Annotated in this window: 31 protein-coding genes and 3 tRNA genes (1 of these 34 running past the window's edge); 15 read left to right on the forward strand and 19 right to left on the reverse strand. The window is 51.1% G+C overall.

Features of this window, described 5'->3' with window-relative positions:
• Window positions 1-284 precede the first annotated feature (284 nt).
• The 6 genes from purH (at window position 285) to rodA (ending at window position 7695) form a co-directional block, all read left to right on the forward strand.
• Entirely contained in the window at window positions 285-1808 is a 1524-nt protein-coding gene (purH, locus tag HQ41_RS03290) for a bifunctional phosphoribosylaminoimidazolecarboxamide formyltransferase/IMP cyclohydrolase (RefSeq protein WP_044187900.1), read from the forward strand.
• A gap of 48 nt (window positions 1809-1856) precedes the next feature.
• Window positions 1857-2876 carry a rod shape-determining protein gene (locus tag HQ41_RS03295; RefSeq protein WP_044187902.1) on the forward strand — a complete coding sequence of 340 codons (1020 nt, stop codon included), beginning with the start codon at window positions 1857-1859 and terminating at the stop codon, window positions 2874-2876.
• Window positions 2877-3006: 130 nt separating this feature from the next.
• Window positions 3007-3870, forward strand: a complete 864-nt coding sequence (gene mreC, locus HQ41_RS03300; RefSeq protein ID WP_044187904.1) for a rod shape-determining protein MreC — start codon at window positions 3007-3009, stop codon at window positions 3868-3870.
• Window positions 3863-4390 (forward strand): hypothetical protein, encoded by a 528-nt coding sequence (locus tag HQ41_RS03305; RefSeq protein WP_044187907.1) that lies wholly within the window; start codon window positions 3863-3865, stop codon window positions 4388-4390. Before mreC ends, HQ41_RS03305 begins: the two co-directional genes overlap by 8 nt.
• Window positions 4380-6239: a penicillin-binding protein 2 gene (gene mrdA / locus HQ41_RS03310; protein ID WP_044187910.1), complete on the forward strand. Its 1860-nt coding sequence runs from the start codon at window positions 4380-4382 to the stop codon at window positions 6237-6239. The genes HQ41_RS03305 and mrdA overlap by 11 nt, the downstream gene beginning before the upstream one ends.
• Window positions 6229-7695, forward strand: coding sequence for a rod shape-determining protein RodA (gene rodA, locus HQ41_RS03315; RefSeq protein WP_044187912.1), 1467 nt, complete (start codon window positions 6229-6231; stop codon window positions 7693-7695). Before mrdA ends, rodA begins: the two co-directional genes overlap by 11 nt.
• Before the next feature lie 77 nt (window positions 7696-7772).
• On the opposite strand, the gene HQ41_RS03320 is transcribed toward rodA, so the two are convergent.
• From HQ41_RS03320 to HQ41_RS03360, 9 genes are all read right to left on the reverse strand, one after another.
• Window positions 7773-7846 (reverse strand) — tRNA-Thr (locus HQ41_RS03320).
• 223 nt (window positions 7847-8069) lie between these two features.
• A complete protein-coding gene (locus HQ41_RS03325; protein ID WP_044187914.1) occupies window positions 8070-8579 on the reverse strand; it encodes an isoprenylcysteine carboxyl methyltransferase family protein in 510 nt (169 codons plus the stop codon).
• A gap of 787 nt (window positions 8580-9366) precedes the next feature.
• Window positions 9367-11634, reverse strand: a complete 2268-nt coding sequence (locus HQ41_RS03330) for a suppressor of fused domain protein (RefSeq protein ID WP_081964740.1) — start codon at window positions 11632-11634, stop codon at window positions 9367-9369.
• A gap of 18 nt (window positions 11635-11652) precedes the next feature.
• Complete coding sequence (locus tag HQ41_RS03335) at window positions 11653-12417, reverse strand: exodeoxyribonuclease III (RefSeq protein ID WP_044187918.1); 765 nt, start codon at window positions 12415-12417, stop codon at window positions 11653-11655.
• 162 nt (window positions 12418-12579) lie between these two features.
• Entirely contained in the window at window positions 12580-15240 is a 2661-nt protein-coding gene (gene mutS, locus HQ41_RS03340) for a DNA mismatch repair protein MutS (RefSeq protein WP_044187920.1), read from the reverse strand.
• Between the two features lie 27 nt (window positions 15241-15267).
• Window positions 15268-15681, reverse strand: coding sequence for a thioesterase family protein (locus HQ41_RS03345; protein WP_044187953.1), 414 nt, complete (start codon window positions 15679-15681; stop codon window positions 15268-15270).
• A gap of 112 nt (window positions 15682-15793) precedes the next feature.
• Window positions 15794-16744, reverse strand: coding sequence for a tRNA epoxyqueuosine(34) reductase QueG (gene queG / locus HQ41_RS03350; RefSeq protein WP_235316897.1), 951 nt, complete (start codon window positions 16742-16744; stop codon window positions 15794-15796).
• A 12-nt stretch (window positions 16745-16756) separates the two neighbouring features.
• Window positions 16757-17692, reverse strand: coding sequence for an SPOR domain-containing protein (locus HQ41_RS03355; protein WP_044187922.1), 936 nt, complete (start codon window positions 17690-17692; stop codon window positions 16757-16759).
• 62 nt (window positions 17693-17754) lie between these two features.
• Window positions 17755-18906 carry an iron-containing alcohol dehydrogenase gene (locus HQ41_RS03360; RefSeq protein ID WP_044187924.1) on the reverse strand — a complete coding sequence of 384 codons (1152 nt, stop codon included), beginning with the start codon at window positions 18904-18906 and terminating at the stop codon, window positions 17755-17757.
• 1207 nt (window positions 18907-20113) lie between these two features.
• Between HQ41_RS03360 and HQ41_RS03365 the strand changes: the two genes are divergently transcribed.
• Window positions 20114-21313 carry a hypothetical protein gene (locus HQ41_RS03365; RefSeq protein WP_044187957.1) on the forward strand — a complete coding sequence of 400 codons (1200 nt, stop codon included), beginning with the start codon at window positions 20114-20116 and terminating at the stop codon, window positions 21311-21313.
• Between the two features lie 121 nt (window positions 21314-21434).
• A tRNA-Arg gene (locus HQ41_RS03370) sits at window positions 21435-21508 on the forward strand.
• 151 nt (window positions 21509-21659) lie between these two features.
• Here HQ41_RS03370 and HQ41_RS03375 read toward each other — a convergent pair.
• Window positions 21660-21733: transfer RNA gene (locus HQ41_RS03375), tRNA-Ile, on the reverse strand.
• A gap of 581 nt (window positions 21734-22314) precedes the next feature.
• On the opposite strand from HQ41_RS03375, the gene metG reads away from it, so the two are divergent.
• Genes metG through HQ41_RS03390 form a run of 3 tightly spaced genes read left to right on the forward strand, consistent with a single transcriptional unit; the run spans window position 22315 to window position 26564 of the window.
• Window positions 22315-24354 (forward strand): methionine--tRNA ligase, encoded by a 2040-nt coding sequence (gene metG / locus HQ41_RS03380; protein WP_044187926.1) that lies wholly within the window; start codon window positions 22315-22317, stop codon window positions 24352-24354.
• A gap of 25 nt (window positions 24355-24379) precedes the next feature.
• Window positions 24380-25522 carry a DegT/DnrJ/EryC1/StrS aminotransferase family protein gene (locus tag HQ41_RS03385; protein WP_044187927.1) on the forward strand — a complete coding sequence of 381 codons (1143 nt, stop codon included), beginning with the start codon at window positions 24380-24382 and terminating at the stop codon, window positions 25520-25522.
• A gap of 16 nt (window positions 25523-25538) precedes the next feature.
• Window positions 25539-26564 (forward strand): Gfo/Idh/MocA family protein, encoded by a 1026-nt coding sequence (locus HQ41_RS03390; RefSeq protein ID WP_044187930.1) that lies wholly within the window; start codon window positions 25539-25541, stop codon window positions 26562-26564.
• Between the two features lie 63 nt (window positions 26565-26627).
• On the opposite strand, the gene proS is transcribed toward HQ41_RS03390, so the two are convergent.
• From proS to HQ41_RS03410, 4 genes are all read right to left on the reverse strand, one after another.
• A complete protein-coding gene (proS, locus tag HQ41_RS03395) occupies window positions 26628-28106 on the reverse strand; it encodes a proline--tRNA ligase (RefSeq protein WP_044187932.1) in 1479 nt (492 codons plus the stop codon).
• Between the two features lie 203 nt (window positions 28107-28309).
• Window positions 28310-29731 carry an aspartate ammonia-lyase gene (locus tag HQ41_RS03400; RefSeq protein ID WP_044187935.1) on the reverse strand — a complete coding sequence of 474 codons (1422 nt, stop codon included), beginning with the start codon at window positions 29729-29731 and terminating at the stop codon, window positions 28310-28312.
• Window positions 29732-29933: 202 nt separating this feature from the next.
• Window positions 29934-30806, reverse strand: coding sequence for a carbon-nitrogen hydrolase (locus HQ41_RS03405; protein ID WP_044187937.1), 873 nt, complete (start codon window positions 30804-30806; stop codon window positions 29934-29936).
• Window positions 30803-31867 carry an agmatine deiminase family protein gene (locus HQ41_RS03410; protein ID WP_044187939.1) on the reverse strand — a complete coding sequence of 355 codons (1065 nt, stop codon included), beginning with the start codon at window positions 31865-31867 and terminating at the stop codon, window positions 30803-30805. Before HQ41_RS03410 ends, HQ41_RS03405 begins: the two co-directional genes overlap by 4 nt.
• 927 nt (window positions 31868-32794) lie before the next feature.
• Between HQ41_RS03410 and HQ41_RS03415 the strand changes: the two genes are divergently transcribed.
• Window positions 32795-35920 (forward strand): hypothetical protein, encoded by a 3126-nt coding sequence (locus tag HQ41_RS03415; RefSeq protein ID WP_081964741.1) that lies wholly within the window; start codon window positions 32795-32797, stop codon window positions 35918-35920.
• A 5-nt stretch (window positions 35921-35925) separates the two neighbouring features.
• Window positions 35926-38952: a hypothetical protein gene (locus tag HQ41_RS03420; RefSeq protein ID WP_044187941.1), complete on the forward strand. Its 3027-nt coding sequence runs from the start codon at window positions 35926-35928 to the stop codon at window positions 38950-38952.
• Window positions 38953-39208: 256 nt separating this feature from the next.
• Here HQ41_RS03420 and HQ41_RS03425 read toward each other — a convergent pair whose 3' ends face one another.
• Window positions 39209-41419: a TonB-dependent siderophore receptor gene (locus HQ41_RS03425; protein WP_081964742.1), complete on the reverse strand. Its 2211-nt coding sequence runs from the start codon at window positions 41417-41419 to the stop codon at window positions 39209-39211.
• Window positions 41420-42275: 856 nt separating this feature from the next.
• On the opposite strand from HQ41_RS03425, the gene ppc reads away from it, so the two are divergent.
• Window positions 42276-44924 (forward strand): phosphoenolpyruvate carboxylase, encoded by a 2649-nt coding sequence (ppc, locus tag HQ41_RS03430; RefSeq protein WP_081964743.1) that lies wholly within the window; start codon window positions 42276-42278, stop codon window positions 44922-44924.
• A 135-nt stretch (window positions 44925-45059) separates the two neighbouring features.
• On the opposite strand, the gene HQ41_RS03435 is transcribed toward ppc, so the two are convergent.
• Complete coding sequence (locus HQ41_RS03435; RefSeq protein ID WP_044187945.1) at window positions 45060-48098, reverse strand: PD-(D/E)XK nuclease family protein; 3039 nt, start codon at window positions 48096-48098, stop codon at window positions 45060-45062.
• Between the two features lie 759 nt (window positions 48099-48857).
• Here HQ41_RS03435 and HQ41_RS03440 point away from each other — a divergent pair.
• Window positions 48858-49649, forward strand: coding sequence for a DUF3575 domain-containing protein (locus tag HQ41_RS03440; RefSeq protein ID WP_052405262.1), 792 nt, complete (start codon window positions 48858-48860; stop codon window positions 49647-49649).
• Window positions 49650-49740: 91 nt separating this feature from the next.
• On the opposite strand, the gene HQ41_RS03445 is transcribed toward HQ41_RS03440, so the two are convergent.
• The 3 genes in view from HQ41_RS03445 to HQ41_RS03455 are tightly spaced (at most 39 nt apart) and all read right to left on the reverse strand, a layout consistent with a single transcriptional unit that may run on beyond the window.
• On the reverse strand, window positions 49741-53709 hold the full coding sequence (locus HQ41_RS03445; RefSeq protein ID WP_081964744.1) for a discoidin domain-containing protein: 3969 nt from the start codon (window positions 53707-53709) through the stop codon (window positions 49741-49743).
• A gap of 39 nt (window positions 53710-53748) precedes the next feature.
• Window positions 53749-55497, reverse strand: a complete 1749-nt coding sequence (locus HQ41_RS03450; protein WP_044187947.1) for a SusD/RagB family nutrient-binding outer membrane lipoprotein — start codon at window positions 55495-55497, stop codon at window positions 53749-53751.
• Between the two features lie 17 nt (window positions 55498-55514).
• A protein-coding gene (locus HQ41_RS03455; protein ID WP_052405264.1) for a SusC/RagA family TonB-linked outer membrane protein crosses the window boundary here: on the reverse strand, window positions 55515-57671 show its 3' portion. It continues 960 nt past the right edge of the window; 2157 of the gene's 3117 nt are visible here — the last part of the coding sequence; its start codon lies off the right edge, out of view; it ends in the stop codon at window positions 55515-55517.

The raw sequence follows: 57671 nt of genomic DNA on the forward strand, positions 1-57671 counted from the left end.
GGGGGATAGTATTCAAGGCTCCCAAAGCCGCTCAAACACTCAAAAAACATCGAGAAAGATACAAGAAACTTTGAGCGGCGCATTGCGCAATAGTCTCATAATGTGTCGACATGCCTGATAAACACCAAGAACTGATTTTCAAGTATTTTACAATAATCTCATGCACCACTGCTCTAGAAACCTTGAAATATGGTGAGCTTGCTGTGCAATTTGTAGTGCGAACGAATAGATAAAAACTATTACCTTTGTGTGTCAATATATTAACTTAGGTAAAGGAGCTATTCATCACAATGGAGAAGATCATTCGCAAGGCATTGGTATCTGTCTATCACAAAGAGGGTTTAGCAGAGATCCTAGCCGAACTTAATCAAGCAGGTGTTGGGTTTATATCCACAGGAGGCACGCGTGCCTTCATTGAGTCTTTGGGGTACCCTTGTGAGGCTGTTGAGGATTTGACCCAATATCCCTCTATGCTTGGTGGACGTGTCAAGACGCTACACCCCGCCATTCTTGGTGGTATCCTAGCACGTCGTGACCACAAGACCGACCAAGAGGAGGTAGCTAAGTACCAAATCCCGCTGATTGATCTGATCATCGTAGACCTCTACCCCTTCGAAGCTACGGTGGCCTCTGGTGCAAGCCCCGAGGAGATCATCGAGAAGATTGACGTGGGAGGCATATCGCTCATTCGTGGAGCTGCCAAAAACTTCGCCGATGTCGTGATCGTTGCCTCTCAAGCTCAGTACGCACCTCTATACAAGATCCTCAAGGCTCAGGGAGCTAAGACCACACTAGAGCAGCGTCGAACCTTCGCTCGCGATGCCTTCGCCGTAAGCTCAGGTTACGATGCCGCAATCTTCCGCTACTTCGACGCCGATATACAGACCGCTTTCCGCCCCTCTGCCGACCACCCACAGCCTCTGCGCTACGGAGAGAATCCTCATCAGCGAGGTTTCTTCTTTGGTGATCTCGGCCGCTACCTTGAGCAGCTACACGGCAAGGAACTATCCTACAACAACCTGCAGGATATTGATGCCGCTATCCAACTCATTCAAGACTTCGAGGAGCCAAGCTTCGCCATTCTCAAGCACAACAATGCTTGCGGTTTTGCCTCTCGCTCCACAATCCTAGAGGCTTGGGAGGCTGCATTGGCCTGCGACCCAGTTTCTGCTTTCGGTGGAGTACTGGTGGCCAATCGTCCGATTGACCAAGCTACAGCCGAGTCGATCAATCAGCTATTCCTCGAGGTGCTCATCGCTCCAGAGTTTAGCCCAGAGGCGCTTGAGGTGCTCAAGAGCAAGAAAAATCGTATTCTGCTCGTGCAGAAGGCACGTATTGAGAGCCAGTGGACCTACCGCTCTATGCTCGGCGGAGTGCTCCAGCAGGAGTGCGACACGGCTATAGAAGTAGCGAAGGATCTGCGCCCCGTAACGCAAAAGACAGCGACCGAGCGTGAGGTTGAGGATATGATACTCGCCAATAAACTCGTTAAACATAGTAAGAGCAACGCCATCGTACTAGCCAAGGACGGTCAGCTCCTAGCCTCTGGCATCGGGCAGACCTCCAGAGTAGATGCCCTACGCCATGCCATTGACAAGGCTCGAGGCTTCGGTTTCTCGCTCGAGGGCGCAGTGCTCGCCAGCGATGCTTTCTTCCCCTTCGACGACTGCGTTACCCTAGCTGCTGAGGCAGGTATTACCGCCATTGTGCAGCCCGGTGGATCTGTTCGTGACGAGGATAGCATCAAGAAGGCCGATGAGCTCGGTGTAGCTATGGTGTTCACCGGGGTCAGACACTTCAAGCACTAATCAGGCATTCATACAGGCCTAACAAGAAGACTAAAACAAACAGACAGAATGGGACTATTCACCTTCAGACAAGAGTTGGCCATGGACCTAGGGACGGCCAATACTATCATAATCAAAGACGGCAAGATCGTTCTAGACGAACCCTCGGTGGTTGCCTTCGACGTTCGTACGGGCGAGATGATTGCCGTGGGGACTAAGGCACGTGAGATGTACGAAAAGGGTAATGCCAATATCCGTACGATTCGCCCGCTCCGTGACGGCGTAATTGCCGACTTCAACGCTGCGGAGAAAATGATACGAGGTATGATCCGCATGATCAGCCGTCGCCGTAGCTGGTTTACGCCATCGTATCGTATGGTTGTATGCATTCCCTCTGGCAGTACAGAAGTGGAGATCCGTGCCGTACGTGACTCAAGCGAACATGCAGACGGACGTGATATATATATGATCTACGAACCTATGGCTGCAGCCGTGGGCGTCGGGATTGATGTGCTAGCCCCAGAGGGACACATGATTGTGGACATAGGTGGCGGTACGACGGAGATTGCCGTTATCTCGCTCGGTGGTATCGTCAAAGATGAGTCGATCCGTACGGCTGGCGATGAGTTCACTCGTGACATCATGGATCACATGCGCGACGTGCATAAGGTCAAGATCGGGGAGCGCACAGCCGAGCAGATTAAGATCAACGTTGGTGCGGTCTACATGGATCTAGACAATCCTCCTTCGGATTATCTAGTGCGTGGTGCCGATATGATGAATACGAAACCTCGGGAGATCATGGTCAATTATCGTGAGATCTGCGAGTGTCTGGAGAAGTCTATCCTCAAAATCGAGAACGCAATCCTCAAAACGCTCGACGAAACCCCTCCCGAGCTATACTCCGACATCTGCATCAATGGCGTTGTACTGGCAGGTGGCGGCGCACTGCTTAGAGGTCTGGACAAACGTCTGACCAATCGCTTCGGCATTGAGTTCAAGATCGCAGAAGATCCACTACACGCCGTAGCTATCGGTACGGGTGTTGCGCTCAAGAATATTGACACATTCAACTTCCTCATTCGATAGACCTTAGAAGCTCGCCCCTCTTGTAGGCTGGTTGTGCGTTTTCTGTCTATCAAGTTACCCTAGAGTCTGTGCCGTAAATCTCCTCTGTTGGATTTATGACGCAGGCTCGCCCTATTAAATTCGTCCGCTAGTGAATAAGCTCATCGACTTCATCATTGCGCACAAACATTGGTTCCTGTGGCTCGTGCTTCAGGCCATCGCTTTGTTGCTGCTGATGAATGATGGGCTGTATCGTCGCAGTGTATCGATCTACGCGACCAATATGGCTGTTGGACACCTCAATGAGTGGATGACCGAGGGGCGGAGCTACCTAGACCTTAGACGCAAGAACGAACTGATCCTGCAGGAGAAGGCTCGTCTAGAGCATGACTATATTGCCCTCAAACGTGCCGTCAGCGACGCCCAAGCAGAGGGCAATCTCCCCGACAGCCTGCTCTACAACCTACAGGGCATGACCCGTCGAGAGGTCGTGACGGCTCGTATCGTTAATCTGGTCAATAGGACAGGCGATCTCTACTACATCATCAACCGAGGAGAGCAAGACGGCATACGTGCCGACATGGCTGTGATGAGCGAACACGGCGTCATGGGTACTGTCATGCAGGCTTCGAAGCACTATGCAGTCGTAATCCCAGTGATTAACTCCAAGCTCAAGCTCAGCTGCTCGCTCAAAGGCAAAGAATATCGGGGGACGCTCAGTGCTCAGGGGCTCAATGCCCCCGTGATCCTAGGCGGATTACCCCTACATGCCGAGGTCGAGGCTGGCGATACGGTACAGACGAGTGGCTACTCCTATGTCTATCCCGAGGGACTTATGGTCGGCATCGTAGAGCAGAGTGATACCGAGGGCGTAGAGGGAGCAGAAACAGCTTTCGGCACTTACCGCATCCGTCTAGCGACCGACTTTGAGCGTTTGAGCTATGTTTATGTACTGCTAGCTCCACCAATGAGCGAGGCTCAGGAACTAGAGAAAACTGCTTTACCAGATGAATAGTACTTGGCTTCGCTTCATCTTGATGAGCTTGCTGATCATTGCTCTACAGGTGTGGGTGCTCAGTCCCATAGCGCTCTACCGTGTAGCTACACCATACGTCTACCCTGTCCTGCTGCTACTTTTACCTATTCGTCTGAAGCCTACGGCACTCACGCTGATTGGCTTCGCTCTAGGCTCTATGATCGACATCCTCGGTATAACACCCGGGTTGCATGCCTCGGCTCTGACCTTCGTTGGCTTCCTGCGCTACTATCTAGTCAAGCCAATGCTAGACAAGAATATGCCCGACTATCTACTCCCTCTGTACGATACCCTCAAAGGCGGATCTATTCTTTTGCTCGTCGAGCTGATGACCCTACACCACGTGGTGCTGTATCTGCTAGATGCAGGTCAGTACTTCGACCTGCCTTTCCTGCTCATTCGCTTGGGAGCTGGCTGGCTATACTCCATGATTCTGGCGCTCATCGTCCTCTTCTTCTTCTCTATTCGTCTCCAACCACGTCCGGGTCATGGTCAATGATAAGTTTTATAGTCGGCGGATTCTTTTCATCGCCATTACTATAGCGATTATCCTGATCTATATAGCCCGCCTCTTCTATCTGCAAATCCTAAGCGATGGTTACAAGGAGCGTGCAGAAAACAATGCCTATTACATCAAATCCATTCACCCCTCCCGTGGCGTCATCTACGATCGTCGTGGCAAGCTCCTCGTTGCCAATCGTCCTGCTTACGACCTGATGGTGACGATGAATGAGGCACGCCATAAGCTTGATACGACCAAGTTGGCAGAGGTAATCGGTATGCCCCGTGAGGATCTAGCCGCCAAACTGGAGCAAGTCAAGGATCGTCGACGAAACCGAGGCTACTCGCCCTATACGGCTCAGCTACTCATCTCGCAGCTTGAGCCCGAGGAGGTCGGGCGTTTCCAAGAGCAACTCTACAAATTCCCCGGATTTCATATTCAGAGCCGTACAGTACGCCAGTACGACTATCACCATGCTGCACACATTCTAGGCTATCTTGGAGAGGCAAGCCCCTACGACCTAGAGCGAGATAGTGCACTTGTCGCTGGCGACTATGTGGGCAAGAGTGGCATTGAGCGCTTCTACGACAAAGCTCTCAGAGGTATCAAGGGGCGAGAAATCCTACTTAGGGACTCTCGTGGCCGCATCAAAGGCCGGCATAATGCTGGCCAAGATGATACTCAGCCCGTCAATGGGCAAGACCTCTACCTCTCGATCGACAGCGATCTGCAGGCTCTAGGCGAAGAGCTCATGCAGGGTAAACGTGGTGCCATAGTAGCAATCGAACCCAAAACTGGCGAGGTACTAGCACTGGTGACCTCACCCACTTTCGACCCAGCCCTACTGGCTGGCAAAGACAAGGGCGAGCAGCATCGACTGCTTGAGGAAGTGCCGGGGAAGCCTCTATTCAACCGTGCTATTATGGGGACCTATCCTCCGGGCTCGACCTTCAAGCCCGCCCAAGCAGGCATATTTCTCGCCGAGAGAGTACTGATGCCTCAGACACCACTTAGCTGTGTTGGTGGCTATCCTCGCCTCAGAGGTCGTCCACGATGTCACCCACATGCCCCATCACCTGCGCTAATCTACTCATTGGCCACCTCTTGCAATAGCTACTACTGCTGGGGTATGCACTTCTTGCTAGACAATAGAGATCGCTACCCCAATATACAGGAAGCCTTCGAGGCATGGAAGCATCATATCGTATCGCTTGGCTTCGGCTACCCAACGGGTATAGACCTCAGCGGAGAGAAGCGTGGCTATATCCCCAACCACAAGGTCTACGACAAGGCTTATCCCAACGGCTGGAACTCTAGTACTATCATCTCAATCTCTATCGGGCAGGGTGAGATCCTCTCCACACCTCTACAGATGGCCAACTTGGCGGCAATCATCGCAGGGCGTGGGTCGTGGCGTAGGCCCCATGTGGTACAGCGTCTATCCGGGTCGCCTCTAGACACCGTTTATACTGCTCTTAGGCACTCGTCTGTCACTGCTGAGCAGTGGGAGTATGTGGTGCAGGGTATGGCTATGGCTGTAACTTCTGGTACTTGTCGAGCAGCGAACTTCGCCCCCGGAGAGATTGAGGTTTGTGGCAAGACCGGTACCGCAGAGAATCCGCATGGTAAGGACCACTCCGCTTTCATTGGCTTCGCACCACGCCAAAATCCACGCATCGCCATCGGGGTTTATGTGGAGAATGGAGGCTTTGGAGCCCGATTTGGCGTACCTATCGGCCGTGTGATGATGGAGCACTACCTACGAGAGGGCAAACTCTCCGAAACGGCCTTAGCCATAGCAGGCGAAATGAAACGGACATCAATCTCGTACTACAATGGGCTCTAAGCGCAACGAATCTCTCTGGAAGTCGATTGACTGGTTTACTATCGGCCTCTACTTGATCCTAATCATAGCGGGGTGGTTTGCAATCTGTGGTGCAACCTATAGCTTCGATGCAACCGAATTGGTCGCTGCTGGTAGCCGCCCGATGATGCAGCTTATATGGATGGGGCTGGGTTTGGTGATTGCTTTCGCCGTACTCATGGTCAATCCTAGGATCTTTGAGGAGGGAGCTCCCATATTCTACCTCCTAATGCTAGGGCTTCTGCTGGTGACGATCTTTGTCGCTCCCGACATCAAAGGCTCGCACTCGTGGTTAGTCATAGGCCCTCTGCGTCTACAGCCAGCAGAGTTCGCCAAGGTTGCCACTGCACTTGTCCTCGCTTGGCAATGCAATAAGTATGGTTTCGAGATCAATTCTTTCCGTAGCTACGCCACGCTGATAGGGATTATTTTTATCCCTATCCTAATGATCCTTGCCCAGAGCGAAACGGGCTCGGCCTTGGTTTTCTTCGCTCTCTTTTTAGCTCTCTATCGAGAGGGTTTCTCGGGGCTGTTTATGGGTCTAGGCTTCTCTGCTGTAGTCTACTTTGTCGGGGCTCTAGTACTTGATGGTGTCCTTTGGCTTGGCGATACCACTCGAGCCGATGTGCTCGTCGTGGGTAATGCTGTGCAGCTCTTTACCCTCGGCATGCTTGCTATCTATGGCAAACGTATGCTCCCGCTCGTACTGAAGATTGGCGCTGCTGGAGCCCTACTGCAGCTTGTTGGCCTCCTAGTAAATCTCTATCTCTACCCCTTCGATCTCTCTTGGCTTACTCTAGGGCTCTTGGCTACGCTTATCGGCTATCTGCTCTATCTATCACTCAGCCAATACCTCTCTCGTTATTTACTGATAGCAGGCTTCGCCCTAGGCTCTCTCGGCTTCTTCTACTCGACGAGTTATGTCTTCGATGAGATCCTTGAGCCACACCAGCAGGTGCGCATCAAGGTTGCCCTCGGGATAGAGAACGACCTACGAGGCAAAGGCTACAACGTAGATCAGTCTAAGATCGCCATCGGCTCGGGCGGACTATGGGGCAAAGGCTTCCTAGAGGGGACACAAACTAAGCTCAACTATGTACCCGAGCAGGATACGGACTTCATACTCTGCACCGTGGGCGAGGAGAAAGGCTTCGTCGGGACAACACTCCTGCTTCTGCTTTACGGCACACTCATTCTACGTCTAGCGGCACTTGCCGAGCGTCAGACCTCTACTTTTGGGCGTGTATATGGCTATTCGGTAGCCTCTATTCTGCTCTTTCACCTCTTCATCAACGTGGGTATGGTTATTGGCCTAATTCCAGTGATCGGCATTCCGCTACCATTCTTTAGCTATGGAGGCTCTTCTCTGTGGGGCTTCAGCTTTTTGCTTTTCATTTTCCTTGGTATAGATGCTCGGCGACATAATAAGCACTTGTAGTAGTGCTTGCTGAAGCCCTCAGGGATATACAAAAAAAGAAGACCGTCTACTGAAGTAGTAAACGGTCTTTTCTTTTGAGCCTCTTGTCGGATTCGAACCAACGACCCCGAGATTACAAATCACGTGCTCTGGCCAACTGAGCTAAAGAGGCAGGAGGGTAAGCGATCCATATCGCACCGCTACGACCTAATACCCTTGCTGCGATCAAACCCTGGGGGAGTCAAAGGGAGCTGGTCGTATGGGACTTACCCGATGCAAAAGTACTACTTTTCTGCGAATTTGCAATACCCGTCTAGACAAAAATGGCGAACTCCTTATGAGTTCGCCATTTAATCTTCTAGTATCTAGAGCTTTTTGGTCTAGATGTTTTTTGCTTACCAGAGGGCTTTCATAGCTTCCGACTCGATGCAAATACGCTTAGCCAAGATGATACAGTAGATAGGTAAACCAATGGCAAGTGTGTACCATGAGTGGCAAAGTAGAGCAACCCCAATGAGCTCGGGGATGATGTTGAGGAAGTAGTTGGGGTGGCGTACCACACGGAAGAGCAGGCTACGCTCGATGCGATGATTAGGAGCGATATAGACCTTAACCGTCCAGATATCTCTAAGGCAGTAGATCACATAGAAGAGCATCACATAGGCAAAGAGCATCACGCCAATGCCTGCATACGAAGTCCCATCTAGCGCAGTACCTCTGAGATAAGCCTCTACTAGGGCTGCGATGTAGTAGGCCGTGTGGGCGAGTGTTAGTAGAAGCGAATTTTTGGCTCCATACTGTTTGGCTCCTAGTGAGATGAGACGCTTTTCGTTGCGTATAGAAATCGCAAGCGTCATCAGTCTAACGGCGAAGAAAGCGCCGAAAACAACAAAAATGGAAAACATAAATGTATAATAATAGATAGTTACTATGCTTGTAACGGGTAGATTGGGTGGAGATTATATAGCCACTAGCCCTCTACGATATTGGGGGACAAAGGTAAAAAAGTCGTGTGGGCTAGACAAACCCTAGCCGAATACTCGAGCCACATCTATCAAAATCGGAGCGATAGGCTAGTGGGATCAATTCCAACTAACCACGGCGACACAGCACGCAGCGTCGCTACAAGCTAAAAAGGTTTAGGGGTGCTATTACTTCTTTTATGTTAAGAACCGTAAACAAATTGGGTCTAAATCGGGACGGACGGCAGAGAGGTTTTGGGCGATTGAGGCCACTGTTGAGCAAATTAATGGGAAGACTTTTTCGGATTGGTGGGCTAATCCTCGGCGATGTGTCCACTAATCCGAGAAGATTGATGGGAAGAAATCTCCAAAAAGGCGCCACGAAAGCATAAAATTAGCCAGATGTATGTTTTATACATCTGGCTATTAGTTGCTTACAATACCCTTGTTTGGGGCGGTTATTTTCACTTGGCTGGAGGTGGATCCCCAAGCGAGATCAGACGCCATCTAGAGCCCGCTAGAGGCCAAATACGAGGTTTGTGCTTTTTCGCCTGCTCGCTCTAGTGGTTTCCCAACAACATTCTGAAAAATGAACGAAAATCTAAATTTTGCCCGCCAAGACCTATCCCCTCTACAAGAGGTAGAGCTATACACCTATTCCCTAAAACGAAAGGCTGCGCCAAAGGTGAATTTGCCACAAACCCTACCTATTGATTTATGACAAATTTCCCTAGCTCGGGAGGATTTCATCTTGAGAGAACAGGCTGCTCCAATCGTAGACATCGCCATCTGTAGACTGCCTATTGGGCTGACAGAGATTCTCTCGCTCAGGATCGTAAATAGGCGACAGAGCCATAATACCAGCCTCCTTGATCGACTTTTTGGTTCCTGTGACGATCAAATCTAACTCCTCCGCATAGATTGGGGTAACAGACATAAAAAAGATCTGCTCGCCCGTAGACAGAGTTAGCGGGCTAAGCTGCTTATGCCTACGTGTGATGCCTTTGAGCCCTCTGAAATATACGCCCGTAAATAGCCCAACTTCGTCCACCGAATCTGGTGCGAAATCAATACAATCACTCTCCTCGATAGAGCAGTCTTGGTTGTTGATGATGTACGTATTGAGCTTGAGCAATGCTTGTACGTACCACGGCGTGTTTCTGATTAGCTCAGGGGTAACGACCGTATCGGCTGGTAGTGCGATGCAAAACTCTATACGCCCTCCCAGAGGCGAGAGAGTATCTGAGTTGCTCAGCAGCATGGTCGATGTACCGAGGCTCATGATAAGGTGGCAGGGCAGTGTAGGCGAGGGCGCAAACCAAAGGATCTGATAGTACTGGCCGCCCTGCTGGGAGATGCGCATCTTAAACTTCACCTCACCCAAGATTGGGGTTAGCTTACTCTCTATCTCCTCGTACTGGTCTATAGAGAGTGGCTCGGGTGTATCTAGAAACCAATCGGCATAGCGCTCGTAGATCTCTGGCGCTTCCTTGGCCTGAGCGAGGTATTCCTGCCCAATGAAGTAGCTCTGCTCTCCCTTAGGTGCGTAGCGGAAGTGTAGTTGAGCAAGGTAAGCAGCAGCCTCACTGGGGCGATAGCCTAGGCGATACATACGCTCAAAGAGCTCTATGGCTCGGTTTCTATACTGCATCAGCTCGCTCAAAACAGGTTCCTTTGGCTCAATGTAGGTATAGGTATAGCCTAATCGGTAGACGGCCAAGCCTGAGTATGGCTGCTCCTCAACGCAGCGTTCGAGCACCGTGCGAGCCGTATCGAAGTCCTGAGCATTGTTGAGTGCACGACCATAGATCATACGCATCTGCCAGTCCTCCTGCTCACTCTTGGGCAGGCTCTTGTAGCGACTGATGATGATCGAGGGAGGGGCATTGAGCTCATTGAGCTGCTCCATGGTAAACCGATCGGTGCTATAGAGGCGACGTAGCTGATTGGTCTTCTTGGTATGGTCAATCAAATCAATATCTATGGGGATCTGTGGGGCTACCTCGGCGAGAGCCTCCATGAATTTAACCTCATCTGCGACCAATAGATCCAAATGATAGATATCCCCATGCTCTCCGCCCACACATTTACCCACGGGTAAGAGCGACTCTAATATATGTGCTCGCAAAGAGTAGAATAGACGAGAGGAGAGGCGCTCGCCCTCCTCTGGGTCGAGGGGGTAGCTTAGACGTAGACTGACAAACTTGATCCCTGCACGCATCAGCTCATTGGTATCGTGCTTGGGGGACTGACCTAGAGCCTCGTCAATCAGGGCTGGATAGGGAGTTGTACCATCACGTCGCTCAAGGGCTAGATCATCGCCAAACGAGTAGTGGCAGAGATTGTGGTAGGGATCGAAAGGGACACGTAGTTTCTCTTCGCTGTCGAAGTGATACTTGGAGAACAAAGAAAAGATCGAGTCCATCTCTACTTCAGGAAATTCGCCTACCTGTACATCGCTCAAATAGAGCACACGCAGCGTTTCGCCGAAGAAATAGTCGATAGTCGCCCTAATGGCAGCCTTACCCTGCAAGGTATTGGCCTCAAACCCTTCGTTTGGTCGAATCAACAGCACCGTAGGATCGTCTGGACTGAAGGCAGCCTTCAGCCCCGATGGTTCCCAAACATCTAGAGATGGTAGCTCCACGTGTGCGAGCATACCCTCGGTTAACATCAGCCACTTCTCGAGCTTAGAGGCAGGAAAGCTGAGAAACATCAGCACCCCAATGTAGTAGGGATACCTATGCTCTCCAAGCTCGAGGGATAGCAGATATGCTCCACTGGGGTATTCATTTTGGATTAGTAGCAAATCCGAGGGGATACGCACGTAGGCCCTTAGATCCGAATGGATTTTGGATAGCTCCCGATTGATTTTTTGCTCGGCTGTCGGGCCTCGCTTGGGAGGTTTCTTGACGTTGCGCCTAAGGGTAGCTTCGTTGGCGACGAACCACTCCCAAAAGACTTGGGTGCGCTCGTACATAGATGATTGATGTTCCATATCGTATTGTTGTTCTTGTCATTGTTTTAGCAAAACCTCCAGCGGGCAGTGGTCGCTATAGGCAACCTCCGAGAGCAGTCGAGCAGAGCACAGACGAGGCAATAGGCTCGCCGATAGTAGGCAGTAGTCGATGCGCCAACCTTTGTTGCTAGCCTTGGCATTGGCTCTGTAGCTCCACCACGAGTAGGCTTGTAGGTCTGGGTTGAGGTATCGCCACGCATCCGTATAGCCCTCGGAGAGGAACTCCGTCAGCCAAGCTCTCTCCTCGGGGAGGAAGCCACTGACCTTGGCATTGCGTACAGGGTCGTGAATGTCGATAGGCTGATGAGCGATATTGAAGTCCCCACAGATCAGTAGCTGTACTCGCTCTAGAGCCAGCTGCTGTATGTAGCGTTGCCAAACCTTGTGGAAGCGCATCTTATAGGCGATACGCTCTGCGCCACTCGAGCCTGAAGGGTGATAGACACAGATGACGGTAAGGTCGCCAAAGTCAGCCCTGATTACTCGCCCTTCGCAGTCGAACTCCTGCTCCCCTATCCCACAAACGACATAGTCGGGTTTGCGCTTGCTCAGTAGTGCCACCCCGCTGTAACCTTTGCGCTCCGCCGAATGCAAGATCACATGGTAGCCTAGGCGAGCGAATTGCTCGGTGTCGAGCTGATCAGGCTGTAGCTTGATCTCTTGCAGACAGACCACATCGGGCGATGTTTGCTCAAACCAATTGAGCAAGCCTTTGGCGATGGCTGCACGCAGGCCATTGACGTTGTAGGTGATAATGTTCATTATTCTGAATATCTCTCTGCAGGAACTGGGCACGGAGGCTTCAAGTACTGGCTTTCCAATTGGCACAAAGTTATCCAAAAGATTGCGCTTCTGAACAAAAAAGCAGGTATGCGCCAATCAAATTGACGACATACCTGCTCGGATATTGCCTCCCTGCGAGTACTATTTCATCTTGATCAAGCCCTGTATCTCGCTGAGTTTATTCAGAGCCTCTAGCGGTGTCAGGTGATTGATGTCCACCTTGAGCAGAGCCTCTCGGATCTGCGATAGCACTGGATCGTCTAGTTGAAAGAAACTCATCTGTACGCCCGTCAAATTCGTTGGCTCTGCATCAGCCTTTTTCTTACGCTTGGCACCAACATTCTTGGCCAACTGCTCCGTGTCTGTCTGCCCCACTCCCTGATGCTCCCTCTCTAGCTGCGTTAGGATATCGGATGCACGCTCTACGATAGAGAGTGGCATACCGCCGAGCTTGGCCACCTGTATCCCGAAGCTGTGCTCACTGCCTCCGGGGACGAGCTTACGCAAGAAGAGCATCTTACCGTCTATTTCACGTGCCGAAACGTTGAAGTTTTTTACTCTGAGCAGACGGCTCTCCAGATCATTCAACTCATGGTAATGAGTGGCAAAGAGAGTTTTGGCCTTGCCTGCGGCATTCTCGTGCAGATACTCGATAATGCTCCATGCGATCGAGATACCGTCGTACGTACTCGTCCCACGTCCTAGCTCATCGAATAGGACAAGGCTTCGAGGAGTGAGGTTATTCAAAATGCTCGATGCCTCCTGCATCTCCACCATGAAGGTCGATTCGCCTCGGGAAATGTTGTCCGACGCACCTACACGAGTGAAGATTGCGTCCACAATACCTATGCGTGCCGAGTCGGCTGGTACGAAAGCTCCCACTTGGGCCAAGAGCGTAATTAAGGCCGTCTGACGCAGTAGAGCACTCTTACCACTCATATTCGGCCCCGTGATGACGATGATCTGCGTTTCTTCGTCGTCGAGATAAACATCATTGGGAATGTAGCTCTGCCCTAGAGGTAGCTGACGCTCGATGACGGGGTGGCGACCATTTTTGATGTCAATGACTGTACTATCGTCCAGCACTGGGCGCACATATCCATAGCGACGAGCGGCCTCGGCAAACGAAGCCAAGCAGTCTAGGCGTGCAGCAATCTGACTATTGAGCTGGATTGTCTGCACATGGCGAGAGAGCTCTTGGACAAGTTCGCCGAAGATTCGGCTCTCAATGATGGCGATGCGTCCCTCAGCTCCAAGTATCTTCTCCTCATACTCCTTGAGCTCGGGCATGATGTATCGCTCGGCATTGACCAATGTTTGCTTGCGTATCCAGTCTTCGGGCACGCAATCCTTGTGCGTATTGCGCACCTCAAGGAAGTAACCGAAGACATTGTTGAATGAGATCTTGAGATTTGGAATCCCGGTGCGCTCACTCTCCCGTTGCTGGATCTGGACCAAGTAGTCCTTACCACCAGAGGAGAGGCTACGCAGCTCATCTAGCTCGGCATCTACGCCATCGGCAATGACGGCTCCACGGCCTAGAGCAATAGGCGCATCTGGCATCAGAGTTTGGTCAATCATCGCACAGACTCCAGTACATGGGTCTATCCGCTCGGCCAATTTGCGCAGATGCTCGTATGGGCTAGACATACAGAGCTCACGCACCTGAGCAAGCGAAGTGAGCGAAGCCTGCATCTGATTGACTTCTCTCGGACCAATACGGCCTACAGCGGCTTTAGAAACAAGGCGTTCGAGGTCACCGATCGAGCTCAAAAGCCCTATAACCTGCTCACGAAGCTCGGCAGACTCTAGCAGATCGGCTACGATGAGCTGACGCATCTCGATGCTCTGCCTATCAATAAGCGGGAAAGCCAACCAACGACGCAGCAGGCGTCCTCCCATGGGCGTCCGAGTAAAATCTATGATGTCGAGCAAGCTCTTACCCTCGCTCTGATTCATCGGCTGAATGATCTCTAGACTTCTAAGTGTAAAGGAGTCTAGACGCATGAAGCCCGAGCGATCGATACAGCGGAGCGTGGTGATATGACCGGTCTTGAGATGGCTAGTAAGCTCTAGATAACTTAGAATAGCCCCTGCCGAGGCAATCGCCAAGGTCAGATGCTCAGCTCCGAAGCCTTTGAGGCTCTGTACGCCAAAGTGCGTGAGCAGACGAGTACGATTATTCTCAATGGAGAAAGACCAGTCGTCTAGCTCGAAGATCAGATGGCCGAAGTTGAGGCACTGATTGACTTGCCTGCGCTGTTTGCGCTCGACGAGTAGCTCTTTCGGTTGATAGCTCTCGATAAGCTTGTCGATATGGTCTATCGTCCCCTCCGAACAGAGGAACTCGCCCGTAGAGATGTCTAGCAGCGCCAGACCTGCTTGGCCATCGCTCGAGAGATAGACTGCTGCCAGATAATTATTTTCCTTGTGCTTGAGTACATTGTCCCCCATAACTAGGCCGGGCGTGACGAGCTCTGTGATGCCTCGCTTGACGAGCTTTTTCGTCTGCTTGGGATCCTCTAGCTGATCGCATATAGCCACTCGCCTACCCGAGCGCACGAGTTTGGGCAGATAGTTGTCTAGCGCATGATGTGGGAAGCCCGCAAGCTCGACGAACTGAGCCGCACCATTGGCACGACGTGTGAGCGTGATGCCCAGTATTTCAGAGGCATCGACCGCATCCTCTGCGAATGTTTCGTAGAAGTCGCCCACCCTAAAGAGCAGAATCGCATCAGGATGTTGGTACTTGATGCGATAATACTGCTGCATCAATGGCGTCTCAACGTGCTTCTTGGCCATAAGCTATAGGAGAAAGTAAGGGAGTGATTAGTCTTTTTTGAGTATATCCTTGAGCAGGTTGTCGAAGTATTCGCCACGAGTGATGACACCGTCCTGCACAGCTACAACCTCTACCTCGCCATGTGCCGCCACAGTGCCGTCTTCGAATAGAATGTCTTGATCAAAGATGAGCTTAGGCGACTTCATACGACAGCTCAGAGCCGAGCGAAAGCGATCGCCACTGCGCAGAGATTTACGGTAGGTGATGGTTACCTTATAGACGAAAGCATCTAGCCCAGCATCGTGCATATCGCCAAAGTTTGCCCCTAGACTCTCCCAAAACTCGTGGCGTGTGTGCTCCATATACCTTTGGTAGTTGGCATTATTAACGACACCTTGCAGATCACATTCATAGTCCCTCACCTTCATATCCAGCGAGAATACATAGTCTTTAGCCTTCATTTCTATATCTTGATTTATAAAAGTATATGCCCACAAAGGTACGAACATACAGATAGACTGCGAAATCGGCACTATGCCTACTATAAAGGGCGAGGCGCAGTACTTACTAATACTACTGAGGCAGGTTGAGACGAATAGCCCTAAGGCTACGCTTGAGCCCAGAGAGCCCTGCACGGCGAATGGCTTGGCCTGCAAACTGAATGTCGAACTCCTCTTGTTCCATTAGCTCGAGCCTTTCGACATCGAGCGACAAGAGGTGCGGACGAATACGGAAGTCCTCAACCTCCGAGGGCCGTGCGAAGCGATTCCACGGACAGCAAGTTTGGCACGCATCACACCCGTAGATCCTCGCCCCCATAAGTTCGGACAGCTCCTGCGGAATCTCACCATGCTGCTCAATGGTTAGATAACTGATACAACGACGGGCATCCATCACCCCCGGGGCAAGTAGAGCCTTAGTAGGGCAGCTATCGAGGCAACGTGTACAAGCTCCACAGCGGCTAGACATTGGTTCATCGGGAAGTAAATCTATATCAACCAGAAGCTCTCCGAGGAAAAAGAAGCTCCCTGCTTTGGGAATGATCAGAAGACCATTCTTGCCAATCCACCCTAGGCCTGCCTGATGTGCCCAGTAGCGCTCTAGTATGGGTGCCGAATCTGAGAAAGCCCGACCCGAAACCTCTGGGGCAATCTCTCGTTTGATAAAAGCAAGTAGCTGATCGAGCCGCTTCTTGACCACCTTGTGATAGTCACGGCCATAGGCATAGTAGGCAAACTGTGGTAGGTGTGCAGGCTGAAAGGTGTGGGGGTAATAGTTCATCGCCACAACAATCAGCGAGCGAGTACCCGGCACCAACACTCTAGGATCTTGCCTTGGGTCGGCATTACGCTCTAGATAGCTCATCTCGCCATTGAAGCCTTGGGCTAGCCAAGCCTCATAGCCCTCGTAGAGAGCCTTGGGTGCCGCCTCAGCACGTGCTATGCCACAAGCAGAGAAGCCGAGGCGAATGGCCTCGGCTTTGATTCGTTGTGTAGCTTCCTCTATATGGGTTATCTGCGGCACCCAGCTAGTTCTTTATCGTCGCAGTGTGTAGACCCAAGCCTCAGGATGCAGATGGCTGATTTGCTTGAGATAGGTATAGGCCTCGGTATTGGAAGTAAAATCTCCTGCCGAAACACGGTGCATCTTACTCCCACGCAGTATCTTCAGATGCGACAAATCCTGCTCGCTCGCTCGCTCGTAGTGTGCTAGGGCCAGCTCCTCGCTGTGTTCCGAGGCTATGATCACATAGTAGCGACCAGCCTCCGCCTCAATCCACGCAGATGTGTCCTCTACCACCTGTTCACTCTCCCGATCTATCACGGGCTGTAGAGCATCATCGCCCCAAACCTGACGGACGCTCAGTTCACTTGGCACGAAGCTAGCAGTAAATATCTCCCTAGACTCGGTAAGCTCACCCCATGGAGCAAATGCCAATAGGATAGCAGCTGCAGAGGCAGCCCAACCCAACGCACGTTTGGGTAGGCGTATCTGTAGATAATCGCCAGCACGAGAGGGCGCAGCAAGCCTCCGCTCCCTCATATCCTGAGCAATCTCTGGCATCGGGATAGGCATCAGCCCATAGGAAGCAGGGCAAAGTGATGCCGCAGAGTCTGGGACGAAGGATAGACACCCCTCTTCACTTAGGCTAAGCACGCCGAGAGAAGGGAGATGATACTCACGCTTACGCACAAGTTCGCTACGCAGACTACGTGCGTCCTCCTCTAGCATGATGCGTGCGCGACGCATCGAGATCCCATAGATCGACGCATATCGTCCCTCTAGCAGCCCATCGTGATGTCTGAGCGCTTCGTTGAAGCGTAGCTCAGCCCGAGGCGGATAAGCCAAATGTGCTGCTTGGTCGAGCCGAGCAGGCATGGCTTCGAGGACGAATCCCCCAATCTCTGGCACGACGACACAAGTATGCTGGACCAGCAGAGCCTCAATATGTTTGGCAAGTCTTGTACTCATTGGGCAAATGATTGATATATGCCTCAAAGATAGCGCATTTTTGCTAAACGATGCGTGTCCATCTAGCGAGCTACCTGCAAGATACGAGCCACGACAGCAGAGTCGATATCCTGATTCTCGCCTAGAAGTGTACCTCGCTCGGCAAATCGACGCACGATCTCGGCCTCTACCTCTGGGCCAATACCACGCTCTCCTAGACGAGTTTCTAGGCCAAGGCTACGGAAAAATGCCTCCGTCCGATCTATTGCTTGGTCGATACACTCATCTTCGCTCCCCGAAGTAATCCCCCATACACGCTGAGCATAGTGTAGTAGCTTAGCTCGCTTGCTACCATGTCCCAAAACACGTAGTAGGGCTGGCAGGACAATGACAAGTGTGTGCCCATGAGTTAGCCCCGTAAGTGCTGTCAGTTCGTGCCCGATGCGGTGCGTTGCCCAATCCTCGGTGATGCCCATAGCGATGAAGCCATTGAGTGCCATCGTCGCCGAGAGCATGAAGTTCGCTCGGGCATCATAGTCCGCTGGCTCGCGCTGTATGGCCTCACGTTGCTCAATGAGTGTGAGCATAATGCCCTCTGCCCAACGGTCCATCAGCGGGCTCTCGCCTGCACGGCAGATGTACTGCTCCATGACGTGAACAAAGCTATCTGCAATGCCGCAGGCTACCTGATAGGCAGGCAGAGAGAAGGTGTATCGTGGTTCGAGGATAGAGAACAATGGATACTCGCCCCAAAAACCGAATTTCTCTTGCGTTTTGATACTAGAGATCACCGCCCCCCGATTCATTTCGCTACCCGTAGCAGGTATGGTCAGCACGGTACCTAGAGGTAAGGTCACGACGCTACGATCTGCCCCCTTGAGCACCAGATCCCAAGCATCTCTCTCGGAGGGAATAGCATTAGCAATGAGCTTGCTGGCATCGAGCACAGAGCCTCCGCCTACGGCTAGGACGAAATTAATGCCCTCACGCTTACCTAGCTCGATGGCTTTACGCAGGGTTTCTACCTTGGGATTGGGCTCTATACCCCAGAACTCCACACAGTCGAATTCCTTGAGCTGACGACAAACATCGTCATAGACTCCGTTGCTCTTGACACTACCGCCACCGAAGGTCAGCAGAATTTTGCTCCCCTGAGGAATGCGCTTAGGGAGCATCTCGATCATTCCCTCGCCGAAGAGCAACTCGGTTGGGTTACGAAATTTGAATGGATTCATATCTATTCTAGCCTAGTTTGATACATCATAGTTTGGTTCTCTCAAAGGTAGTATAAAATGTCAAAGCCAAATACCTTACCTCTACAAACAATCCCATAAAACCTCCCATAAATTAAAAGGTAATATCCGTCGAGGTTCGTGCTATATAAAGATTTAATCCCCATGTCTTAGGCTACATGATTCCCTTCCTCCTGAATACCTATAAAGAAGAGTCGCCACAATTGCTCCAACATATTCAGTTTGAACGCAGCGTACTGTGCAGAAAAACAACCATTACTCTGCCTTGAAACACTCAGGCATACACACTCGCTCCACTCGAGGGCGGTGATATAACTCCCCACGTAGTTACAAACTCGAAAAGATTTAGGAGGCGACTTTGCCTCTTTTGTGTTAAGAACCGTAAACAAATTGAGCCTAAATCGGGGCGGACGGCGGAGAGGTTTTGGGCGATCGAAGGCGACTATTGAGCAAATTAATGGGAAGACCCTTTCGGATTGGTGGGCTAATCCTCGGCGATATGTCCACTAATCCGAGTAGATTGATGGGAAGAAATTCCCAAAAAGGCGATACGAAAGCATAAAATTAGCTAGATGTTTATTTTATATATTTGGTTATTAGTTATTTACAAAACGCTTGTTTTAGGCGGTTATTTTACACGGCTGGAGGTGGAGTGCCCAAACGAGGTCAGACGCCGTCTAGAGCCCGCTAAAGGCTAAATACGTGGTCTAATGTTTTTATCCTCCCCTATTCTATGCCATTACCCTAGACATGAATAGAGTGATCAAACCTAACAATTTATCGTAAAGAAACAATTATACCCGTTTTTGCGATTAGACAATCCTTGATAACTACGGATAAAACCTTCAATCATCTCGCTATCAAAAAAGAATACGACTTCATAGCCTATCAGAGGATAGATACTTAGCCGTTTAATGATACTACAATTTTAAGATAGAGGAAATTACTAACCCAAACATGTTACGACAGGCGAAAGTATCGGATCTTGAATGGCTACCTAATCATGGGCATTATCATCAGCAATCCACGCTAGAGTAAGACATCAACTATTTGGAGAACCAAAACAGAGGAGAGAGGCGGGAGCTTTCTCTTTCTTTTTGTTATCAACAAACTACTAACTCCCAAACCTAAACTCTAGACAGTTTACGTAATTTTGCGCTCTAGAATATATCAGCTCAACAGCATCGCTATGTCCACCAAAAGCCTCATACTACTGCTGGTACTCCTATTAGGGGTAAGTAAGCTATCGAGCCAAGAGTATTACAGAGCACATGAGCCTGCTCTTAGCTCAGGTATTAGCCGAGAGGATCTCCTTGCCCTAAAGCTATCGGCAGAGGGATTCTTCCGCAACAATGAGTATGCCTCCGACTTGGTCGCAGACTATACCCTACCCGGCTATCGCCTGCAAGCTGATCTTAGCTATACGCCCAAGACCCAAATCCCCATCAGCCTGCGCCTAGGGGCAACCAACATCTACTATTGGGGTAGCTCACTCTATCCTGCAGCCATAGCCTACAGCGACCTACCCTATTGGTCTGGCGAAGGAGGTCGCTACACGAGGTTTCGCCTCAAACCATTCTTCCAAGCGGCTATCACTCCTGCCGAGGGCTTGGCCGTTATTCTAGGTAATCTAGAAGGCGGTGCCAAGCACGAGCTAATCGAGCCGCTCTACAACCCCGAGCTCAACCTCACGGCTGATAGAGAGGCGGGGCTACAAATCAAGTATATCAACCCAAGAAGCAAGTTCGATATTTGGGTGGACTGGCGTAGCTTCATCTATAAGCACGATACCCACCCTGAGGCTTTCGTGTTTGGGCTTCACGCACAGCATCGCTTCGCCCCCCTAGACAAACCCTCCCTAGAGTTTAGACTGCAGGCTCTAGCACACCACAGAGGTGGTGTACTCAACCAACGACCAGATACAGTACACTCGTGGAGCAATGCTACCCTAGGGCTTGTCTATATGCACCCACTCAAGCTAGGTAGACATACAGCCCACTGGTATGCCTCTCTATATGCGCTCGGATATGCCCAAAGAGGCGGCCACTACCCCGTAGACAAGGGGTGGGGTGGATATATAGAGGCTGGGCTTAGGTGGCATCGCTGGCACACACGTCTAGCACTATGGCAGGGTTATAACTTCATCAGTGTGCTGGGGACTCCCTTCGTCCAGTCTATCGGCAGAGCAGGGAGAGAGAAGATTCATAGCCATACTACTCGCTACCTACAGCTGCTAGGTAGCTACAGTATCCTAGAGCGCAAGCAATACAGCCTAGGCGCCTCGGCAGCTCTATGGTATCACACACATTCGGCTCACCCGATCAGCTCACACATCGAGGTGTACCTCAATATATCCCCCTACTTCGGGCTACTCAAATGGAAACCTTAATCTATCTCTAGGGAAAACGGAGAAGGGTATTTCGCCTCCAGCAGGCAAAAAAAATCCACTACCCTATTGCTCATGTAAAAATTATCCTTACCTTTGCAATCGAATTCGGGAACGAAATCACGGCTCCGTAGCTCAACTGAATAGAGCATCTGACTACGGATCAGAAGGTTACAGGTTTGAATCCTGTCGGGGTCACGATAAGGCTTGAGAGTTTTGAACTCTTGAGCCTTTTTCTTTGTACAATCCATTTGCTCAATTTCACTAGCCTTAGAGCTAAAAAAGAGAACCTCATCGGCTCTAAATATGGCCAATGAGGTTCTTTATTAAAACAATAAATTATGACTAGTGGTCCCACTTGGGCTTGAACCAAGGACTCCCTGATTATGAGTCAGGTGCTCTAACCGACTGAGCTATAGGACCGAAAGTGGATTAACCCGATAGGTATCGCCCAAATTCAAGGGACAAAGTTAAGCAATTCTTCGTAAAAATCAATCTAGAACACAGCACCACAGCAGGATTCACTTCGTTCATCCACCCACATCACCTATATCTATTCTAGATTTAATTAAGATTTATATAAAAAGAAAGTATAGTAATAGTGTCTGTTGATGATGTGGGTAAACCAAGTGCATCAGAATAGCCAACAGAAGATCATCGTTTTATCCGCAGAATTATCGCCAATCTACCCACAGCAGTAAGTAATAGTATAATAATTGGATAGATGATTTTTAGTCTAAGCTATACACCAAAAGAGACTGAAAAGCTCTGCACATATTCGACAACGTGTAGAATTGGTTTACGGATTTGATCGCTATGCACAGGGATAGGCTAGGGGAGTGATTATGACTATCTTTCTTGTGTAAGATTGTGTATAGCGGTGTATATATTCTGAGATTTATACACGCCAAATCCACCTATACATTGTTGCAAAGCATTCATTGCCTAAGGAGAGGTCGCTTTTTAGTACCTTTGCGAGCAAAAGAATAAAACTTCAATAAGATATGAGTAAGACATTCAAGCGAACACTAATTACAACCGCTTTGCCCTACGCTAACGGACCCGTCCATATTGGGCATCTGGCTGGTGTGTATATTCCTGCCGATATCTATGCCCGCTACCTACGCCTCAAGGGCGAGGAGGTGCTGATGATTGGGGGTAGCGACGAGCATGGTGTACCCATTGCCATCAAGGCGCAGAAAGAGGGTGTAACGCCACAGGACGTCGTAGATCGCTACCACAACATTATTAAGAAGTCGTTTGAGGATCTCGGTATTACCTTCGATATATATAGCCGTACGACGAGCCAGACGCATCGAGAGCTGGCTTCGGATTTCTTCCGCAAGCTCTACGACAAGGGAGAGTTCATTGAGCAGACCTCAATGCAATACTACGATGAGGAGGCTAAGCAGTTCCTCGCCGACCGCTACATCACGGGGACTTGTCCACATTGCTCTAGTGAGGGAGCATACGGCGACCAGTGTGAGGCTTGCGGTACTTCGCTTTCGGCTACAGATCTCAAGAATCCGAAGAGTGCTATTAGCGGCTCGGCTCCTGTACTCAAAGAAACGAAGCACTGGTATCTGCCACTCGACAAGCACGAGGCGGCTCTGCGTGAGTGGATTCTAGAGGGGCATAAAGAGTGGAAGAGCAATGTCTATGGTCAGTGCAAGAGTTGGCTTGATATGGGATTGCAGCCTCGTGCTGTGAGCCGTGACCTCGACTGGGGTATTCCTGTACCCGTAGAGGGTGCAGAGGGCAAAGTGCTCTATGTATGGTTCGATGCACCGATCGGCTATATCTCCAATACCAAGGAGCTACTCCCCGACACGTGGGAAACGTGGTGGAAGGACGACTCAACTAAGCTCGTACACTTCATAGGTAAGGACAATATCGTCTTCCACTGCATTGTCTTTCCTGCTATGCTACGTGCTGAGGGTTCGTATATCCTGCCCGAGAATGTACCTGCCAATGAGTTTCTTAACCTTGAGGGGGATAAGATCTCCACAAGCCGCAACTGGGCTGTTTGGTTGCACGAGTACTTAGAGGAGTTCCCCGGCAAGCAAGATGTGCTTCGCTATGTCCTTACGGCTAATGCTCCAGAAACTAAGGACAATGACTTTACTTGGAAGGATTTCCAAGCCCGTAACAATAATGAGCTTGTGGCCGTGTATGGCAACTTCGTCAATCGTGCCCTCGTGCTTACGCATAAGTATTTCGACGGCCGGGTGCCAGCTCGTGGCGAACTGATAGACTATGACCATGCGACTATCGCAGAGTTTGTAGACATCAAGACATGCGTAGAGCGAGAGTTGGAGCATTATCACTTCCGCGAGGCACTCAAGGAGGCCATGAACCTTGCGCGTATTGGTAATAAGTACCTAGCCGATACAGAGCCTTGGAAGCTGGCCAAGACGGATATGGACCGTGTGGCTACAATACTTAATTTATCCTTGCAGATCACGGCCAATTTGGCGATTGTCTTCGAGCCATTCTTGCCCATGAGTTCGGCTAAGCTACTTGGTATGCTCCAGAGTGAGGCCTTCGGTTGGGAGCAGATCGGCTCAATTGATCTACTACCCGTCGGGCATCAGCTCGCTCAGCCCGAGCTCCTCTTCGACAAGATCGAGGACGAAGCCATCGAGTATCAAATCAAGAAGCTACAAGACAGCAAGGCTGCCAATGAAGCGGCTAATCGTAAGGCTGCGCCTGTGGCAGAGGATATTGCTTTCGAGGATTTCCTCAAGCTGGATATTCGTGTAGGAACGGTACTAGAGTGCACCAAGGTACCTAAGGCTGATAAGCTCCTGCAGTTCCGCATTGACGATGGTTTGGGCGGACGAACGATTGTTTCGGGCATTGCACAGCACTATGCACCAGAGGAGCTAGTAGGTAAGCAGGTTTGTTTCATTGCCAACTTACCTCCTCGTAAGCTCAAGGGCATCGAGAGCCAAGGTATGATCCTCTCGGCAGAAGATGCCGATGGTCGTCTGCGTGTAATCCAACCAGCCGAGGCCGTTGCCCCCGGTAGCCAAGTCAAGTAATCATCTCTCCATTAGCCAAAGTGTGATGAAGATCCCAATGGCAGACCCTGTACGGCAGTATCAGTTCCTTCGAGAGGAGCTAGATGCTGCCGTGCAGCACGTATTAGGCTCGGGGCAATATATTGGTGGAGCATCTGTATCGGCTTTCGAGAGGGAGCTAGCCGAGTATCTTGGCCTCTCGGCCGAATCGGTAATCTCCTGTGCCAATGGAACGGATGCTCTGGAGCTAGCCTACGAGGCGATTGGGCTCGAGGCTAGCGATGAGGTCATCATCCCTGCGCACAACTATGTAGCAGCGGCCGAGGCCGCTGTACGCCTTGGGCTAATCCCCGTATGGGCGGATGCTACTGGAGAAGGTGGAGGGCAGTGCTACAATATCGACCCTAACGTACTAGAGGGCTTAATTAGTCCAAAGACTAAAGCACTTGTGGCTGTCAATCTCTACGGCCTGCCGATTGATGCCGTGCGACTTAGAGCATTCTGCCACGAGCATCATCTCGTTCTGATCGAGGATAATGCCCAAGGACTCGGTGGTTTTGCCGATGTTTCTGGGCAATCTGTGCCTATGGGACTACTAAGCGACATCAGCACCACGAGCTTCTTCCCCACTAAGCCTCTAGGCTGTGCTGGCGATGGTGGTGCGATCGTAACGAACAATCTGCTCTGGGCAGAGCGAGCACGTTGCCTTGCTCGGCACGGACAAGCCGAGAAGTACGACTATCGCATGGTTGGGAGGAATAGCCGTCTAGATGCCATTCAAGCCGAGATTTTGAGGATTAAGCTCAAGCATCTGCCTGAGTTTATGCAGATGCAGCAGCAGACCGCTAAGATTTACACAGAAGCTCTTCGGGGTGATGCACGCCTAGCTCTGTCGATGTGCGAAGCAGGAGCCAGCCCCACCTATCATCAATATACGCTATTGCTGGATGAGAGTTTAGACCGAGAGCGCATTCGCCTTGGTCTGATTGAGCGAGGTGTCGCTAGTGGACTCTATTATCCCAAGCCCTTGCACTGGTATGAGGTCTATAGCAAGCGAAGCCTCGTGCGCAGTTCGCTCTCTCGAAGCGAAGACATTAGCCGTCGTATGCTCTCGCTTCCGATTTTCCCTCTGATGACGGACGAAGAAATAAACTACATCATTGACAACCTCAAAGACCTGCTACGATGATACAGGTCGGATAGATATGAAAGAATTGACCAGCCCTATCCGCTTTGCCGTCATTGGCTGTGGGCACATCGGGCGTAGACATAGTGAGAAGATTACAGCTGACTCTAGAGCCGAGCTGGTGGCGCAGTGCGACGTTAAGGCTAGGGGAGAGGTTCTGGCCGAAGATACCTATGCTTCCGTGCCTTATTTCCGTTCGGTTGACGAACTGATTACTTCGGGGATTGAGTTTGATATTGCCTGCATCTGTGTGCCCAATGGGCTACACGCCGAGATTGCCGAGGCGGTACTCCGCTCGAGGCATCACGTCTTGATCGAGAAGCCTATCGTGCTAAATCTAGAAGATGGCGAGCGTCTTAGACTGCTCGCCAAGCAGAATGACTGTCGCATCTATGGTGTGCTACAGAATAGATATACGCCCGTCTCTCGTTGGCTCAAGGAGACTGTGACCTCAGGCGTACTCGGGCAGATCTACAATATACAGATGCAGTGCCTGTGGAATAGAGATGAGCGCTACTATACGCCTGATAGCTGGCATGGAGATGCCGAGCTTGATGGTGGTACGCTCTATACCCAGTATTCGCATTTCTTGGATCTGCTGACGTGGACGATGGGGCGAATCGAAGTAGAGTCGGCACACTTCGCCAATCACAGCCACGAAGGGCTAATAGCTTTTGAAGATACGGGTACCGTACTCTTCCGCACAGAGGGAGGAGCTCGGGGAACGCTCTTCTATTCGACTGCCGTTTATGACCGCAATCTGGAGGTGTCGATGACCATTCTTGCCGAGCATGGTACGATCAAGATCTCGGGGCCTTACCTCAATCGCTTGGAGCATTGTGCTATTCGTGGTATGGAAACGCCGCAACTTGAGAAGAGCGCGGCGGGCAATCAGTACGGAGGGTATAGCGGTTCGGCGCAGAATCACCACCACGTCATCGCCAACGTAGTGGCTGATTTGCTCGGTGAGCCAGCAGAGATTACCACTCTAGACGATGGACTTGCTGTGGTACACTTGATCCAAAATATCTACGAGCACAAGTAAAAAGTTATCCCCTAGATCCTACAAGTAGAGAGATCTAGGGGATAACTTTTATTTTTTGTTGGACTAGTAGGCTCTAGCGAAAAGAACTCTCTGTGCGCTAGGCTTGCCCGTTACCATGCATACCCCCGAAGTCTTGTCACCCTCTAGAGGAATACAGCGGATTGTAGCCTTAGTTTCGGCCTTGATACGCTCTTCTGTTTCGGGTGTTCCGTCCCAATGTGCCAAGATAAAGCCACCGAGCTCAATTTTCTCCTTAAACTCTTCGTAGCTATCTACCGTGATCGTATGTGTCGTGCGGTAGTCGAGTGCCTTCTGATAGATATTGGACTGAATTTTATCCAGCAGATCCGCCACGTGATCTACTACGCCATCTAGAGCGATTGTTTCTTTGGTAAGTGTATCACGTCTGGCAACCTCAATAGTGCCTTGCTCTAGATCTCTAGCACCGAGGGTTAGACGAACGGGCACTCCTTTGAGTTCATATTCGGCAAACTTCCAACCGGGTTTCTTATTGTCACTATCGTCGTACTTGACGCTGATGCCACGAGCCTTGAGCCCTGCGACAATCTCCTCTACACGTGCCGAAACTGCCGCAAGCTGCTCCTCACCCTTGTAGATAGGTACGATGACGACTTGATATGGAGCGAGCTTAGGAGGTAGCACAAGGCCGTTGTCGTCTGAGTGTGACATGATGAGTGCTCCCATAAGACGAGTAGATACGCCCCACGAAGTCGCCCACACATACTCCTGATTACCTTCTTTGCTTGCGAATGTTACATCGAATGCCTTGGCGAAGTTTTGCCCAAGGAAGTGCGAGGTACCGCTTTGTAGTGCCTTGCCGTCCTGCATCAATGCCTCGATGGTGTAGGTATCTACCGCACCAGCGAAGCGTTCGTTAGCGCTCTTAACCCCAGTAACTACGGGCATAGCCATATAGTCACGAGCAAATCTCTCGTAGACGTGTAGCATACGCACAGCCTCTTCTTCGGCTTCTTCTCTAGTGGCGTGAGCGGTGTGCCCCTCCTGCCAGAGGAACTCGGCCGTACGCAAGAATAGGCGTGTACGCATCTCCCAGCGTACGACGTTGGCCCACTGGTTGCAGAGAATGGGTAGATCTCGGTAGCTCTGGATCCAGTTCTTATAGGTATTCCAGATAATCGTTTCGCTCGTAGGGCGAACGATTAGCTCCTCCTCTAGGCGAGCCTCTGGGTCTACGACTACGCCGCCCTCTGGGTTAGTCTTGAGGCGGTAGTGCGTTACGACAGCACATTCTTTGGCAAAGCCCTCTACGTGGTCGGCCTCACGGCTCAGGAAGCTCTTAGGAATGAAGAGCGGGAAGTAGGCATTGACGTGACCAGTTTCCTTAAACATATCGTCCAGAACACGTTGCATCTTCTCCCAAATCGCATAGCCATAGGGCTTGATAACCATACAGCCACGCACAGCTGAGCTCTCGGCTAGGTCTGCCTTGAGCACAAGATCCTGATACCACTGCGAGTAGTCTACACTGCGAGGGGTTAATTCTTTGAGTTCTTTTGCCATTGCAATATATTATGATTGTTATTTACTCTTAATTAAAACCTTGCAAAGGTAATAAGAAACCAAGTGAATAGCACCACTTGCTCCGATGATAATGGCTGTAACAGACGAAGAAAGCCCCTCGTATCACTACGAAGGGCTCACACATAACACAATGATATGAAAAAAAACTTAAGAGGCCTCCCACAGGCACGGGGAGGTTGTCGCTAGCCCTTGGGCTGAATGTCTAGACGTACGGGGCGGATCATATTCTCTGGCGAGAGGATTGTATCCAGCTCCTCCTTGGTCAAGATGCCATGTTCGAGCACAAGGTCATAGACTCCTCGACCTGTTTCCATTGCTTCTTTGGCAATCTTAGTAGAGTGCTTGTACCCGATGATTGGGTTGAGTGCAGTGACGATGCCCACACTATTCTTGATGTAGTTTGTGCAAATCTCTTCATTGGGCTCTATGCCGTCGATACAATGGATGCGTAGTGTGTCGAAGCCGTTCATCAGTAGCTCGGCCGATTCGAAGCAACACTGTGCCATCACCGGCTCCATAGCATTGAGCTCCATTTGGGCGGCATCACCAGCCATGGTTACACATAGGTCGTTGCCCATTACCTTGTAGCACACTTGGCTCATCACTTCGGGGATTACGGGATTGACCTTACCCGGCATAATAGATGACCCCGGTTGCTTGGCGGGGATACTTATTTCTCCCAGACCACAGCGAGGGCCGCTCGAGATTAGACGTATATCGTTACAGATTTTATTCACCTTAACGGCTAGGCGTTTCATTGCAGAGCTGTATCCAATCATTTCGCTGGTGTCGCTCGTTGCGCCTACTAGGTCATCGGCTAGCTTAATGTCCCAACCAGTTATTGAGCGCATCGCCTCGATGCAGTAGCCCGCATATTCTGGCTCGGCACAGATACCTGTACCGATAGCTGTAGCACCCATATTAACGGTTAGGAACTGCTCGGCTGCATAGTCTAGATGATGTAACTCGTGCTCTAGGATAGAGGCGAAGCCGCCGAAGGTCTGCCCTAGCGTCATGGGCACTGCGTCTTGGAGCTGTGTGCGTCCCATCTTGAGGACGTGCTTCATCTGCTCGCTCTTGGCTCTGAGGGAGTCGATGAGCTGCTGCAGGTGTTTCTTGAGGAGCTGATGTGTGGCGTAGAGCCCTAGGTGTATGGCTGTTGGGTAGGCGTCGTTGGTAGACTGAGAACCATTGACGTGGTCGTTGGGCGAGAGGTACTGAAACTCCCCTGCCTTGTGTCCCATGATCTGCAATGCTCTGTTGCAGATCACCTCGTTGGCGTTCATATTAGTTGTCGTACCAGCCCCCCCTTGTATCATATCTACTGGGAAGTCGCTATGCCACTGACCGTCTAGGATCTCACGGCAAGCCTGCACAATGCCTTGGTACTGTGCATCGGTCAGACGGCCTAGACGATGGTTCGCCTCTGCTGCTGCTGCCTTAGTCTGCGCTAAGCCTTGAATAAAAAGTGGGTAGTCGGATAAAAGAAACTTACTGATCTGGAAGTTTTCGATGCCTCTAAGGGTTTGCACTCCATAGAGATGTGCGTTAGATATTTGGCGTTCGCCGAGCAAATCGCTCTCGATACGGAAAGTTTGTTCCATGTTGATAATCGAATAATACTAGCTATTACAACTATTTTACGATTGATTGCACAGCAAAGGTAGCACTTAAATCGGAATATCCTAATTAACTACCTTGTTTTTTGCGTGATATAATAAAACCCGAATTTTTTGTCGGGTTTTATTATAAATAGAAAAGCGTAAATAGTTTTGATTTGAATTTAGAAAAGCTACAATTTGACACTTAAACCAAGAAGCGCTTGGTCAATCCGTCAAATTCATCAATTCTACGATCTCTAAAGAACGGCCACCATCTTCTTACTCGCTCGCATCGCTCTAGGTCAATGTCCACCACACGAACTTCCTCTTCGCGCCCCAATTCGGCCATCAATTCGCCTTGAGGCCCAGCGACGAAGCTACGCCCCCAGAATCGAATACCATTGGTCTGCCCAGAGGGGTCTTCCTCCACCCCGACACGATTGACCGTTACGACTGGTAAGCCATTAGCCACAGCGTGTCCACGCTGTACGAGCTGCCATGCATCGCTCTGTCGGCTTTGCTCCTCGGGTACATCGCTACTCTCCCAGCCGATAGCGGTAGGGTAGATGAGTAGCTCTGCCCCACGCATAGCCATCAGGCGTGCTGCCTCGGGGTACCACTGATCCCAGCAGACCAAAACGCCTAGACGCCCCACAGAGGTTTGGATAGGCTCGAAGCCTAAGTCCCCCGGTGTGAAGTAGAACTTCTCGTAGTATGCAGGGTCATCGGGGATATGCATCTTGCGGTATTTGCCTGCGATAGATCCGTCCCGCTCGAGCACCACCGCTGTATTGTGGTACAGCCCTGCGGCTCTGCGCTCAAAGAGCGACAGCACGATGACTACGCCTAGCTCACGGGCTAGCTGACCGAATTCCTCCGTGCTAGGTCCGGGGATTGGCTCCGCTTGATCGAAGATCTGTACATCTTCCGTTTGGCAGAAGTATAGACCGTTGTGTAGTTCTTGTAGGACGATGAGCTCTGCCCCTTGGGCGGCAACCTCTCGGATTCGTTCGCCGAGTCTCTTCTTATTGTGTACGTGGTCGGCCGTATTGGCCTGTTGAATTAGTCCGACTTTCATAGTTCCCATTTATTTTGATTGATGAAACCCTCTGGTATCTGCATCGTAGCGCAGTGCAGGCTACCGTGCTGGCGAATAAGCGCTTGGCAGTCTACCCCGACGATTTGGCGATCTGGTAGCGCCTCGCCTAGAGCTTTGAGTACTTCGTTATCGTAGTCTTGGCCGTAGGTAGGCACAAGCAATCCGCCATTGACGAATAGGAAGTTGGCATACGTTGCGGGCAGGCGATGTCCGTCTTCGTCGTAGATTGCTTTAGGTAAGGGTAGGGGAATGAGTTTGTATGGCTCTCCCGATGTCGTGCGTAGAGCCAGTAGCTCCTGCTCCATACGCTCGAGTGCATGATAGTGGCCGTCCCGAGGGTCGAGGCACTTGACGTAGGCAATCGTATCTGGGGTAACGAAGCGTGCCAGTGTGTCAATATGTCCGTCGGTGTCGTCGCCCTCTAGCTCGCCGTTGCGCAGCATGATGAGTCGCTCGGCTCCCAGCACCTCGGCTAGCAAGCCAGAGAGCTCCTCCTCGTCGAAGCCTGCATTGCGGTTAGGCTCGTAGATACAGCCATAGGTAGAGAGGATTGTCCCCTGCCCATCGCTCTCTACACCGCCTCCCTCTAATACGCACATCAGACGATTCATCATCGAGACGTCGTCGGCGAAGACACGAGAGAGGTACAAGCAGCGGCTGATCAAGTTGTCCTTGTTGGCGGCAAACTTCATACCCCAGCCGTTGAAAGTAAAGTCTGCAATGGCTTTGAATGTTCCTTCGTCCGAGCTGACCCTAAAGGCCAGTGGTGCATAGTCGCGGCACCAAGTATCGTTGCTTGGCATCTCTAGGATACGCAGGCGATGCTCGAAGTGCTCGCCCTCGAATATCTGCTTGACGTAGTTTTCGTCATGAGCAAGGATCAGCAAATCCTCGAAGCGCAGGATAGCACGTGCCATCTCTCTATAGCACGCCTCTACCTCGTCGAGCATATCTGCCCAATCGCTCTCGGCGTGTGGCCAAGTGATCAGAACCAAATCCTGTGGTTCCCATTCGGGAATCAAGGTTAGTTTAGCCTCCATATGGTCTAATTGTCTTAAAGTTATTTAGGAACAAAGATAAGCAAACCAAAGTGTAGGGCGTGTCATCATGTACAAAAGGCCGTGTTGCGTGTGCCATTTGCTCCCTACGGATTTCGCCAATGCCCTTACTGATTGGCATAGCTGCCCACCAATTTCTCGACTATTGGGCGTGTCGCGGCCGATCCCGAGGAAAAAACAGGTTATGCTACGTAGCTTATGCCGTAGATTGATTGGGCTAGATGATGCACCATCTAGCGCATTGTCGAGGACTCGTACGAAGTTGGGGCTACACTATTTAACTGTTCGTTTAGATTTTGGGTCACATTTCAGCATGTTGGTGGAGCAAAGCATTAGCCGTAGCCGAGAAAGCATTAGGCCTCGTATTTGGCCTCTAGCTGGCTCTAGACGGCGTCCGACCTCGTTTGGGCACTCCACCTCCAGCCGAGTGAAAATAACCGCCTAAAACGAGGGTTTTACAAACAATTAATAACCAGATATATAAAACACTCATCTGGCTAATTTTGTACTTTCATGTCGCTTTTTTGAGGATTTCTTCCCATCAATCTTCTCGGATTAGTGGACACATTGCTAAGTATTAGCCCACCAATCCGAAAAAGTCTTCCCATTAATTTGCTCAAAAGTCGCCTCAAGCGCCCAAAAACTCTCTGCCCTTCGCCCCGATTTAAGCCAAATTTGCATACATTTTTTAACACAAAAGAAGCAAAGTCGCATCCCAAATCTCTCGAGTTTTGTAGCGACGCTACGGGCTGCGTCACCACCCCTTGGACGGAACGAATACGCAAGACCTATTATTTCAACATACCCCGCAGCGTTGCTATTGGGAGGAGCTGCCGATGCAAGGTCCTGATCGCTTTGGGATTCATTCGGCAGATTTTCCGTACCTTTGGGGCTAGATATTTGATAATTATGTATTTGAGGAATATTTTTACGTTTAGAAAAGTTTTTTTCTTTAGCCTATTGCTCCACTCCGCTAGTTTGCTCTCGGGGCAAGAAACACAGCTCTATTTCGATCCGTACGTCCCCGAACCACTCCCATCAGGCTCCCCCGAGTGGCTGCGAGAGATCGAGCTCAATCCGTCTGGGGTCAATTACTTCAAGATGGATTCCCTCTTCAGAGATTGGTGCGCCAAGGACATTGATGCACGTGTCAAGACTCTCGAGCGTAAGCCTGCCGTCAATTTTTACAGACGGTGGGCTAAGGCATACAGAGATTTTGTTAATGCCGAGGGTCGTATCGTTTTGCCCCAACAAGAGGATTATGCCCAGAAGGTTGAGCTACAGAATAGGCAAGTTCGTCAGCACCTTAGAGCGATCGCTACCGAAGAACGCCGACAGCCCCTTTGGCGCAACATAGGGCCTAATAGGACGGCCGAGAATAATAGAGGTAAGCTCAGCGAAAAGGATTCTCAGGTTTGTGTCTTTCGCCTTGCAGTAGCACCGTCCAACCACAATGTCGTGTACTCTGGGACGGAAACTGGGGTTGTCTTCCGCTCTGACAACAAGGGGTTGGAGTGGCAGGCTTGTGATGCAGCGCACAACTTTGGAGGCTCTATCTACGCCATCGCTGTATCCCCCAGAGATGAGAATCTTGTTTTAGTTGGGGCAGGGACCTTTCTGTGGAAGAGTACCGATGGAGGCAAGAGCTGGACGAGGCTCACCCAAATCAATGCTCGGGTGAATAGCATTCGCTTCTCTCCCCAAAATCCCAGACAGATCACGATCGCTACCCACGCTGCAGAGCAGGGCTTTGGTGGCTTTTGGCGATCCGATGATGCAGGGGCTTCGTGGCTCAAGACACTGGACTTGCTCTGTCACGACCATGAGCTAAAGCCCGATGACCCCAATACGGTCTACCTCTTGGCACAGCGTGCCCCTAAAGAGCCTTTCTTCTTCTACGTCTCGACGGACGGCGGACAGACCTTTCAGCAGAGACAACTCCCTGTGGAGGGGGTTCGTTCGGGTAGATTGGCTGTGAGTGAAGCTCCCACAGGGACTAACTATGTTTATGCGTTGGTTAATGCACAGGTGACTTCCCACTCCCTTCAGGCTATGGGTGACTTAAGAGGACTGCCCCACATTCTCAAGAGTACGGATGCGGGGCTAACTTGGAGCGACCAAACCACAAGGGGAAGTAACCTACGCTTCAATACCTTCTCGCCATTTATTGACAATGACTACGGTGGGCAAGGCTACTTCGATATGATGATCGGAGTCTCAAACAAGGATCCCGAGCTTGTCATCTATGGGCTGTGCAATGCCTACCGCTCCACGACTGGTGGCACAGGCTCTGTCCACACCAATGCGATAGGTGGCTACGAGCGTCAGGGCAATTTGCACCCAGATATACAAGATATTGCTATCGCAGGCGACGATACCTACATCAGTACGGACGGAGGGATCAAGTATTCGACAGATTTCTTTGCCACACCCGGTCAAATCAGACATCAAGGCATCTATGCGAGCGAATACCATGGCTTCGACCAAGGCTGGAACGAAGACGTGATGGTAGGCGGACGCTGGCACAATGGTGATGCCGTACACGCAGCAAACTACGGAGAGGGCAATACGCTATACGTAGGTGGTGTGGAGCAGGCCACGGGCCACGTGATGGTTAGTGACCCCTACAAGGTCTATTTCTCGGATGCAGGGCGTATGGTGATGCCCCGAGAGATGACGGGGCAGATTGATCTGGCGAACTATGGTACGTACTTCTCCAAGAAACCCTACGAAGTGCTACAAACTAATGGCACTATCGCTTTCGACCCTAGATATGCACTACGCCTCGTGATCAATCCGATCGATGATACCAATGCCTCGTGGGGTGGCCCTAGCGACAAGGTTTATCTCTCTACCGACGAGGGGCGCAGCTTCTCGATGCTCTACGGACTAGACGGCGAGAACATCGCCAACTTCGCCTACGCACGTTCCAACCCCGACTACTTCTATATCTCGGGGGCTTACGACATCTACCGCACGATCGACGGAGGCAAGAACTGGTCCCTGGCCAAGACACGCCCCTTCCCCGAGAAGACAATCCCCAATGGCATCACGCAGATTGCCATTCATCCACGTGATGAGAAGAAGCTCTGGGCCGTCAATCCCAACGAGCCACATAAGCTCGTCTATAGCACCGATGCTGGCGATACGTGGACGCCTGACCTCTCGCCGGTGCTACGGGACCAACCCTTGCAGTTTGTCATCGTCGTGGGTGACGAGAGAAACGGCATCTATGTGGCTACGGGGGGCAGAGGTGCACGTGTCTACTATAAGGACGATAGCCTAGAGGACTGGATCGATTATTCCGAGGGTATCAACCCCGGTTCTCGTATCGCTCGCATACTTCCATACTACAAGGAGGGTAAACTCCGTATGGCAACAGACCAAGGTATCTGGGAAGCTCCGCTCTATCGCCCCGACTTTGTACCAGTGGCTCAGCCTATGGCGACCAATGTGGGCAGTGGCGACCTCACAGGTAAGGCCGATATGCCCATACAACTGGAGAGCTACTCGATCGTCAATCAGAGCCAAGCCTCTTGGCGTTGGTCATTCTTCCCCAAGCCCAAGAGCGTGAGCAACCCCACTAGTCGCAATCCGATCGTCGTCTTCGGCTACAATGCAAGCTACGATGTCACGCTCACAGTTACTACGCCTCAGGGGAGCGATACGAAGACGGTCAAGAAGATGTTTGTTGTGCGTGATGGCGTGGAGCACCCCAACCCCGATGAGGGCTATACACCACCAGAGCCTAGTGACCCAACGGGCATCAATCCAGAAGCTGAGGTCGAGCAGCGCATCAAGCTGTATCCTACGGTACAGACCTCTGGCCAGACTATTCGGGTAGAGCTGACCAACTTGCGTGAGGACGCTAAGCTCACTCTCCACTCTGCCAAGGGACACGAGCTGCGGCATGTGGCTCTACCCGCAGGTTCGTCTACCTACCACCTCACGACCGAGGGGCTTACTCCCGGCGTCTATCTCTATTCGTTGCTTTCTCGATCGGAGAAGCATTATGGTCGTATCATCATCAAATAGTTTATATGCTGCGTTTGAATTATTTTGCTGCTAGCCTGCTGTTCCTACTTACTCTCCCATTAGCCTCATGGAGTTACGCCCAGAGTGATCGAGAGGGCGAGGCCTATCGTACCTTTATTCCCGAGGGGCTCCCGCATGGTGCGCCCGAGTGGATGGCTCAGTTACTCTCGCCAGACGGGGTGGACTACAATCAAGTGCGAGCCCAGTGGCTTGAGTTTAGGCGAGCCAACCCACAGTATCAGCGCAAGACGCCTCACACCAAACCCCTTATTCGCTTCATGCAGCGCTGGGAGGAGCATTACCGAGCGTATGCCGATGCCAAGGGGATTATTCGTCTGCCCCTAGGGCATGACTACAAGGCTGAGGTCAGCCGCATCAATCGCCTCGCTGCTCGAGAGGGCAGTGGCCTCAGAGCCGCCTCGCTCGATGGCAACAAGTGGCAGATCCTTGCCCCACTGATTACCTACAGTCACAGCACTAAGAAAGTAACACCTTGGCAGGCTAATATCCACCGCCTCGGAGTAGCTCGTAGCTCGCCCAATACACTCTATGCAGGCTCAGAGACGGGTATGATCTTCCGCACCGACGACAAGGGTGAGCATTGGCGTCCGTGTAGCCCCAATCACTACTTCGGCGGAGAGGTCAATAGCGTAGAAGTGTCCTATCAGACCTCAGAGAAAGTGGTCATTGGTTCGGGTGGATATGTTTGGCTGACCACAGACGGTGGGGCAAATTGGCAGGATATCACACCAGAGAAGCAACACAATGAGCTGGTTCGTGACGTGGTTTTCCACCCAGATAATGACAAACTCATACTCGTTGGCACCTCGAGAGGGCTGTATCGAACCGAAGACTCTGGGCTGACGTGGCGCAAGGTCTTGCAGACGCAGTGCTATGACATCAAATTTCAGTATGGCGCCGAGCGGATCTATGCCCTCGCAGGGCGCCCGGGCTCAGTAGCATTCTATACGAGCCTAGACGGCGGAGCAACCTTCTCGCGCAAAGATTTAGGTGCACCAATCCTCGCAGGGCGCATCGGCATCTCTTACTCCGAGCTAGGACGAGCCTATGTCTACGTCTGGGCGACCGAGGGACGATACCTCAGTCACCCAGAGGAGTTTTTCATCGGTAGGCCACTACTCTTTAAGAGTACGGACTCGGGTGCATCTTTTGTCATGAATAGGGAGGTGGCCGATAAGCTCGAGCATGGCGACAAGAATGGCGGACAAGGCTACTATGATCTGACTTGCCTCGCCTCGCCACACAACCCCGAATGGGTTTTCTTCGGTCTGATGCACACCTATTTTTCCCCCGATGGCGGGAGAACCGTGCAGAATAAGGGCGGATACTATGGTCAGTTTGAGCTACACTCCGACCAACAAGATATGCACATCGTGGGTAATGATACTTGGCTCTCGACTGATGGAGGGATTATTTACTCCTCCGACTTCTTCCAAAATCATGCCGAACCTCGCATCCGAGGCATCTATGCCTGCGAATTTTGGGGCTTCGACCAAGGCTGGAATGAAGATGTTATGGTCGGCGGACGCTTCCACAATGGCAATATGGCGCAGATGGATAGCTACGATGGTATCAGTATCAGTCTGGGTGGCAGTGAACAGGCTACAGGGCATCTCCTACTGAGCAATCCACGCAAGGCGCTCTTCTCCGATACCGAAAACGTCATTGTTCCCGACGACTGGAAGAAAGACTTCGTCCCCTTCGGCAATATCGGTAAATACCCTTACGAAAGCTCCCAATTTGGTATTGGTCTGACTTTCGACCCTCGCTATGCCAAATGTTTCTACAACGTTCAGGACGGTGGTAACGAACTACGTTACCTCTGGAAGACCATCGACGATGGTGAGAGTTATACGCAGCTCTACACCTTCGAGGCTCCGATCTCCTCAATCGGTATCTCTAGAGTTAATCCTGATCGTATGGTTGTCTGCACGAGTCTTGGCCTCTACCAGTCGGTCGATGGTGGCAAAACATTTGCCAAGGTAACCACAGCCCCCGAGGAGCTAAGCAATATCCACGATAGTTTCGTCGCCATGCACCCACGCAACGAGCAGGAGTTCTGGATCTCTTGCTACAACAATCAGAGCGTTTGGCGCACCAAGGACGCAGGGCTGACGTGGGAGGAAATAGGTCGAGAGGCTAAGTTCGACCACGACTTGTTTAGGAATGATTTCTTCTTCAGATACATCTTCCTCACGGGTAACGAGAAGAACGCTGCCTACGCAATAGTCGGAGCTATCCGCCCCTACAATGCGATCAATCTACAGCTACGTAGCCGCATCGCCTACCGAGATGACACAACCAAGGGCTGGGTAGACCTCTCCGATGGCTTGCCTTATGGGCTGTCGATCAATAAGCTATTGCCATTCTATAAGAAGGGTGTACTGCGCCTAGCCTCAAGCAATGGTATTTGGGAGCGTCCACTGGTAGATCCTCACTTCCGCCCCGTCGCTCAGCCTATTATTCTCAATAGTGGTACAGGAGAGTTTGCTACGACCAATGAGGTTGAGCTGGACAGCTACTCTATCGTCAATCAAGAAGATGCCCAGTGGAGCTGGAGCTTTAGCCCTGCTCCGCTACACGTGAGCGATCCGCATGCACGCAATCCTAAGATCCGCATTGCACCTAATACGACCTACGATGTCACACTCACGGTTACCACTCCTCAAGGTAGCGATACCAAGACGGTGAAGGGTATGATCATTGGTAAGGCTACTGTACCGCCCTATACCGACCCAACCAATGCGCAGGAGGTAGAGATGATGGCCAAAGACTTCGTGCTTCGCCGCCACCTAATCCGCCAAGGCGAGCAGATTGCGCTCTCTTTCGGCGGTCTGACCCGCCCTATAGTCCTACACATCTACGACATTCAGGGGCGTGAAGTGATGCGAAGCGAGCTATCTCCTAGAGCAACGAGCCACCTCGACACCTCTAAGCTACCTGCTGGTGCGTACATCTATACGGCAGAGAGTGTAGAGATCAAGAAAAGCGGACGCCTGCTGATCCACTAGACTTAGTAGACACCCTCAAAATAAAGCGAAGGGGCTGTGGCAGAATCTAATCTTGCCACAGCCCCTTCGCTTTGTTTTAATTCTAGATTTGTCGAAAGGTCAAGGTTAAAAACCTTATCAAAGCACGTATTATTGGGTGCAGATGCACCCAATAATACGTGCTGTTGCACCCAGTATGAGGTGCAACACGATGCTTTTTCCTTTCAAAAAATGGCGTTAGACGAAACACAATCTTTGCTTTTGGGCTGATTGATGCCTAGAATCTGTGCGTCGTGGAGAGGACGAGCGAACGGCCTGCACCCGAGATTCCAGAGCTGTATGGGCGATAGCGGCGGTCTGTGATGTTCTCTATGGCAGCCGTTACCGCCCAGCGTCTAGATATTTGGTAATGGCTACGCAGGTTGAGGACGAGCCAAGCTGGCGAATAGGTGCGTCCAGCCTCATCTTTGGCGTAGATCTCGGTTTTTCCACGCTCATCGAGAGGTAGATCGGTGTGCTTGCGCTCGGCTTGCATACGGCTCTCTAGGCAGATGCGTAGAGATTTGGTCGAGAAGTCCAGACCCGCACGGGCGAAGAGCGGTGCTGCGTGGCGCAGAGGCGAGGAGGTTCGGTCGTCTAGCTCCTCTCTGCCTCGCTGATAGTTCACTTCGGCGAAGGCTGATAGCCCCGAGAACTCCTTCGTCCTCACCAGTAGATAAGCTCCATAGACCTCCGCAAAGGCGGCATTCTGTATCGCTAGCACTCGGCTTAGCTCTCCCTTGTACATTACTTCTTCCTCGCCAGAGGGGAGGCGAAAGGGGCGACGCACCAGAGCATTGGTCAGATGCGTGTAGAAACCCGATAGCTCGACCTCACCCCAAGAGAAACGCCCTCTAGCCGTCACATCAATCCCGTGGGCGTACTCTGGTTTGAGCGTAGGATTGGGTACCACGACGGACTGATCCACCGAGTCGAAGATCTTGCCCATATCGTCTACGTTAGGCGCACGGAAGCCTCTCGATAGGTTGAGATTGAATGTGAGGAATTGGGTGGGCTGATAGTTGAGCCCGAGATTGCCCGAGAGCGAACCCGCCTGATTGGTCTGATGCGCATCGAAAGCCAGCGCAAAGCCCGGGTTAGTGAAGTTAGCATCTATCCGATAGAGGTTGTATCTCGCCCCTGCATAGGCCTCAGTTCCCTTGGCGAGCGTCCACGCCCCTTGCAGATACGCCCCTGCCGAGTGCCACGAGGCTTGAGGGTAGCGAGAGGCACTGCGCTCACTTGTTTTCTTCTCGATGTCGTAGGCCTCTCCCATAGACTTAACCCGATCTAGCACATACTCCACACCGTAGTTCCATACGGCTTTGGCTGTCGTCTTCTTCAAGTCCAGATTGAGCGAATAGGCGTTTACCTGCTCGGTTTGGGTGCTTCGGATAGGCTTATTGAGAGTTCGGTCGATGCGGCTCTCCTCGAAGTTTTGCAGGGCTAGGCGTAGGTCGATTTGGTCGTAGAGGATGCTAGAGTTTGTGTGGCTCAAGTGAAGTAGATTCATCATCCACTTCTGCGGGCCATAGCTCCACTCTGCGTAGCGAGGTAATCCTTTACGCAGACGGTTGTGGCGGTCGTAGCGACCATAGGGCGAGCTCTCTGAGAGATGAAAGGCGTACTCCATTTGCCAAGCATCGGAGGGCTTGTACAGAATCTTCTGCATAATGTTGCTCTGGCTGTAGGCTGAGGGGGTCTGTACCCGTGGGTCGGGGTTGTCGAGTACGAGATCCGCTTTGTGATCCGCTCGGCGCACGACGAAGGGCTTGAGGTAATCCTCTGGGCCGTAGCTCCCTTGCTTGAGATCGCCGAACTCGAAGTTGCTGATGCTCGTTAGGAAAGCCCATCGGCGCAAGCTGATCTGGAAGTCGAAGTGCCCCGTACGTTCGTTATTGGCAGAGGCGTATCGGGCCGAAGTGGATCCCGATATGCTGATGGGGTGGCGACCACTGAGTTTGGGAGATAGAGTCCGAAAGTCCATGACACCGCCGATGGCATCGCTACCATAGAGTACAGAACCAGAGCCGAAGAGTACCTGTGCCTGCTCCATGGCTAGAGGATCGAGGGAGATCACATTGTGGATATTGCCCGAGCGGTAGATCGCCGTATTCATACGCACCCCATCGACCGAGTAGAGCAGCCTATTGGTGGCAAATCCTCTGATCATCGGGCTGCCGCCGCCCTGCTGACTTTTCTGTATGTAGACACGTCCCGAACTGCCAAGCAGGTCAGCCGTAGTCTGAGGCTGATAGAGGGAGAGTTCTTTAGGGTCAATGCTGATGCGCCCTGCCTTCCATGCTTCGGCCAGTGGGCTGGGGGGAGGAGCTTGTACGAGTAGTTCGTCGAGCTTGATGCTATGGGTGTCGCTCTGTCCAAAAGAGGGCAGAGGGGTTAGAGCCATTAGGGCGACCCCGATAGCAGTGAGTTGATGTTTTGTAGTCATTTCGTTAGCAAATAAGTTTGGTTAATTCATCGCTGTGTGGGCCACAAAGTTAAAACAATCTGCCTGCTTGACTATCAACTAGCTAATCTTCTCCAGTAGCAACGTAGCCCGCTGCATTGAAAATTGATAGGTCTTGCGTATTCGTTCCGCACGAGGAGCGTTGACGCAGCCCATAGCGTCGCTACAAAACTCGAGAGATCTAGGATGCGACTTTGCTTCTTTTGTGTTAAAAAATGTATGCAAATTTGGCTTAAATCGGGGCGAAGGGCAGAGAGTTTTTGGGCGTCTGAGGCGACTTTTGAGCAAATTGATGGGAAGACTTTTTCGGATTGGTGGGCTAATACTTAGCAATGTGTCCACTAATCCAAAGAGATTGATGGGAAGAAATCCTCAAAAAGGCGACATGAAAGTACAAAATTAGCCAGATGAGCGTTTTATATATCTGGTTATTAATTATTTGCAAAACCCTCGTTTTAGGCGGTTATTTTCACTCGGCTGGAGGTGGAGTGCCCAAACGAGGTCGAACGCCGTCTAGAGCCCGCTAGGAGCCAAATACGAGATTTACCACTTTCTCCCTCCACATGGGCAGCAGCTTCCCACCAATACTCCGATAATTGAGCTAAAATATAAATCTAACCCTCCAGTCTGTATGAATCTGTAAAAGGCTCTAGGCCTCCATATTGATAGGCTTTAACGTACCTAAATACAAATGTTTAAGGTTGCTCTATCCATGTGGTGGAGAGGGTTTGAACGTCAATCGAGAAGTAAATAAGGAAATAAATATCTATTAAATGAAAAGTATTATTTATCTTTGAGGCAGAAAAGAAACTTTTTGAGTAACTAAAACAAGAAAACTATGAGTCGTGCGAAGAAAACAATGCAGATGAGTGACAATTTGGTCCTTCTGAAGGGTCTACTCTCCGACATCGTGCGTCAAGATCTTGGTCAGGAAGTAAGCGACAAGATAGACTCTATCCGTCGCCTTGCAGATCAGGACGCTACCGATGGCACCGTACCATCGCCCCAGCTACTAGAGGCGATTGCCTCTCTCTCCGATAGAGAGCTGCTCTATGTGGCACAGGCCTTCAACCAATCACTCAACCTAATCAATACAGCCGAGCAGCTCAACCTGATCTCCGAGCAGGCTCTAGGGCGAGATAATCCCATACAGTTCATTCGCCTCTGTGAAGATCTCAAAGCCAAAGGCGCAAGCCGAGAGGAGATCATCAAGGCACTCGAGCAGCTCTCGATAGACCTCGTACTCACGGCACACCCCACAGAGATTAACCGTCGCTCGCTCATCAACAACCTCAACGAAACGAGCGACTGCCTAGATCGACTAGATCGTGCAGATCTCCCAGACTACAAGCGAGCTCAGCTCATGCGTCGCCTGCGTCAGCTCATTGTGCAGTACTGGTACACCGACGAGATCCGCAAGCGCCGCCCCACGCCCGTAGAGGAAGCCAAGTGGGGCAACGATGTGATCGAAACGAGCCTCTGGTATGCCGTGCCTGAGTTTATCCGTGAGCTCAATGTGCAGCTAGAGGCAATGCTCGAGGGCTACACCCTGCCCATAGATGCACGTCCTATCCAGTTCACCGCATGGATGGGTGGCGATAGAGATGGCAACCCCAACGTCACAGCCAGTGTGACGCGAGAGGTGCTCCTACAGAATAGACGTCGTGCAGCTAAGCTCTTCCTCGTAGACATTGAGGTGCTAGTCAAGGAGCTATCTATGAGCTACTGCACCGATGAGTTCCGTGCCTATATCCAAGACGACGAGGTGCAGGAGCCCTATCGTGAGCTGATGAAGCGACTACGCACTCAGCTACGCAATACTATCGCCTACATTGATGAGCGACTCGAGGGTAGCACGCAGCCTATCCCTACCGATGTGATCTGGGACGATAGCCAACTCTGGGAGCCACTGATGCAGTGCTACCGCTCTCTCGTGTCGTGCGATATGGAGAGCATCGCAGGGGATAAGCTCACCGACACGCTTCGCCGTGTGCGTGCCTTCGGCGTTACTCTGGTCAAGACCGACGTACGCCAAGAGAGTAGCCGACACACCGAGGCTATCTCCGAGCTACTGCGCTACCTAGGTCTAGGGGACTATGCCAGCTGGAGTGAGGAGGAGAAGCAGGCGTTCTTGATACGAGAGTTGGCCTCTCGCCGTCCGCTGATCCCCGCAGGTTGGCAGCCTAGTGCCGAAACAGCCGAGGTCATCGACACGTGTCGTGTGATCGCCGAGACACCCGAGGGGGTTATCCCCGTATATCTGATCTCGATGTCGCAGACACCATCGGATATCCTAGCCGTACACCTGCTACTCAAAGAAACTAACTGTCCTTATCGCCTAGGAGTAGGTCCACTCTTCGAGACCCTCGAGGACTTGGAGAATGCAGCAGATGTTATGCGTCAGCTCTTCTCTATCGGCTGGTATCGTGGCATCATCGGCAACAAGCAGATGGTTATGATCGGCTACTCCGACTCGGCCAAGGACGCAGGGGCTCTGGCAGCAGGCTGGGCTCAGTACTGCGCACAGGAGGCTCTGATCAAGGTTTGCGACGAGGCAGGAGTACGCTTGACGCTCTTCCACGGTCGTGGTGGTACGATCGGTCGAGGTGGAGGCCCTGCCAAAACGGCTCTATTCTCTCAGCCTCCCGGTTCGCTGCGTGGCGGTCTGCGTGTGACGGTACAGGGCGAGATGATTCGCTTCAAGTTTGGTCAGCCTGCATTGGCTATCCGCACTCTTGGGCTCTATTTAGAGGCTATCCTCGAGGCTAACTTGCTCCCACCGCCTGTGCCACGAGAGGAGTGGCGTGAGGTCATGGACGAGCTGCGTGATGCATCGTGTGCTATTTATCAAGGCGTCGTTCGTGGCAACGAAGACTTCATTCACTACTTCGACCAAGCCACCCCGATCTCCGAGCTCTCCAAGCTCCCTATGGGCTCTCGCCCTGCTAAGCGCCGAGCAGCGCCCACGATCGATAACCTCCGAGCTATCCCGTGGATCTTCAGCTGGTCGCAGAATAGACTAATGCTCCCCGCTTGGCTCGGAGCAGGGGAAGCACTCCAGCAGGCACTTGAGGCTGGCAGACGAGATCTGCTAGAGCGTATGTACCGTGAGTGGCCATTCTTCAACACCCGTATTAGTATGCTTGAGATGGTGTATGCCAAGTCGGATATCGCTGTGGCGGCCTATTACGATCAGTTGCTCGTAGCCGAGGAATACAAGTACCTAGGACAGGACTTGCGTGAGCGCCTAGTGCGTGACACCGCTACGATCCTCTCTATCTCGCACGACCGCACACTTATGGAAGATGTGCAGGGCGGTGCAGCGGAAAATGTCGCTGTGCGCAATAGCTTCGTCCTACCGCTCAACCTGCTACAAGCCGAGCTGCTCAAGCGTTCTCGCTCTACCGAGGACTATTCGCAGGACATCGAGCAGGCGCTTATGGTGACGATCTCGGGCATCGCAGCGGGCGTGCGCAACTCTGGTTAGCAGACCTACACAGAGTGCAGTGGGGTAGAGCCAAGGTTTTGCTCCACTATCTCTGCCACATAGACACCGATCCCCCAATCAAGCGGAGCCCAAGGCTCTACACGATTGGGGGATCGGTCTATCCACATGTATGCTCTATCGCCCGCAACTTAGCTGGAAGGGGCAGTACCTGCAATGCTCAAGGTCTTGGCACTGAACGAAGGGCTGCTCTAGATCGAAGACACTACGCAGCAGATCTGTCAAGGTATCTAGATACTCTTGCCGATAGTCGGCATAGTCGGCTATGATGACTGCACCTTTTCGTGAGCCGAAAGTGACGTATGGACTATAGTTTTTGCTCTGTGTTCCCATCTCTTTTAGGCGCATAACCCCCGGCTGTATGGCGTAGCTGGGCATCTTAGGCAGTATGTTGGCCTTATTCTGCCAGAGTAGCTCGCAGTAGAGTAGTGTTTGTAGTACGGCTTTCATCTCCGTCTTGGTCGTGAGCTCCTCCCAAGACGTGAATTTCGGTTCTTTGTCTTGGCCCGTTTTATAGTCCAAGACCCGCACACGAGGGATAGGATCGTCCTCGCCCTGTACGATGTCCAGTCGGTCTATATCTCCCTTGAAGTTGATTTCTACGCCATTGCCTAGGTCTATTCGAGCCACTAGATGGGCTTCGCTCTCTAGATATGTGATTGGCTCATGTGTGGCGTCGTAGGCGATGATGCTGCGTGTATAGGTAGCGATCATATCGCAGTATAGCTTGTCTAGGGCAGATGCTTCCTGCTTCCCGTACTTATCCATGTAGAGCTCGGTGACGATGCGGTCTATCTCTGTATTACCCTTCTCGAGTAGACGCTCCAGATGAGCCACGGGTATTGGCTTGCCGCCTGTGTAGGGCTTGTAGACCTCCTCCATTGTGGCGTGCAGGATACTCCCAAACTCATTGGACGCCATTAGCTCTTGTGGCTCTTCTTCCTCATAGATCTCGAGGATCGCCTCGTAGTAGAAGCGTAGAGGACAGCTGATGTAGGTAGCCAGACGACTGGCCGAGAGGGCACGTCCGCCCGAGGCTGTGTCGCGAGAGAAGAGGGATAGCCTACGGGCTACCTCGGGCGACCGCTTGGAGATTACGATAGGCTCCGCTGGGGTTCTGCGTGGTGTGGACTGAGCCACACGTCTGTTTATGGGCACGCCATAGAGTAGCTCGAGCTGATGAATGTAGCGACTCTCCTCGCCCTTGCCTCCCATGGCATCATCTTGGCCGTAGATGAGGATTAGCTCCTTGGCCTTGGCGATGGACTGGTAGAAGCGATACGCCTCGGTAGCGTCTTGCCACTGACTCGTAGGCAGGCGATATCCACGCCTCAGGGTCTGAGGGATAAGCGTGGCTTCGTGCCCGCTGCGTGGCATTTGTCCCTCTTGTGCCGAGAGGTAGATCAACCTAGGGAAGTGTAGCGCACTGCTCTCCCTAAGCCCCATGACCTGCAATCCTCGCAACGGATCCCCCTCAAAAGGAATGGTTATCCCTCTGACCAAACCCTCCAATAGCCTGATGACAGAGGACAGAGGCATGCTGTCTAGAGCATATTGCTCGGACAAGCCTCTCAGACGATTGACGAGGCGAATGTAGTGGTGTATAAACTCGGCATCGAAAATGCTGATCTCTACTCGCCCATCGTCCTGAGTGACCGCTATATCCTCTGCGTGCTCCCTGCTCTCTGGTAGGCGAGAGCGGTCCATGAGCCCCTGTAGAAATTCTTGTAGATCGCCAAGAAACTGCCCTGCTCTCTCACTCGGGCGTAGCAGTATCTCGACGAGGCGCATGAATTGGCCCTGCTGCTCGGTGCCCTCGTCTTGGGCGCAGAGCTCGGCTTGCTCCATGATCCAGCTGGTCGATATGTGGTAGTTCTTTTGCCTGCGTATGGCGTCCGAGAGCTCAATGAGCTGGGGGTATCTCTCGCCTAGTAGATGTATGCTGAGCAGGGCGATGAGCTGATCGGCTCGGTAGCTACGATGATCATGGGAGGAGAGTAGCAGGCGGATCCAGCGGCTCATCAGCACCGCTACGGGAGTTCGGTTGAGTGGGTAGCCCAGCGTGATGTTCAGATGCTGGTATGCGGTAGGGATAGAGCTCACCGTGGGTAGCAGTAGCTGTTCGCTAGGCAGTATCATAGCCGTCGTGAGCTCGCTGGGGTCGTCGCTCAGCACACCGAGCTCACCCAAGATATGGGGCAGAGCTTTGACCTGTGAGATCGTACTGGCACAGCTGATGACCTCGACTTGCTGTGGCAGATACCGAGCCCCCTGCTCTGCCAGCCAGCTACCCTGTACCTGCCCCAGTAGCTCTTTGTTCTTGAGAAGGACCTTACTGGCGAGGTGCTTGCTATCGCTGAGGATATGTACCTGCTCGTCCCAGCAAAACTCGGCGTAACCTCGGCGGCGGAGTGCTCGAAAGAGCTTAAACTCGGCAGGAGTAATGTCGAATAGGCCGACGAAGACGATACGTGTCTGCTCTCCTAGGCCGTCTACCAAATCTACGGCACGCTCTGCTACTTGTCTATATATCCGTCCCTCGTAGCCACAGTCTGTGGCTTCTAGGCGCTCGTTGAAGCGCTGGTAGAGGGGCCATAGGCTCTGCCAGAAGTCTACGAAGCTACGGCGATAGTCTACACGCTCGCCTTCGTCCATAGCCGAGAGGTTCCTAAATCCATTCCAGAAGCTCTCGATTAGCTCGAGCGTGTCGGGCTCCATATAGCTGAAGTCCTCTTGTATCTCTCGGTAGTCGGCTAGGTTGGCATATAGCTCCTTGGCAGAGATGAGGTGCTGGTCTAGCAGGTCAAAGTCTTTGATGATGATATTGCCCCAGTACAAGAAATCCTCGAAGGGCTCTACCTCCTCCGCATTTGCCTCCTCTTGGCGGCAGCGATAGAGCTCGAATAGCAGAGCCGTGCGGTCTAGGACACGTACCTCGGGTAAAAGGCCTTGGATAAAATCCCCCACGGTCTGGCATTTGGGGGCAAACATAGGCGAGGGGGCTATGCGCCCTAGATAGTGCCGGAAGAATAGTAGAGATCGGCGAGAGGGGAAGACGAAGCGGTATTGTAGAGCGTCCGTCTGAGCTAGACTCTGACTGTTCTGTATTAGCCGCTCGCAGTAGTGAGCTGCTACTTGCTCTAGGAAGGGTTTCATCGAGATAGGTGTCCTTATTTATTGTGATACTCAAAGAAAAGGCTTTTTGATCAAATGATGAAATGCTTACCCAAACGAGAGGAGAGGCTCGTATGGCTAGGTATTTTATCGCTCGATCTTCATCTTTTTGGTTAAGGAGTGTAAACGTATTACTGAGGAATTTGAGAGAATAACAAGGATATTGATAAAGGTTGATGGAGCTTTGCCCAAAATGGAAGGACTGATTTTGGGCGATTTATGGGCTAATCCCCTGAGCTGTGCCCACTGATCCCAAAAGATTGATGGGAAGAAATCCTCAAAAAGGCGACACGAAAGCATAAAATTAGCGAGAGATGCATTTTATACATCTGATTATTAGTTGTTTACAAAATACTCGTTTTAGGCGGTTGTTTTCGTTCGGCTGGGGAGAAGTGCCCAAACGAGCAAGCGCACGATATAGAGCCTTCTAGAGGCCAAATATGAGGTGTAGCCTTTTCCCTTGGTTCTCTAGTCACTCGCCTAGATATATGCCCAAATGTCGCTAGAGATGTAAAAAATTTTCATTGCTATTTGATGCAAATGCTCAGGCAGATATTTGATCTCTTCCGAGCTCCTCATCTGCCTTCGGCTCACGTTTGGGCGAACCTATGGGATAGGTTTAATTGCGTAAGTATGTTAAGATTTATATAGTATTATGAAACAGGTAATTGTATTCATTAATTATCTATCTTAGCAGCCAATTTATAAATCATAGTATCATTCATTTCAAACAAAAAACTCGTGAAGAAATTTCTATCTGTTCTTTGCCTCATTGCTGCAAGTCTAAGTGCTACGGCTCAGACTAGAGCTTTCGATCCCAAAGATGGAGCACTGCTAGATGGTAAGACGATCGTTAAGATGAATCTAACCGGCCTTGCTACACGCAACTTCGGCTTCTATGCCGAGCGTATCCTCGCTAAGCCTCTTAGCTTCCAGCTAGGGGTCAATGTGATGCCTACTGGGGCACTGCCTTTCGTCGGCCTGCTATCCTCTAGATTTCCCGAGGTTGCAGACCTGACCATTGGCTCCAAGTCTATTACACCAGAGCTACGTTTGTATCTAGGTAAGGGCTATGGTAGTGGTTTCTACATTGCCCCCTATATGCGCTACGAGAGCCATACTGTTGCAGGCTTCAATGTCAGTCCAAATCTATCCACAGGATCTGAGCAAGATGAGTATGCTAGACTTGCCAAGCTCAGACTAAGCGGTAACCTCAGCGCCCTCGGTGCAGGTCTACTTATGGGTGTTCAGGGGAAGTTTGGCTCCAAAAAGAATATCGTCCTAGACTGGTCTATCCTTGGTATACATGCAAGTATGGCCAAGCTAACCCTCGAGGGCAAGCTGCCTAGTGAAATTGCAGATCTGACGCAGAAGGAGATGGGCAAGTTTAGGGAAGACTTGCACGATTTGGCTGAGAATCTGCCCGAGCTCAAAGATAAACTCGTGGATATCAATGGTCGTGGCGCCAAGGTTTCGACAGGCTTGCCATTTGGTTTCTTCCGAATGGCTCTCTCGATCGGTTACCGTTTCTAGAGTATTATATTCAGATCCAAATAACTAGGGGCTGTGGCAAATCGAATTTTGCCACAGCCCCTAGTTATTTAAGATGTTTGAAATTAGTTTATTAGCGCACTATAAACCTTAGGCTCTGTACACCATTGGCCGAAGTAAAGGCGATGATGTAGGTGCCTGATGATAGGCTGGCAGTTGGGATATTGATCTTACCGCCTAGGGTTTCGCTCTGCCAGAGGGTAACGCCGGAGAGGCTCAGTACTCTGATGCTACCTGCATGGTCTAGTTCCAGAGTTGCCTGTTCGCCTTGGTTGAGTAGGGTGGGGTAGAGACGAAGGCTAGAGTCTACAACGCCCTCTAGGCTAGTCTTCTTGATGAAGACAGCTTCTACGGTTACTGGTCCACCAACAGTGAACTTGAGGGTCTTAGTGATATCCTCGCCATTAGCTTTGAGGCTAGAGAGCTTCCAGTCTGCATCTGGTGTTACCTTGACTGTTACCTCTGTGCCCTCTGCTATTTGCGTGGGGTCTTCGATACCAACGAACTCAATCTTACCTTGCCCAGTCACATTGCTAGTGATAGCATGGGTTGGAGTTTTGATAGGAGCACCCAGTATCTCGAGCTCAGATATGATAGTATTTGCTTGAGCAGATGTCGTGATGACAACCTTAATATATCTAGCCTTGAGTCCATCCTTGAAGGATACGGCGCTACTGATGCCATCTCCTTCATTAAGCTTTAGCACACGCTTATAGGCACTGTCCTCTTGAGTAGTTTCGGATATCAATACTTCGCAGTTTTGGGGATATTTGGCGAAAATATCACCATCCTTGAGAGCGAACATTTGGAAAGAAGACAGGAAATGCAGAGAGCCTAGGTCATACTTGAACGTTAGATTAAAGTCGGAGAAGCTGATGCCGGGTGTAAACCATACGTTGCTCTTATCGCCATCTGCAAGCACCTTAGGATCTTTGGTTAGTTTGAGATCTGTATCGATGCCTAGATCAAGTAATGCCTGACTGGCTTCCATTGTAACGGATTTCCCTACCAAGATGTTGAAGCGATCTGGGTCGATTACTTTGACCTCAAACTCAGAGTAGATGGTCTGTCCGCCATTGGTCAGCTTAACCTTCACTTTGGAGTTTCCTACTTTCCGACTTGCCTCTAGAGTTAGATTGATGTTATTGTCATCTGCCGTCACTGCTCCTACTACTTTTACTAGATCGTTGTCAACGGTCGCTGAGACTGCAAAGTCCGAGGCACGTTGTTCTCCTCCCAAAGAGTAGGGTATTGATAGAGTACGCTTCTCTGAGAATTTCAGAGATTGATTGGCAATTTGCTCAATTTTTTGTTTGCTTTCGAGACCATAGGCTTCAAATTCCCAAATACGAATGGTAATGGGCTGCTCTTTGTCATACGGCGTGAAGCGTACATAGCGTGCTGTGGTGGGCTTAATCCAAGCGTCCTTCTGGTTCATAGACTGTGGGAGATCTTGCTCATTAAGCACTTCTATCCAATCCGCATTGTTGTTGCTAAGCTCAATCTTGTAGTTGGAGACATTTTCGAACCCTTCGATTGGACGGCAGTCGTAGAACTTGAAGCGATACAGGTTGTAGGGCTTCTTCAGGTCAATAACTACCCAGTGTGAGAAGCTACCGCCAGCACACCATTTTTTGCTAATATCCGATGGAGCCGTGATGCCATCGAGCAGGTTGCGTGGGTGTTCCTTTTCGTTTGTGTAGCCACTCACATTGCTGATTTGTCCGCTTCTTGCCACGTTTTGGAGATTCTTCTCATCGCTGATCTCAACCAAGCCCTCTACGGTCTTAGTCGTAGTACCTGCTTCGTTGCTTACTTTGACAGTGATGGCGTATAGACCAGCTTGGTCAAACTTAAATGTTGCCTTGTTTTCTGTCGCGCTGACGAGCTTTGCTCCCTTGGGTGTTACCCATTCATACTTTTTAGGGAACTTGTTGGCATGAGCTGTAAAGACGATTTGGGAGCCTACAGTGGCGAGTGTTTTGCTTGCAGAGATGCGTACCTCTGGGGCAGTAAGATCTGGATATTTTAGGACTAGAGTAGCCTCCGTGGCAGACTCCTTCATATCTTTGGTTACCGCTCTCACATACACTTTAGCCTCCTTTTCTGATTCGTCTTTACGAGTAAACTTATCAATATAGAAGCCCTCATTACGTGTCTGTCCCACAAGCTTTTTAGACTCTCCTGAGCGTTCGAAGTAAACGTTGTAGTGGTGAATATCATCGCTCTTGGCAGCATCCCAAATTAAACGAATATCCGAGACGGCCTCTTGCAGTTGATTTTGGCTCTTGAGGTTGGTTACGACTCCACTCTTAGGGGTATAATCCTCTGCCTTAATTGAGAGCTGACCGAGCTTGAGGTTGTAGTTATTGATGCTCTTGTGAGGTTTGAAGTTGAGGGATAGCATGCGGAGGTCTTTACCTGCGAGAGCCTTCAGCGATGCTTTGGCAATAGACCAGCCGTTTTGTGTAGGCTCTGTAGTTGTGAACTCAATTGCTTGAGTTTCCTTTCCATTGATATCTGTCGATACAACGAGCTCAAAGATTTTGTCAGTGTCGCCCTTGTAGACTAGCTCTACAACTTCATTGCCCTTGAGGTTAATCTTTGTTTTGTACAAGTGAACTAGATATTCGGCCTTAGCTCTGATTGATCCAGAGACAACAAGGCTACTACCAGAGTTGTAGGCATCATCCCAGTTGAAATCAAGGTGTATGTTGCTTTTTACACCTCCGTTTTTAGGTTCAATCCACCATCTCCAAGTGGGCAGTACGTCCTGCATCCCAACGTGGTACCAGTCTCCTGTGCCACGCTTCTCGCCCTGTACGAATCTGTATTTACCGAGACCTGTACCGAAGCTTGTAACGAATGGAAGGGATGTAATGGCGCTGCGCTCTTGGATTCCAGCAGATAGTCCGGGCCAAGAATAACCATTACTACTCCTTGTTTTAGATGGATCAACAGAGTTGTTTACCCAAAATTTGCTTGCATTTTTGAAGACCTCGCTCATGGCCGTGTAAGCTTGGGGTCCCGAAGCCTCTGGGGTACCAAGTAGGCGTTCTACTTTCTTTTTCCAAATCTGCTCTTCTGGGTTGAAGAGTTGGATAGAGCCGACGTGTTCGTTTTGTTTGGCTGGAAAAAGATTGTTGAAGATGGAGCCACCGCCATAGATACCATACGTTGCATTATTGATCCCGTAGTAGACCTTGTCGAAGTATCGATCTGCGCCAAGCTCTTTGACCAAAGATGCTTTATTGGCCGATGCTCTTCCGTCTCCGCCATAGTTGACGAAGTAGGATACTCCGGGATTTCCTTCCCATTTGAGCCAGTTTTTGAGATCATTGCCAATGTAGATGTTAGCATCATAGTACTGTAGCTCCATATCTTTACCTTCGCTTTTGGCTTTGTCTAGGAAAGCTTTCATGAAGCCAGTCCATTGCTCATTGCTAATATGGCGGGAGCTACCCTCGTCATTGAGCAACCAGCCGTCGAAACCAAGGTCACGAGCGATCTCGTAGAGCTTGATGGCGTAGGGATATGTGCCGTTCTCCATAGTAAACATTTTGTCTGCTTCCTTGGGATTGCCTCCATGCTCTAGCTCGGGGAAGAAGAGTGTGCCAAGGATGCGAACGCCATGTAGGTGTGCGATATCGATCGCTGGGGCAGAGGGAGCCGTGATAAGCCCTTCGCCAGCCGAACCACCCCACCAGACTACGACGTCCATATATTGCCAGTGGTTAGGGTTGTAGCCGATGAAGTTGTTGGCTCCCTGAGCAGGTGTAGTGCTACAGTTGGGGTTCATCGTTAGGCAAGCTGCTACCTTACCTTGATACTTCTGGTCGGCATTGGCTTTGATCCCGTCGTCTTTGATGCGTTTTTGTAAAGGAATGGTACTTCTGTTGAACTTGGCCTCGGGATACTTGTCAATCGACCAGTTCTTGATCCCGTCGGGATGCCAGCATCCTCCAAAAGGTTGCTGGGCTACTGCACTCAGCCCAAGCGTGCAAGACGCCATAAGTACAGGCACAATTTTTCTTAATCGCATAATTTTTTGAATTAAATTAAGGTATAATTGATTGGTGATTTAACGGAAGTTGTTGGGTATGGCTCGCTCATTGGGTGCACCATTGGTGTCGGCGACATCCCACCAAACTCGGTCTCCTTGCTTGGCATCTTTGGGAGCATTCTCATTATTTACTATATCGGAGATAGGATAACTCACTCGTTTGATGAATTTCCCTACGGGGACATCGGCCGATAGATTGTTGAGAGGGTTGCGCAGTCTGGGGTAATCCGTACGGCGATATTCGGCCCACGCCTCATTGCCATTGGGGAAGACTGCTAGCCACTTCTGTGTAATGATCGCCTCGAGCTGAGCCTCTCTATCGCCTCCATCGAAGGGATTGTTCTTGAGGCCTGCGATGTATGCCTCTGTTTTATCCTCGGGTAGGTGGTAGTAGCGCATAGACTCACGAATACCCTCTAGGTAGAGTTGCTCGGCGCTTCCGCCAGCATTAGCCCAGCCACGTAGGGCCGCCTCGGCTTGAAGGAACTTACACTCGGCATAGCCAAACCAAATAAATTCGCGGCTGTAGCTGAACCAATGTGTGTCGGAGAGCTTCTTCCCTTCCTTATGCATCACACGTAGCACGGAGTATTTGTCGGGCGTTCTGTCCACATTCATATTGCCAATCTCACTGCCTGTAAACTTCATATTAGGGTTGTCTACCCCTTGGTCTAGGAAGCGTTTGGGCGTTGGTCTAAACCAGCTGATAGGGCAACGTGGATCAATGTCCGCACTTAGATTGTAGTAGGCAAGCTCTAGGTCTTTGCTCATCACAGCGTCTAGATAGCGATAGCTACAGTTGGCGACTTCGTTTTCGCTCCCACTATCGTCATCTCCTCCAAGCTCTACTGGAGCATATTTGGGGACGGTACGCATACGATCTTCTTGGCTTTTCATCAAGCCTGCTGGATGAGCCAGAGCAGCTTCTCCTTCCTTTTTTGCTCTCACTGGGTCTACATTGCTGATGCGTAGGGCTAGGCGTAGACGAAGTGTATTGGTAAAGCGTTGCCACTTGGCTACATCGCCCTCGAAACATCTGTCATCACGCTTGTCGAAGACGAACCCAGCGCGAGCAGGATCGAGCTGTTTGCTTGCCTCCTCGAGGAGTAGAAAGATTTTATCGTAGACCTCCGACTGAGGCTGATAGGTCGCATGAGTTGGTGCTGGCTGGCACTTAATCATGGGTGTCACCGGGATATCACCGTAAGTATCTGTCATCGTAGAGAGGAGGAAGGCATAGTAGACACGAGCCATATAGAAAGCATTGTGATACTTCTCCTTGTCTATATAGTACGCTACCTTGGCTACAGTCTGGTACTCCGAAGTCCGCTCCTGGTAGAAGTGATTCCAGCGGCGATCGGACCAGTCGGCTGTATAGACATATACGGGTGAATTGGCACTGAAGTTTGGATTGTTGTGCGCAAAGTAGCCTGCGTAGATGTCGTGCGTGAGGTTGGTCGTACGCTGATAGTCATCTACTAGCCCCTGATATGTGAGCGAGCGGAAGCTAGCCCCGATTGTACCCTCGCTCTCTTTGAGTGCTTGCATAGCCTCCTCCGATATTTGCTTGGCAAGGGCAATACTCTGGTAGTCGCCCTCGCTAGGCTCTTCTGGCTCTGGCTGCGGTTTGGGCTCTTCTGGCTTGTGTATGTAAGGAGGGGTTGTAGGGTCGGTATTCAGTTCCCTAAAACCATCGGTGCAAGATATGAGGCCAAGCAGAAGCGAGGCGACAAGGCTAGACGTGATGTATTTACTGATCTGATTCATGAGATTGGCTGCTTGCTTTAGAATTGCACATTGAGAGAGAACCCAAGCGTACGGGTGTAAGGTACAGACGTGAAGTCGATAGCCTGTGAGAACATGCTGATGTCAAATCCTCCCTCTGGGCTAGTACCCGGTGTATGGCTGAGGAGGTAGCCTAGATTGCGCCCTACTACCGATAGTCTAATATCTCTGAGAGGAGTGGATCTGAGCCACTTCTTGGGCAATGAGTAAGAGAGCGAGAGCTCTTTGAAGCGAATAAACGAAGCACTATAGATAAACTCCTCGGCTACTCCGTTTAGACCACCTACGGCTCGGTAGAAACTCTCGGCAGAGATAGCGGTTGTGTTGGGCTGACCAGTTGTTTCGTCTATACCACCGAAAACGAATTCGCCACGCTGCTCTGTGCGCTTAGCCATACCCTTGGCTGCTGCGATAGACTCGGACACAGATACCACTTGTCCGCCGAAGCGAGCATCGAATAGAGCCGAGAGTGATAGCCCCTTATAGGAAAGCGTAGGGCTGATTGAAGCCAAAAAGTCTGGCTGTATGTTGCCGATGACTTTCGGCTTGTCGGTGTCGAATAGGGGAATACCATTGCGTGTAATAACCTGACCAGCTTCATTGCGCTTGTAGGACTTGGTGCCGAGAATGTCGCCAAGGCGTCCGCCCTCGAAGGCTCCCACATCGACTAGTAGGTTGTCCCCTCTGAAGTTGAAGCTCATATACTTGCTCTCTGGGTCGAGCTTGCGTACGATCGTATTGTTGTGCGAGAGGTTAAGGGTCATAGTCCACTCGAAGTCCTTGGTGCGGACGGGTGTGCCGTAGAGCATTAGCTCGAAGCCTGAATTGACGATCTCGCCAGCATTTACCAGCTTCCAGCTATATCCAGAGGAGCGAGGCTGTGGGATACGTGTGATCTGGTTGGTCGTAGTGCTATGATAGTATGTGAAGTCAAAGCCAAGACGATTGTCAAAAAACTTCATATCAAGACCAGCCTCGATAGATGATGAGATCTCGGGTTTGAGGTCTTCGTTGTATTTCTCGCTAGGTGGCGTGAAGACTGGGCCTGATGGCTCCTGCCTCCAAGATCCAGTATTCACAAGGCGGAATGGCTCCGTGTCCTTGCCGACCTGCGCCCATGAGAGGCGAGCCTTGCCGAAGGAGAGCCACGAAGGGCGAGCATTCTTTTGCTTCATCAGCTCCGAGAATACGAAGCTGAGGTTGGCCGAGGGATAGAAGTATGAGTTGTTGTTGAGCGGTAGGGTAGAGGACCAGTCATTGCGAGCCGTGAGATCGAGAGAGAGGTACTCGTCCCAAGCGAACTGGAATGAGCCGAAAGCCGAGCGAGTCTTCCGTCGGGATAGGCCATTGCCTGCAGCGTTGAAGCCTTGTGCGGAGTTATGGCTCCAGTAGTTGTTGTTGAGCATATTCTTCGATACCCCCATCAGGTAGTGAGTCTTCTGAGACATCTCGCTCACCCCAGCGGTATAGTTGATGCGGATGCGATCGCCGATGTTGTTGTTCCCGAAGAGTATTGCCTCTGCGTTCTGCTCGAAGAAGTTCTCTTCTCTGCTGAGGTACTGTTCATTGGTCTGCTCTACAATCCCGTCTGTACGGTCTTTTTCCTCTATATCGGTGTGGTAGTAGTCGAAAGCATACTTGGTTTGTAGGAAGAGCCAGTCGGTGAAGTTGATCTTGGCTGAGGCGTAGCCGAATCCACGCCAGCGTTGGTCTTCGTTGTCGCGCTGATTGTTGATGTAGTAAGGGTTGAGATCTTGAGGGAAGGGTCCTACATAGTTGATATGCCTGTGTGTATCGTTCTTGTAGGTCTTGAGGTCATCTAGATTGATGTTGTGCGGCATATAGATGAGCGGGTAGATCTCACCCCCAATCCCGAAGGTAGGTCTATTGATTGCCTGAGAACGAGAAAGTGAAATCTTGGTGTCAAGGCTTAGGTACTTGTTCATCGTCATGCCAGCCTTGAGGTCTAGATTGTTCTTGTTGATCTCTTCCCGAGCGAATAGACCTGTGCTACGCGTATCGCCGAAGGAGATACGGTAGTCCGACTTGTCCGTCACGCCTCCTATGGAGATGTTGTGGGTTTGGGCAAACCCCGTTTGGAAGTAATCTCTGAGCTTATTGCCGTTGAGCCCGTAGGGGCGTTTCTGTCCATTCCA

The organism is Porphyromonas sp. COT-290 OH860, assembly GCF_000768935.1.
Lineage (GTDB): Bacteria > Bacteroidota > Bacteroidia > Bacteroidales > Porphyromonadaceae > Porphyromonas.

Coding starts and splice junctions, on each gene's coding strand:
- HQ41_RS03295 (WP_044187902.1), top strand. CDS start 1,857: ATGGGACTATTCACCTTCAGACAAGAGTTGGCCATGGACCTAGGGACG.
- HQ41_RS03305 (WP_044187907.1), top strand. CDS start 3,863: ATGAATAGTACTTGGCTTCGCTTCATCTTGATGAGCTTGCTGATCATT.
- mrdA (WP_044187910.1), top strand. CDS start 4,380: ATGGTCAATGATAAGTTTTATAGTCGGCGGATTCTTTTCATCGCCATT.
- rodA (WP_044187912.1), top strand. CDS start 6,229: ATGGGCTCTAAGCGCAACGAATCTCTCTGGAAGTCGATTGACTGGTTT.
- HQ41_RS03325 (WP_044187914.1), bottom strand. CDS start 8,579: ATGTTTTCCATTTTTGTTGTTTTCGGCGCTTTCTTCGCCGTTAGACTG.
- HQ41_RS03330 (WP_081964740.1), bottom strand. CDS start 11,634: ATGGAACATCAATCATCTATGTACGAGCGCACCCAAGTCTTTTGGGAG.
- HQ41_RS03335 (WP_044187918.1), bottom strand. CDS start 12,417: ATGAACATTATCACCTACAACGTCAATGGCCTGCGTGCAGCCATCGCC.
- mutS (WP_044187920.1), bottom strand. CDS start 15,240: ATGGCCAAGAAGCACGTTGAGACGCCATTGATGCAGCAGTATTATCGC.
- HQ41_RS03345 (WP_044187953.1), bottom strand. CDS start 15,681: ATGAAGGCTAAAGACTATGTATTCTCGCTGGATATGAAGGTGAGGGAC.
- HQ41_RS03355 (WP_044187922.1), bottom strand. CDS start 17,692: ATGAGTACAAGACTTGCCAAACATATTGAGGCTCTGCTGGTCCAGCAT.
- HQ41_RS03360 (WP_044187924.1), bottom strand. CDS start 18,906: ATGAATCCATTCAAATTTCGTAACCCAACCGAGTTGCTCTTCGGCGAG.
- HQ41_RS03365 (WP_044187957.1), top strand. CDS start 20,114: ATGTCCACCAAAAGCCTCATACTACTGCTGGTACTCCTATTAGGGGTA.
- metG (WP_044187926.1), top strand. CDS start 22,315: ATGAGTAAGACATTCAAGCGAACACTAATTACAACCGCTTTGCCCTAC.
- HQ41_RS03385 (WP_044187927.1), top strand. CDS start 24,380: ATGAAGATCCCAATGGCAGACCCTGTACGGCAGTATCAGTTCCTTCGA.
- HQ41_RS03390 (WP_044187930.1), top strand. CDS start 25,539: ATGAAAGAATTGACCAGCCCTATCCGCTTTGCCGTCATTGGCTGTGGG.
- proS (WP_044187932.1), bottom strand. CDS start 28,106: ATGGCAAAAGAACTCAAAGAATTAACCCCTCGCAGTGTAGACTACTCG.
- HQ41_RS03400 (WP_044187935.1), bottom strand. CDS start 29,731: ATGGAACAAACTTTCCGTATCGAGAGCGATTTGCTCGGCGAACGCCAA.
- HQ41_RS03405 (WP_044187937.1), bottom strand. CDS start 30,806: ATGAAAGTCGGACTAATTCAACAGGCCAATACGGCCGACCACGTACAC.
- HQ41_RS03410 (WP_044187939.1), bottom strand. CDS start 31,867: ATGGAGGCTAAACTAACCTTGATTCCCGAATGGGAACCACAGGATTTG.
- HQ41_RS03415 (WP_081964741.1), top strand. CDS start 32,795: ATGTATTTGAGGAATATTTTTACGTTTAGAAAAGTTTTTTTCTTTAGC.
- HQ41_RS03420 (WP_044187941.1), top strand. CDS start 35,926: ATGCTGCGTTTGAATTATTTTGCTGCTAGCCTGCTGTTCCTACTTACT.
- HQ41_RS03425 (WP_081964742.1), bottom strand. CDS start 41,419: ATGACTACAAAACATCAACTCACTGCTATCGGGGTCGCCCTAATGGCT.
- ppc (WP_081964743.1), top strand. CDS start 42,276: ATGAGTCGTGCGAAGAAAACAATGCAGATGAGTGACAATTTGGTCCTT.
- HQ41_RS03435 (WP_044187945.1), bottom strand. CDS start 48,098: ATGAAACCCTTCCTAGAGCAAGTAGCAGCTCACTACTGCGAGCGGCTA.
- HQ41_RS03445 (WP_081964744.1), bottom strand. CDS start 53,709: ATGCGATTAAGAAAAATTGTGCCTGTACTTATGGCGTCTTGCACGCTT.
- HQ41_RS03450 (WP_044187947.1), bottom strand. CDS start 55,497: ATGAATCAGATCAGTAAATACATCACGTCTAGCCTTGTCGCCTCGCTT.